Below are 52,474 nucleotides of genomic sequence, written 5' to 3'. Positions count from 1 at the left end.
TACGGGCGGCGCCTGGGCTGACGCAGCTGTCGCTAGCGGGCTATGGCGCTAGACTCTTGATCGGCAACGGCAACGGCAACGGCAACGGCAACGGCAACGGCAACGGCACAGCGCCGAGCTTGCCTCGGGGGGACGCCGGCGCGTCTCAAGCCACCTTGCGTAAGGCCTCGATCAATTCTCCCTTGCGCATGCTCGAGCGCCCGGCAATGTGCCGCTTGCGCGCACGGTCCATCAGTTCAGCCTTGGTCATGTCCTCCAGCCGCTGTCCGGGGCGAGGCACGCCATGCTTGGTCGCCACCGCGCGCCGGGCCGATGAAGCCCGCGCCTGGGCCTTGGCCGCAGGGCTTTTCTTCTGCCCGGAACCGCCTTTGCGCTCGCCGCCTCCTGACTGCTTGTTGACCGTGGCCCAGGCGCGGGCTTCGGCTTCGTCCTTGGACACGCCCTTGTCCTCGTAGCTCTGCTCGATGTGCTCGGCCTTGCGTTTCTGCTTGTCGCTGTATTTGTCTTTGTCTCCACGTGGCATGGTCGTTCTCCTCTGCGTCAGTGAGTCTGCCAGACCCCGTTGTTGCGCTCGCAATCGCTGCGCGCCTGGCCCAGGCTCGGGGTGTCGTAGTAATAGGTGATGATCCGCGCATCCTTGGGCACGGCTGGGCGGGTAGAGGGTTCACCACGTCCGGCGGCATCGGGGTTGGCCAGGGTCTCCTGGGTCAGCGGCGCGATGCAGCTGCCGACGCTGCCGTCGGCGCAACGCTCGACCCGGCGCTTCTGGCTGTTGAGCATTTCCTTGCTTTCGTTGCTGCACGACCAGGCGATCGCTTCGGCCGGCATGTTGCCGTAGCTGTAGCACGTGTGCTGCTGTACCGGCTTGACTGCCTCGCTGGAGGAGCGGGTGACCACATCACAGCCTTCGGCCAGCACCTGCCCGCTGGCCAAGGTGCCCAGCAGTGCCATGTACACAATGAACCGCATGATGTACCTCCCGGGCCCGATGGCCCATCAGCGCTTGTCGAGGGCCGGCCCGGCCTGTTGGCGCAAGGCCTTGGCGCGCTTCTCGAGGATCAGGTAGGTGAACACCGCCAACAACAGCGGAATCAGGTAGTACAACGTTCGATAACCCAGCAGCGCGGCGACCAGCTCGCCCTGACCGAGCTGGCCATGGAGCAGGGCGAGGAACACGGCCTCCAGCACGCCGAGCCCTGCGGGAATATGGGCGACCACGCCCGCCACGCAGCTGATCAGCAGCACGCCCAATACCGACGGATAGAACAGGTCTGGTGGCAGCAGCAGGTGGATCAGTGCTGCCATCAGTGCCCAGTTGCTCGCGCCCAGGGCCACCTGGCACAGCGCCAGGCGCAGGCCCGGCAGGGTGACTTCGTGCCCGCGCAGGTCCCACGTTCGCCGCTTGGCGAAGGCGCAGGCGAACAGGTAAGTCAACGCGACCGCCATCATCAGTACGCCGATCAGGCGCAGACCCCCAGCCCCCACCGCCCAGTTTTCCGGCAGCTTGACCATGCCAAGGGCGAACACGGTGCCGGCCAACAACAGGTAGCCCATCCAGTTGGTCAACAGACCCAGGGTGAGGATGCGGGTGATGGTTGGCGTGTCGAGCCCCAGCCTGCCGTACAGGCGATAACGCAGGGCCACGCCACCGACCCAGGTGGTGAAGTTGAGGTTGAACGCATAACACACGAACGCCACCGGCAGCACCTGGCGGGCCGGCAGGCGATGGCCGGTGTAGGCGCGAGCGAGCAGGTCGTAGCTGGCGAACACCAGGTAGCTGCACAGGGCCAGCAGCAACCCCAGGGCCAGGGTCGAGGGTCGGTAGGCCAGCAGCGACTGGCGGACTTCGTTCCAGTCCAGGTTACGCGCCAGGGTGAACAGTAGCACCGGGATCAGCACCAGGAACAGCACGGTCAGCAGGCGTTTGCCCCAGGTCTTCCAGCGTGGCGTGGCCATCAGGTCTTACCCCCGTGGTAGCCGGCCGGGGCCTCGCTGTCGGCTTGCAACGACTGCAGGCGTTGCCGGTGCGCCGGGAACCAGCCGGCGATACGCGGGAAATAGCGGGTGATGTGGAAGCCCAGGAAGATCAAGGGGGCGCGCCACCAGTAGCCACGCACCATGCGCTCCAGCGTCACGGTCTTGCAGTGTTCGCGGGTGAGCTCGCTCAAGTGTTGGTAGAGCACATCGTTGAACGCACGGTCGCGAACCAGCAGGTTGGCCTCCAGGTTGAACGACAGGCTCAGTGGGTCGAGATTGCTCGAGCCTACGGTGGACCACTCGTCGTCCACCAATGCCACCTTGCCGTGCAGCGGGCGCTGGCAGTACTCGTGGATGTGCACGCCATCGCGCAGCAGGTAGTTGTAGAGCAGCCGCGAGAGCGCGCGCACCCAGCGCATGTCGGGCTGCCCCTGGAGGATCAGGGTCACCTCGACCCCGCGCCGAGCGGCGTTGCGCAGCTCGCGCAGCAGACGGTAGCCCGGGAAGAAGTAGGCATTGGCCACGACGATACGTTGCCTGGCTTCACGGAAGACCTGCAGGTAACAGACCTCGATATCGTTGCGATGCCGCCGGTTGTCGCGCTCCACCAGCACGGCGCTGGCCGGGCCCGCCTCAATGCCGGTCGGCCGGACCTGGCTGGCGGTGTCCAGCACCGGTGCAAGCAGGCGGCAGGAGGATGCATGTACCTGGGCAACCACCGGGCCGACGACTTCCACGGCGTAGTCCTGCTTGGCCTGCGGACCGAAGTCGCCGAGATGGTCGGCGCTGTAATTGATGCCACCGATGAACGCGCGCTGCCCATCGATCACCAGGATCTTGCGGTGCAGGCGGCGGAACAGGTTGGTGCGCATGCCGGCCAGCCGGGGTTGCGGATCGAACGCATGGAAACGCACCCCGGCCCCGGTCATCGAGGCGATGAAGTCGTCGGGCAGGTCCGCGGTGCCATAGCCGTCCACTGCCACCTCGACCCGCACCCCGCGCCGCGCGGCGTCGATCAGGGCCTGGCGCAAAGGTTGGCCGACCTTGTCGTCATAGATGATGAAGGTCTCCAGGAGGATCTCCTCGCGTGCCTGGGCCATGGCCTCGAAAACGCGCGGGTAGTACTGCTCGCCGTTGATCAACAGTTCGACACGGTTGCCGTTGCTCCAGGACTGTTTCATAGCGTCACCTGCGCCACCAGTGGGGCATGGTCGGAGAGGTGTGACCAGGGGTATCTGGACAACACCCGCGCTTGGCAGGCTTGCGCATTGCGCAGGTAGATGCGGTCCAGGCGCAGCAGCGGCAGGCGGGCGGGAAAGCTGCGCGCCGGCCTGCCAAAGGCCTCGACCAGGTATTCTGAGAGCCGCGAATCCGCTTTCAGGCGCCAGTCGTTGAAGTCACCGGCGATGATGACCGGCTCGTCCGGCGGCAGGCTGTCGAGCAATGCCAGCAGCAGGCCGACCTGGCGCTGGCGATGGGCCTCGCGCAGCCCCAGGTGCACGCAGATCGCGTGTACCTGCTCATGGCCAGGCACTTCGAGCAGGCAATGCAGCAGGCCGCGTTCCTCGTTGCCGTGGATCGTCACGTCAAGGTTGTCGTGGGCGCGAATAGGAAACTTGGACAGCAGGGCGTTGCCATGGTCGCCATGGGGATAGACCGCGTTGCGCCCGTAGGCGAACTGCGGCCACATGCTGTCGGCGAGGAATTCGTACTGAGGCGTCGTCGGCCAGGTCGGGTGGCGTTCGGCATGCCCGTGGTGGCTGCCATGCACCTCTTGCAGGAACACCAGGTCGGCCCCGGTGGCGCGCACCGCCTCGCGCAGCTCTGGCAGGATGAAACGGCGATTGAACAGGGTAAAGCCCTTGTGCACGTTGAGGGTCAGCACCGTCAGGCGGTGCACGGCGGTCACCTTGCCGATGATGCAGCGGGGAGTGGGCAGGGTCCCGTTCATAGAGGCTCCTGCGGCTCGACGCCAGGCTCGGTCACCAGCTCGCCGTCAAGGCCGAGCTTGGCCAGCAGGCGGCGGGCATCGTAGGGGGCATGCACTTTCTGGTCGTTGTCGAAGTAACAGTACACGTCACGGGATGCGCGTTTTGCAGGGGCCCGGCGTACGACGCGCCGGGCATCTTCCGGTTGGCCGCCCGCAGCCCAGGCCTGGATGCGCAGGCGCCAGCGGCGCAGTGCGCTGGCGGTGTAGCCGCTGCTGTAGAGCTCGACATCGCCATGCAGGCGCAGGTACACGAAATCGGCCGTGATCTCCTCGACATAAGGCCATTTGCCCGCGCTGTCAGCGACCACCAAGGCAATCTTGTGCTTGCGCAGCAGGTTGATAAAGGTGTCGCAGAGGAAGCTGGGGTGGCGAATTTCCACGGCGTGGCGCAGGCGCTGGTTGCCGCGGATGGCCGTGCCGCTGTTGTCTTGCAGGCGCTCGGCCGCCTGGCGGGCAAGGAGGCGGGCAGCGTTGCGATCACGCGGCAGCTTGGCCAGGAAATCGCTGAAGCGTTGCGCATCAAATTTCAGGCTCGGCGGAAACTGCCACAGGAATGGCCCCAGCTTGTCGCCCAGCATTAGCGGGCCCGATGCGAAGAAGTTGGCAAGCGGCTCGTCGATTTCTCGAAGCCTGCGCACATGGGTGATATAACGCGGCGCCTTGACCGAGAACACGAAGCCCTGGGGTGTTTGGTCACGCCAATGACCATAGCGTTCCGGTGTCTGCAGCGCGTAGAACGAACCATTGATCTCGATGCTGTTGACCGCTCGCGAGGCGAAGGCCAGTTCGTCGTCCTGGCGTAGCCCCTTGGGGTAGAAGTCCTTGCGCCATGGGCCATAGCGCCAACCGGAAATACCAATACGGATCTCGCTCACGAGAGCCCCCTGTGCTCGTGTACTTATCAGTAGCGACTGGTAGCGGTGCGAGAGGGTTCATCAGGATTGACGAGTGGCGCTGGCGGAAATGCCCTGGCGGAGCTTTGTTGGCGACAAAGCACCGCCGTTTGGTTCTTTCTATGACTGATAAGTCAGCGATCAGCCTCTCAACGTGTTGAAAGGGTTCCAAAAAAAACGATCGGTGGTCAGCCTAGTTTCCGACAATGTGTCTTACTTAGATCTCACCGTGGGAGAACGTGATGAGAGAAAGAGGTCAGACGTATTGGGATTGGATGGATACGCAGCTACATTGCCGTACGCACACTGAAATACTTGATACCGGCTGGACTATAGATGTCCAGGTGCGCCTTTCACGTGTTGGAACCACACAGTTGTTCATGGGCATCTATCGCCAGGACGGTGCATTGATCCACGAAGAAGCCTATGGGACGCGCCCGGGGCAGTCCATGACGACCGCCCTGCTATGGGGTGTTGCCAGGGCGCGTGAGCTGGCCTGTTCTCAATCCTCTTCCGATGCCGCTTCCCACTGACGGAACGAAGGACTGCCTAGCTACCGGCCAGCGCCTTGATCAACTGCTCGTTGAAGGCCGGAATATCGTCTGGCTGGCGACTGGTAATCAGATTGCCGTCCACCACCACTTCTTCATTTACCCAGTTGCCGCCAGCGTTGCGAATATCATCCTGCAAGGTCTTGTAGCTGGTCATCCGTCTGCCTTTGGCCAGATCACTCGATACCAGCAGCCAAGCGCCATGGCAAATGACCGCCAAGGGTCTGCTTGCCGAGTCGTGGCTTTTCACCAATTTCTGCGCTGCACAGGCATCAGGCGAATGGTATCGGAGTTCTGTACGCCCCCCGGCACCACAATGGCATCGTAAAGATCAAGGTGGGCGCTCTCGAAGGTGGCGTCCACCGCAAACTCATCGGCAGGCTTGTCATGGTTCCAGCCGCGAACGGTTCCCTCCTTGTCACTCAGAATGTCGATTACCGCTCCATTTGTTTCGAGCGCTTCGCGAGGCCCCGTCAGTTCCACCTGTTCAAAACCATCAGTGACCAGGAAGGCAACGCGCTTGCCATTCAGTTGAGCAGTCATTTTTCGATCTCCGTTTTCGATGGGCCCTGGGAGGCGAAGGGCTGTGCTCCTGCCGCCCAAGGTCAAGGTGCGGTCATCCGTCAGATTGTTCCTCGGGTGCCACTTGGCCTTCCGGCCAGTCGGGTGCCTCGTGTTTCGGATCGGGCGGTGGTACCTTGTCGCCGGGGTCGTGCGGTATTTCATCGACATAAGGATCTGGATGATCGGGGCCTATCATGGGCTTTACCTCGTCAGCTAAAGCGCGGCCTTGCTTCGTGCTTGTACCGCAACTGTCCAATACCTCCCCAGGGCGAACGCTGTCGCCCTGGGGAACGCCTTTGCAATCAGCGTTCCTTGTCCATGCGTTGGCCTGGGTCACGATGTTGGCCGCCGACTGTTCCGGTGTCGGAGAGGTTTTCCTTGTCCTCAGGCTGCTCCAGCGATTGCCCGCCTTGTCGCCCGGTGTCCTGGGATTGCGCCCACTCCTTGTCGGTCTTGTCATCAGGTCGTTGTCCACCTTTCTGCCGGTCGGTCATGTCGCCCGCCGAGCCGTGGCCCCCTTGCTGGCCGGCGTTGCCCACGTTGGTGTCGGCGCTACGGTCGCCGCCCTTGTCTTGATTGTTAGCCATGATGGCTTACCTCTGGTCGAACACAGGAAGGTCTGTGTTCAGTTATGACTGGGCCGTGAGTCATCGCACTGCAATGATTTTCCGATTTTCGGACCGGTTGCCTGAAGGACTGCGAGGCAAACATTTAGCGGGTGAACAACCGCGGTACAGCGCGTGGTTGGCGAGAAAAACTGGAACTTTGCTCGCCTTGCGAGCCTCCACCGCATGCCGGCGCGCAAACCGAGGTGAGCCATGAAAAGCGAAAATGCTTTTGACGACGATCAACCGCAAGCCACGGTGCAACCGGGTGAGGGACAACCGCAAGTGCAGCCGGACGACCCGGACATCGAGGGACTGCCCGGTGAAACCAGGCCACCGGCCTGGAGGAGACCCAACGCATGAAATTCGACCGGTTTGCCCAATGGCTGGCCAGCCACAGTGGACGCCCGGTGACCTTCGTCATCGCATTGATGCTGATCATCGCCTGGGGCGTCAGCGGGCCATTGTTCCACTTCAACGACACCTGGCAACTGGTGATCAATACCTCGACCACGATCATCACCTTCCTCATGGTGTTCCTGATCCAGAACACCCAGAACCGCGACAACGATGAGCTGCACATCAAGATCGACGAGCTGCTGCGCACCACCAAGCGGGCGCACAAGGCCCTGCTCGACCTCGAAGACATGGGGCCGGCCGAACTGCATGCGCTGCGCAAGCATTACCAGCAGATCGGCGAGCACGACCTGGCGGCGCCGGGCAGTGACCTTGCGCAAAAGCACACGCCTGACTGACCCTGGAGGACGACATGGCCAGACATATCATCCACTACACCGGCCCGATCAACTCCGCGACCTGCGGCAACCTGATCAATACCTGCTCCAAGGCCCTGCAGCAGGGCGCTGAGCTGTTGCAAGTGAATATCGCCACCATGGGCGGCGAATGCAGCTACGGCTTCACCCTGTACAACTTCCTGCGCGCCTTGCCGGTGCCGGTGCATACCCACAACCTGGGCACGGTCGAGTCGATGGGCAACATCCTGTTTCTGGCCGGTGTTCACCGTACCGCCTGTGCCTGCAGCAAGTTCCTGTTCCATCCCTTCCACTGGACCTTGCACGGCTCGGTGGACCATGCGCGCATGGCCGAATACGCCATGAGCCTGGACTACGACCTGCGCCTGTATGCGCAGATCGTCGCCGAACGGACCGAAGGCGCCAGCGACGTGCTGGACGTGCCGCGTTACTTGATGGCCTATCCGCGTATCCTGGGGCCGGAGGAGGCGCTGGCCAGTGGGATGATTCATGCCATCGACGAATTGCCCATCGCTGCGGATGCGGTGCAATGGAGCGTGCATGCATGAGTGGGGCAGGGGGCGATGGAATGCGTCTTGACGACGCTGTGCCAGCTCAATAGGGCTCCGATCCGCACAATGTCTCTATGGCCTCGACCAGGTCGTCGTACCCCACCGGTTTGCTCAGGTGCCGGTCGAAGCCTGATTGGCGTGAGCGGTACTGGTCGGCGCTGGCACCATAGCCGGTCAGGGCAATGGCCGGCGTGTAGCGCAGGTGCCCCAGGGCACGCAGCGCCTTGATCAGGGCGTGGCCGTCCATCACCGGCATGCCGATATCGGACAGGATGATATCGTAGCGCCCGCTGGCGGCGGCCTCCAGCGCCGCTTGCGGATAGCTATAGGCCTCGACTTGCGCGCCTTCCATCTCCAGCAACTGCTGCATGACCTCGAGAATTTCCACCGAGTCGTCCACCAGCAGCACCTTGACGCCGTCCAGGCGGCCGTCGCTGGTCTGCCCGGATGCCTCGTTCGGGGCCTGACGCCCGGGCGCGCACAGTGGCAGGCAGACCGTGAAGGTCGTGCCGCAACCCAGCCCCGGGGAATACGCCGCCACCGTCCCGCCATGGGCCTCGACCAGCTGGCGCACCAGTGACAGGCCGATACCCAGGCCGTCGCGGTTGCCGGACAGCTGTGGGGCGGCCTGGGTGAACAGGTCGAAAACGCTCTCCAGGCTGTCCTCGGTCAGGCCGACACCCTGATCGATCACCTCCAGGCGTGCATGGGCGTCCTGTCTGGCGAGTACCACGCGAATCTCGCTGCCTGCGGGGCTGAATTTCAATGCGTTGTTCAGCAGATTCCAGATGATCTGCTCGAGCCGCGTGCCATCGGCCTCCACGTGAACAGGCGCGCCATCCGCAGGCAGTGCCAGGCGCACGGCGCAAGGATGCTGTTCGTTAAGCACCACGGCATGGATCCCCTGAAGTACCGTGCCCAGGTCGATCACCTGGGTCTTGAGCTTGAGTTTGCCGGTGCGGATGCGAGCGACATCAAGCAGATCGTCGATGATCCGCGCTTGACTGGAGACCGCGTCGCAGATAACGCCGATGGCCTTGCTGGCAGCGCTGGCGGCTTTCACCGACGGCGACCGCCGCAGGATCTCGGCGTTGAGCTGGATCAGGTTCAGCGGGTGCTTGAGTTCATGGGACATGACGGCGAAAAACTCGTCCTTCATGTGACTGGTGCTCTGCGACTCGGCCAGTTGCTTGCTCTGCTCGTCGTGCAGGCGCTTGTGGCCGGTGAGGTCGCGGGCGATCTTGACGTAGCCCCGCAAGCTGCTGCCCTTGAGGCGCGACACCTCGCCGCTGCAATAGAAACGGCTGCCATCCTTGCGTACGTGCCAGCGCTCGTCCTGACCACGACCATGGAGGCGGGCGCTGCGCAGTTCACGCTCCGGCACGCCGCTGGCCTGGTCCTGCTCGGTGAAGATCAGCTGGTAGTGGCGGCCGAGGACCTCGTCCTTGCCATAGCCGAAAATCAGCGCGGCCCCCGTGTTCCAGTCGGTGATCAGGCCTTGGTCGTCAAGCAGGATGATGGCGAAGTCATGGGTGCTTTCCGCCACCAGGCGCATGCGTTCCTCGCCCTGGCGCAGGCGTTCCTCCGCGGCGCGGCTCTGGCTGATGTCGATGAAGGTCAGTACGGTGCCGTCGACGTTGCGCTCGCTGGCCCGGTAGGGCAGCAGGCGGGCCAGGTACCAGTGCTGGTTGTGGCCGAGCACTTCGCGTTCGATGGTGGTCTCGCGTTCGACCACTGCACGGGCATCGTCAGCCAGGCCTGGGTAGTCCAGGCGATGGGTGATGTCGAGCAGCGAACGGCCGGTGTCCACCGGCAACATGCTGAAGATGTCGGTGGCCCGGGGGGTGAACCAGCGGATGCACAGGTTGCGGTCGACGAACACCGTGGCGATGTCGGTCGAGGCGATCAGGTTGCTCAGGTAGTCGTTGACCTTGTCGGTCTCCTCGACCTTGGTCTTGAGCTCGTAGTTGACCGTCAGCAGCTCTTCGTTGATCGACTGCAGCTCTTCCTTGCTGGTTTCCAGCTCCTCGCTGGCCGAGCGCAGCTCCTCGTTGATCGCCTGCATTTCCTCGTTGGAAGCGGTCAGCTCCTGGCTGGAAAACTCCGATTGCTCGATGGTTTCCTGCAATTGCAGCCGTGTGCGATGCAGTTCGCGCTCCAGGTTGGTCAACAACATGCCTTCGCTCTGCTCGAGAGCAGGGCTGGGGCCTGCATTGCCGTCGACTTCGATGCTCTGGAACACCACCAGAAGGCAGTCGGTGCCACTGGGGTCATCCTGGTGGGGTTGGATCAGGATCTGCACCGAGGTCGAGTATTCGTCGAGGTTGACCTCGACCCTGCGCGAGGTCACCGCCTGGCCGCTGCCTTGCGCTTGCAGCAAGGTGCTGCGCAGGGCGGGCCGTAACGGGGCGATGACCAGGTTGAGCAGGTTGTGGCTGAGCTCGCCACCCGCGTGACGCAGGAAGCGTCCGACGCCTTCGCTCATGTGCAGGATATTGCCCTCGGTATCGACCACCAGGCTGGGCGGCGTGCAGCGGGCGAGGGCGCGGTGATGGATCTCGGCGTAGGACAAGCGGCGACTGCTACGTGCCCGGGCAGGTGACGCGAGCGCAGGTTCCGGGGCCTGCAGGCGCGCCGGATGGCTGGTGGTCTGCACCTCCCGGGCGCGGAAGATGCGGTTGCGTTTGTCCACGGCGACGAACAGGTCGGCCGCAAGGTCCGTCGACTCGGAGCTGCCCAGGAACAGATGGCCGCCTGGACGCAGGGCGAAATGGAACAGGCGCAGGATGTCGCGTTGCACATCGCGGTCCAGGTAGATCAGCAGGTTGCGGCAAACGATCAGGTCGAGTTGGGAGAACGGTGGATCGGATAGCAGGTTATGACGGGCGAACAGAACCTTTTCCCGGATTTCCTTGCGCACCCGGAAGTGCTGATCCTCCTTGATGAAGAACTGGCGCAGGCGCGCCGCCGACACGTCGGTGGCGATGGCGTCTGGATACTGCCCGGCACGGCCGAGGCCGATGGCGCGTTCGTCGAGGTCGGTCGCGAATACCTGCACCTGGACGCTACGCTGCTCCACCGCCAACTGTTCGGCCACCAGCATCGCCAAACTGTAGGCCTCCTCGCCGGTAGAGCAGCCCGCCGACCAGATGCGCACTTCGTGCGCCGCCTCTTCAATGGCATCCATGTTGACCAGGCCGGGCATCACATGGCGCTGCAACGCTTCGAACGCCTCGCGGTCGCGGAAGAAGTTGGTCACCCCGATCAGCATGTCGGCCAGCAGCGCCCGCGATTCCTCAGGGTGGCATTGCAGGAAATCGAGATAGCCGGCCAGGTCTGTCTGGCCGGTCACATGCAGCCGGCGCTCCAGGCGACGCAGCACGGTGGCACGCTTGTAATGGCTGAAGTCGTGGCCGGTCTCGCCTTGCAACGTCAGCAGGATCTCATCCAGCAGCGGGTCACTCGCCGCCGGGTCGCCCTCTCGCTCTCCCAGTGGTGGCGGCAGGCTGTCGTCTTCGATTTCCGGTAACTTCACCTGGCGCGCCGTACGCCACAACTCGACCAGGCGCGCAGGCATTTCATCCACCGGCAGCAGCAGGTCGACCATGCCGGTGGCCAGCGCCGCACGGGGCATGTCGGGGTATTCGGCATCCTCGGGTGCCTGCACCAGGGTCAGGCCACCTTGCTCCTTGATGCGCGACAGGCCTACGGCGCCGTCGCTGCCGGTTCCCGAGAGCACCACGCAGAAAGCGTGATCCTTGTGCACGTCGGCCAGGTCGCGGAAGAACAGGTCGATGGCCACATGATCGCCGCGGTTGCGCTTGGCCGGGCTGACCCGCAGGTAGCCGTCGTTGGTCGACAGGCGATTGGCCGGCGAGATCACGTAGACATGGTTGCGTTCGATCGGCACCGGCTCGCTGACCTGGCGCACCGGCATGCGGGTGACGGCCTGGATGATCCGGTCGGCTTGGCTCTGGTGGTCCGGGGACAGGTGCAGCACGACGACGAACGCCATGCCGGAATTGTCCGGGGTGTGCTGGAAGAACCGGCGGATCGCCTCCAGGCCGCCGGCCGAGGCACCGATGCCGACCACGGGGAAGTCCAGGTGGCTGGGGCTGAGCGCCGGATTGTGCGGCGAGGCGAGGGGCGATTTGCTGGACGACTTCATGGCATCAGCCTTGTACGGACCTGGAAATGGCCCAGGGTGAATCGCCGGGCACTGGGCGCAGATTATAGGCTGCCGCTCACTTTGGCGACGAGCGGGTACCTTGAATCAGTGCAAGGTGTTCGATGGCTTCCTGATAGCGTACAGCAGTCTTGCGTCGTAGTTTCTGATAATGGTCGAAGCGATTGGCGTCGAGCCCATCTCCTTCGAGCAGGACAATGGCGGCATGCTCGAGTTGGTAGGCGCTGGCGAACAGCCGGCGATTCTGCTCAAGCGCGAGCGCCTGGCAGCTGTGTATCATGGGCATGGGAGCTCCGTTGTGCGAAGTGGGCATTCAGTGGTGTGACCGCCGGCCACGCGAATAAGTGCAAATGATTTGCCCGGTGTCGAGCCCATGCACCCCGCACGCTGGTTAACGTTGGCCAGAGCAGGGCAACAATGGGTGCGCTGTGGCGGATTGCGACGGCTCAAAACGGTTGCACGGTGACACGGCCTCCACCTCCAACCCAGCCATGGGGCGGCGGCGATGCGTAATGGGCTGGCCCTTCCTTCACCGTGTCTGGCATTTTTTTTTGAATTTTCATGGCGCACCACGATCAGTCAAAGAGTCATCCATGGAGAAGAGGAGGGCCTGCGGCGATGCCTAGTCCCCAGCTGTACACCATTGAATACCGGCTGCACGGAGAGCCACGGCGGTTCATCATCCGCCAGGAACACATGGACAATGCCGAAGCCTGGCACTGGGCCAGTTGCGATGCGGGGTTGGGGATCATTCCGAAGTTCGGGCGGGAAAAGATCAAAAAGGTCAGCCGACCGCTGGCCGAGCGGCACGGCATCACCGATGTGCACTGGCGGGTCTGATTCGTGCCCTTGATAGTGCACAGGCCCTTGGGCAGTGGGCAAGTCCGCGCCAGGCCCTAGGCCCCGGATTCCGGATCGCTGGCCGGCACGCTGGGGCGGTTTTCTTCCTCGGTAAGGTCAGGGGCGGCATCCGCATCATCGGGATCGGGCTGGTCGTTGCGTCGGTCTGGCTCCAGTTCCGGCCAGTCGCTCTGCACGTCACCACCACCCATCCCGTGTTTCTCGTTCATGCCGGCATCCTCCCTCAACGCGTGCGGCGGAACATTCGCTGCTCATGCATTGGGATCGTGCAGGGGGGTGGGAAGGTCTATCTCATCCCTTGCTTGGCGACAAGCGGTCGTTCAGTTTCCGGAATACTTCACGGCCGCCGCCGTGCGGGTCGGTACGTTGAGGGTCTTGAGCAGGGACGACACATGGATGCGTACGGTAAACGGCGAGATATCCAGCGCCCGTGCGATCTCCTTGTTGGTCTTGCCCTGGGCAATCAGGCGCAGCACGTCCTGCTGGCGGTCGGTGAGCTGTTCCAGTTCGCTGGAGGCCTCCCGTTGCGGCAGCAGGCCGCTGGGCACATAGTTGACCACCACCTCGCCGGCGCGAATGGCGAGGATGGCCGCGCCGATTTCCCCAGGGCTTACGCTCTTGCCGATAAAGCCATCGACACCCGCAGCCATGACTTCGCAGATGACCTGCGGGTCATCGACCATCGACACCACGATCAGCGTGGTGCGCGGCAACTGCAGGCGCAGCTCGGCGAGGCGACCGATGCAGGTCAGGCCGGGAAAGCGCAGGTCGAGGATCAGGGTGTCGGGCGTCTCGCCCAGTGTGGCCAGGCGCAGCACATCGGCCAGGCTGCCGGCTTCCTCCAACCGGGCGTCGGGCAGGATGCGTCGCACGGTGTTGACCATGGCTTCCCTGAACAGCGGATGGTCATCCGCCACGATGATGCGGCAACTCACGTCGAGGAACTCCCTGTCGTCCGGCACATGCTAATTTAGCAGTCAACTGCGGCATTTTCTTATGATGCATGCCGCAAATGCCGACTGGCGCACAAGGACGTTACCCCATGAGGTTCGAGAAGAACAACGAACTGGACCAGGCCAACCTGCGCATCATCGTCGCCTCCTGCGCGATCAGCTACGTGGCGCTGTTGGGCTTCCTGCCGGGACGCTCGCCGGCCACCTACCTGCCGGTACTGCTCTACTACGCAGGTTTTGTAGTGGTGTCGATCGGCATGCGCCAGGCCATCAAGCGCTGGCCGGGGCATTACCCGGCGCGGCGGATCTTCGGCATGCTCGGCGACTACACCGGTACCTGCTTCGGCCTGGTGGTCGGCGGCGAGACCGCATTGCCGCTGTATGCGGTGATGGTATGGATCAACCTGGGCAATGGCATGCGCTTCGGCTCGCGCTACCTGGCCATCGCCACGGTGCTGGCCCTGGCCGCGTTGCTGGTGGTGTGGCGGCTGACGCCTTACTGGCAGGAACAGCCGTTCCTGCTGCCGATGCTGCTGACCACCAGCACCTTGATCCCGTTCTACGCCCACCTGCTACTGGAGCGCACGCGCAAGGCCACGGCCCTGGCCGAGGCCGCGACCCGCGAGAAATCCCGCTTCCTGGCCCAGGCCAGCCATGACCTGCGCCAGCCGATCCACTCCATCGGCCTGTTCACCGCCTGCCTGCGCGAGGCGCGCCTGGGCGAGGAGGAGCGGCGCCTGGTGGACAGCATCGACCGTTCGCTGCTCAATGTCTCGCAGCTGTTCCGCTCGATCCTCGACCTGTACACCCTGGACAACGGCCGGGTGCAGCCGAAGTGGGAGGCTTTCGCGGTGGACGGCTTTCTGCGCGAACTGCTGCGCCAGAACAGCGAGGCGGCGCGCTGGGCCGGGGTCGAGATGCGCCTGGTGCCCAGCCGTCACTGGATTCGCGCCGACCCGGGCATGCTGGCGACCATGGTGCAGAACGTGCTGTCCAACAGCTTCAAGTACGCCGCCGGGCGCCCGCTGCTGATCGGCGTGCGGCCTCGCGGCCAGGGCCTGGCCATTGTCGTCTGCGACCAGGGCAGAGGGATCGCCGAGGAGCACCAGGGCCGAGTGTTCGAGGAGTTCTACCGGGTGCGCGAAGTGCGCGACAAGGATGTCGAGGGCGTTGGCCTCGGCCTGGCCATCGTCAAGCGGCTGGGGCGGTTGATGGGCCTGGAGGTCAGCCTGCGCTCGCGCCTGGGGCATGGCACCTGCGTGACCTTGAAGGGGCTGTCCAGAGCCTGCGCGCAGGTGTCGCGGGCCACGGTCGACCAGGCCGTGCAGGCGGGCCTGCTCACGGGGCTGCGGGTGTGCCTGGTGGAGGATGACGACAACGTGCTGCAGGCCACCAGCGCCTTGCTGCAGCGCTGGGGATGCGAGGTGCAGGCCGAGTGTTCGCCCTTTGGCCTGGTCAGTGACTGCGATGTGATCGTCGCCGACTACGACCTGGGCCCGCAGGCCACCGGCATCGACTGTATCGACCAGCTACGCGCGCAGCGCGGCGCCGATGTGCCGGCGCTGATCATGACCGGTCACGACATCGACAGGTTGCAGGGCGCCTTGCAGGCACGGGGCATCGCGGTGCTGGCCAAGCCGGTGCGACCTGCCGAGTTGCGCGCGGCGTTGCGCGCCTTGCGCGAGAGGGGAACGGCACCGGTGGTTCAGGCCGATGCCTGAGGGCGTCACTGGAAGACGGGGGCCTGGCCTTCTTTCCAGCAGGTCGGTGACGGGGTGATAAGGCCCATGCCAGCGACCGCGACCAGGCCTCCGCTGGCCACCTGGCAGTCATACTAGCCCTTGGCGGTGCTGGCGCTGAAGTAGGTGGTGTTGGAGTCGCTGCGCAGATTGCTGACCTTGTTCACCGGCACGCCAAGGGTGACTTCGGCGCGCTGCTTGAGGGTGTCGGCGCTGGGGCTGGCGGTCTGGCAACCGGTCAGGGCGGCGAGGCCGGCGAGCAGGAACAGGGACTTGAAGGGGAGGGACATGGGGATCATCGCGTTGCTTCCTTGGCATTGTTCTCGGTACGGCGCACCCACCGCCAGGAAGGGGGCTGGCGGTGGGGCGACTATAGCGCCGAGGGGCGTTGCAGGATGTAGGGCGGATGTGCGAGGTGGCATATTGCCTTTAGTGTCGGGTCTTTCAATGTATTGAGTAGTGACGTCAGGCTTGGACATGCCGGGGCTGCTTTGCAGCCCTTTCCGACCGGTCCGGCGCCCCGGCAAGGCCGCTCAGGGAGCGCGAATCGCCACCCAATCTCGCTTACCGCTTCAACACCAACGTCAAGATGTCATAACTGGCCACCAGCTCACCCAGTTGGTTGGTCACCTCCACATCCCAGGCCACCACCCCTTGCGCCTGCCCTTGCGGGCTGGTCTTGCCCTGGTCGATCTTGCGCTTGCAGGTCAAGCGCGCCTGGATGGTGTCGCCGATCCCCACCGGGGTGATGAAGCGCAGCGTGTCCAGGCCATAGTTGGCCAGCACCGGCCCTTCGCCCGGGCTGACGAACAACCCGGCCGCCGCCGACAGCACGAAGTAACCGTGGGCAATGCGCTTGCCGAACTGCGACTGCTTCGCCGCGATCTCGTCGAAGTGCATGTAGAAGTGATCGCCCGACAGGCAGCCGAAGTTGACCAGGTCGGCCTCGGTCACGGTGCGGCGGTGGGTCAGCAGCGATTCGCCGATGTGCAGGTCGTCGAAATGGCGACGGAACGGGTGCACCTCGGTCTCGATCACCTCGGCGCCGCGCACGTATTCACCGGTCACCGCCATGAGCATGCTTGGCGAGCCTTGCACGGCGGCGCGTTGCAGGTAGTGCTTGACCGCGCGCAGGCCACCCAGCTCCTCGCCGCCACCCGCTCGGCCGGGGCCGCCGTGCTTGAGCTGCGGCAATGGCGAGCCATGCCCGGTGGATTCCTTGGCTGCCTCGCTGTCGAGTACCAGCAGCCGCCCGTGCCAGGCCGCCGCCACCGGGATGGCCTTGGCCGCTACAGAGCGGTCAGCGGTCACCAGCGATGCCACCAGGCTGCCCTTGCCTCGCGCGGCCAGGGCCAGGGCCTCGTCGAGGTCGTCGTAGGCCATCAGCGTGCTCACCGGGCCAAACGCCTCGATGTCATGGGCGCCGCCTTCGGCATGCGGGTCGCGGGCCAGCAGCAGGGTCGGGGCGAAGAACGCACCCTCGGCCACGCCATCGCCGACCGCGGTGAAACCGTCACTGGCCCCCAGCAACTGCTCGCAGCTGTCCAGCAACTGGCGCACGCGCTCGCCGACATCGCGCTGTTGGTCGTGGGAGGCCAGCGCGCCCATGCGTACGCCCTCGACCGCAGGATCGCCCACCACCACCTTGCGCAGGCGTTCGCGCAGGCGGCTGGCCACCGCGTCGAGGTGCCTGGCCGGGACGATGGCGCGGCGGATCGCCGTGCATTTCTGCCCGGCCTTGGTGGTCATCTCCCGCGCCACTTCCTTGATGTACAGCTCGAACTCCTCGCTGTCGGGGCTGACGTCCGGGCCGAGGATGGCGCAGTTCAGCGAGTCGGCCTCGGCGGTGAAGGGCACCGAATGGCGGATCAGGTTCGGGGTCACGCGCAGCTTGGCCGCCGTGTCGGCGGAGCCGGTGAAGGTCACCACGTCCTGGCCCTGCAGGCGGTCGAGCAGATCGCCCGTGCTGCCGATCACCAGTTGCAGGCTGCCGGCCGGCAACAGGCCCGATTCGTTCATCAGGCGCACCACGGCTTCGGTCAGGTAGCTGGTCGCGGTAGCGGGCTTGACGATGCACGGCATGCCGGCGAGGAAGGTCGGGGCGAACTTCTCCAGCATGCCCCAGATCGGAAAGTTGAAGGCGTTGATATGCACGGCCACGCCTGTGCGCGGCACCAGGATATGGCTGCCGGCGAAGTGGCCTTGCTTGCCCAACGGGATCGCCGGCCCTTCATGCACCAGGTTGCCCGACGGCAGCTCGCGCCGGCCCATGCTCGAATAGGCGAACAGCGTGGCGTTGCCGCCCTCGATGTCGATCCAGCTGTCGGCGCGGGTGGCGCCGGAATGGCGGGACAGGGCGTAGAGCTGCTCCTTGCGCTCGGCCAGGTACAGCGCCAGGGCCTTGAGCCGGGCGGCGCGCTGCTGGAAATCCATGGCCAGCAACTGCTTGAGGCCCTGTGCCCGGGCGAAATCCACGGCCTCGGCGAAATCCGGGCGCTCTTCGTGGCTGTAGGCCAGGACGTGGCCATCGAGGGCGCTGCGCAGGGCCTGGGCGCCATGCTGGCCGATCCAGCGGCCGGCGATGAAGCTTTGCAGGGTAGGGGCGGCGGACATGCTGTTCTCCTATAAAGGGGCGCGGTTACCAGAGCGCCAGGGTGTAGCCGATGATCAGGCGGTTCTCGTCCACGGCGTTGGTCAGGCCGTTGCCGGAACGGAAGGTGACGTTGCGCCAGCGCAGGCTGACGTCCTTGAACGGGCCGCTCTGGATGACGTAGGTGATGTCGGTGTCGCGCTCGCGCTCGCGGCCGTTGCTGAGCGTGGCGGTTTCGGCGTGGCGGCCGTCGGTGTAGCGGGTCATGAAGCTCAGTCCGGGGATGCCCATCGCCACGAAGTCGTAGTCGTAGCGCACCTGCCAGGAGTCGAGCCCGGCGCGGGTGAAAGTGTTGTAGGTGACCAGGTTGACGGTGTAGGGATCGCCGCCATTGAGGAACGGGAAGGCGCTGTCACCGGACATCTGCTGCCAGGTGGCGGTGAACTTGTGGGCCTTCACGCCCAGGGTGAACATGGCGTTGAAGTTGCGGTTGTCGATGCGCCCGGCGCGCTCGGCGCCGTCGCCGCGGCTGTCGAAGTAGCGCAGGTCGCTGCGCAGGCTGACACCTTCGGCCAAGGGTTGGGTATGCAGAAAACCGAGGTATTGCTGGCGGTAGATGTCCTCGAGCTTGGCGTAGTAGTAGCTGACGCTGGCCTGCGGGGTGATGGCGTAGTTGCCGCCACCGAAATCGAAGTGGTCGCTGCTGGCGGCGCCGTAGCCGATGTCGTCGCGCCCGGAAGAGTCGCGCAGATTGGCCTTGGTCAGGCGGCCGCCGTTGAAGGTCAGGCCGTCCAGCTCCTGGCTGGTCAGCAGGCCGCCCTGGAAGGTCGAGGCCAGCAGGCGGGTGTCGTTGTACACCACCACCGGCAAAACCGGCTGCAAGGTGCCCAGGCGCAGGGTGCTCTTGGACACCCGCAGTTTGCCGGTCAGGCCCAGTTCGCTGTAGTCGTCCACCGGCTCCAGGCTACGCGGCCCGTAAGGCAGCAGGCCGGTGTTGCGTCGGTCGCGGCTGGAGTCGAGCTTGATGCCCAGTTGGCCCATGGCGTCCACCCCGACACCGACCGGCCCCTCGGTGAAACCCGATTCGAAGCGTGCGGTGAAGCCCTGGCCCCATTCCTCGGCCTTGCTCTGCGGGGCGTTGCCCTGGCGGAAGTCGCGGTTGATGTAGTGGTTGCGCAGTTCCAGGCGTGCGTGGCTGTCAGCGATAAAGTCCGCCATGGCTGGCAAGGGCAGGGCAAGGGTGGCCAGCCAGGCGGCTGACGTGAGGTGCGTGCGGTTCATTGTGGTTGTACCCGACATTGTTATTGTTCTTGAGGTCAGTGCTTGCTGGCGCCAGCGGCGCCGATACCGGTCATCGAGCGGATGAACTGGGCCAGGTAGCGCCCACGTTCTTCGCGCGCCCGCTCCGAGCTGTCTGTGACCGAGAAGGCCCAGGCCGCGAGGAAGGCCAGCGACATGGAGAACAGCGCCGGGTTGCTGTAGGGGAACAGCGCCCGCTCGTTGTGCAGCACGTTGACCCACACCGCCGGGCCCAGCACCACCAGGACGATCGCCGAGACCAGCCCGGCCAGGCTGCCGCCCACCGCGCCGCGGGTGGTCAGGCCTTTCCAGAACATCGAGAGCAGCAGCACCGGGAAGTTGACCGAGGCGGCCACCGCCAGCACCAGGCCGGAAAGGAAGGCGATGTTCTGCGACTCGAACAGCAACCCCAGCAGCACCGCGAACAGGCCGATCCCCAGCGTGGCCAGGCGCGACACGCGCATCTCTTGCTGCTCGCTGGCCTGGCCCTTGCGCACCACGCAGGCGTACAGGTCGTGGGACACCGCCGAGGCGCCGGACAGCGCCAGGCCTGCAACCACGGCGAGGATGGTGGCGAAGGCCACCGCCGAGATGAAGCCGAGGAACAGGTTGCCGCCCACGGCCTGGGCCAGGTGCACCGCGACCATGTTGCCGCCGCCGATGATCGCCCCGCTGGCATCGCGGTAGGACGGCTCGGTGCCGACCATGACGATGGCGCCGAAGCCGATGACGATCAGCAGCAGGTAGAAGTAGCCGATGAAACCGGTGGCGTAGAACACGCTCTTGCGCGCTTCCTTGGCGTCGCTGACGGTGAAGAAACGCATGAGGATATGCGGCAGGCCGGCCGTGCCGAACATCATGCCCAGGCCCAGGGAGATGGCGTCCACCGGGTTGGACAGCAGCGCCCCCGGCGCCATGATCGCCTGGCCCTTGGCATGCACGGCCACGGCGCTGGCGAACATCGCCTCGGTGCTGAAACCGAAGTGCCTGAGCACCATGAAGGCCATGAAGGTGGTGCCCGACAGCAGCATCACCGCCTTGATGATCTGCACCCAGGTGGTGGCGAGCATGCCGCCGAAGGTGACGTACAGCACCATCAGCACGCCCACCAGCATCACCGCGTACAAGTAGCTGATGCCAAACAGCAGCTCGATCAGCTTGCCGGCGCCGACCATCTGCGCCACCAGGTACATCAGCGCCACGGCCAGGGTGCCGAAGGCCGAGGTCAGGCGCACCGGGGCCTGGGCCAGGCGGTAGGACACCACGTCGGCGAAGGTGTACTTGCCCAGGTTGCGCAGGCGCTCGGCGATCAGGAACAGGATGATCGGCCAGCCGGCCAGCACACCCAGGGCGTAGAGCAGGCCGTCGTAGCCGTTCATGAACATCATCGCCGAGATGCCGAGGAAGGACGCGGCGCTGATCATGTCGCCGGCGATCGCCAGGCCGTTCTGCATGCCGGTCAGGCCACCGCCGGCGGTGTAGAAGTCACTGGCCGAACGGGTGCGCAGGGCGGCCCAGCGGGTCACCAGCAGGGTGAAACAGACGAACACCAGGAACATCGAGATGGCAGTCCAGTTCATCGCGCGCACTCCTGCTTGACCACTTCGTTGAGCGGGTCGATGACGCGGTTGGCGCGGTGCATGTAGACGCCGGTGAGGGCGAAGGACAGCAAGACCATCAGCACGCCCACCAGCATGCCGACGCTGGTCACCCCGCCGCTGAGGGACTGGCCGAGCACGCCGGGGGCGAAGGCCACCAGCAGGACGAAGCCGTAGTAGGCAACGAGCATGGTCAGGGTCAGCGAGCCGTTGAGGCGGCGCTTGCGCTGGATCAGTTGCACGAAGGCGGGGTGCTTGCTGATGGATTCGAGGTGTTCGGGTGTCATGGGGAGCGTTCTCTCTGGCTGTTGTAATTGTTTTTTCAGGTCACGCGGTATTGCTGCTTGCACCGTCCCTGTAGGAGCGGCCTTGTGTCGCGAAAGGGCTGCGCAGCAGCCCCGGCAATCTTTGCAATGTTGCAGATCCCGGGGACCGCTTTGCGGTCCTTTCGCGACGCAAGGCCGCTCCTACAGGGATGCAGGCGCCTCGATCTCAAAGCTGATCGAAATCGAGCACCACCTTGTCGCTCAGCGGGTAGGTCTGGCACGACAGCACATACCCGGCCGCCACTTCGTAGTCCTCCAGGGCATGGTTGCTGTCCATCTCCACTTCACCCTCGATCACCTTGCACTTGCAGGTCGAGCACACCCCGGCCTTGCACGACCAGGGCAGTTCGGCGCCGATGGCATTGCCGGCCTCTAGCACGCTGCGGGTGTTGCGCGGCAGGTCGAAGGCCAGGGCGCGGCCATCGCTGATCACGGTCACGTGGCTGACCGCCGAATCCACCTGGCGCGCCGCCTCGCGAGCTTCGCGACGGGCCTCGACACCGGCGGCGGCAAACAGCTCGAAGTGGATGCGCTCCCTGGCCAGGCCGTTGGCCTGCAGGCTGTCGCGCACGGTCTCGGTCATCGCCTGCGGGCCGCAGATGAACGCCGCGTCGAGTGACTGCACGTCGAGCCAGCGGGCGAACAGCTGGTCGCACTTGTCGGCGTCGATGCGGCCGTTGTACAGGTCGACGTCCTGCTGCTCGCGGCTGAACACGAAGATCAGGTTGAGGCGGTCGAGGTACTGGTTCTTCAGGTCTTCCAGGCGATCGCGGAACAGCGCGCTGTTGCTGGCGCGGTTGCCGTACAGCAAGGTGAAGCGGCTGCGGGGCTCGCTGGCCAGGGTAGTGGCGACCAGCGACAGGATGGGGGTGATACCGCTGCCGGCGGCCACGCCCAGGTAGTGCCCTCGGCGCGCCGGGTCCAGCGGCACGAAGAAGCTGCCCGACGGCGGCATCACCTCCAACTGCTGGCCGGCCTTGAGCACTTCATTGGCGAAGGCCGAGAAACGACCGCCCGGCACGCGTTTGACCGCCACGCGCAATTCGCCGTCCTGCACCGCGCTGCAGATCGAGTAGGAGCGGCGTACCTCTTGGTCATCCAGTCGGGTGCGCATGACCAGGTACTGGCCCTGGGTGAAGCGGAACTCTTCGCGCAGGTGCGCGGGCACGTCGAAGGCGATGGACACCGCGTCGCGGGTCTCCTGGCGCACTTGCCGGACGGTCAGGCTGTGAAACTGGCTCATGGCGTTCTCCACGGCTCAAAGGCATTTGAAATAGTCGAACGGTTCCAGGCACGCACGGCAGCGGTACAGGGCCTTGCAGGCGGTGGAGCCGAACTGGCTGAGCAGTTCGGTATCGCGGCTTGCACATTGCGGGCAGCACACCGTGGGCGGGGCCCCGCGCAGGCTGGCACTGCCGGCGGGCGGTGCGATGCCGTAGGCGCGCAGGCGCTCGCGGCCCTGGTCGCTGATCCAGTCGGTGCTCCAGGCCGGGGTAAGCCTGCGCTCCAGCTCGGGCTCGGCGAACCCTGCTTGTTCTAGCGCCTGGCGGATGTCGCCCTCGATCACCTCGGTGGCCGGGCAGCCGGAGTAGGTCGGGGTGACCACCAGGTGCAGGTGGCCGGCGCGCCAGTCGAGGTCGCGGACGATCCCTAAGTCGACCACGCTGACCACTGGCACCTCCGGATCCATCACCTCGGCCAGCACCGCCCAGGCCTGGGTCAGGTCGCCGTCGCGCAGGGCGCGGGCGCCGCGGTCACCCACGATCAGTTCACCAGGTCGCATCGGGGTAGGCTCGCGGCAAGAACTGCATCTCGGCCAGCAGCAGGCCCAGGTGCTCGGTGTGCAGGCCCTTGCGCCCGTCCAGGTAGAAGTGGCTGGCGGCGTTGGGCAGCGGCAGCTCGACCGAGGCGAAGATTGCCTCCACAGCGGCGTGCCAGCGCTGGGCGACCTGCGTCGGGTCGGCGGCAATGCCGGCGTGGGCCAACTGTACTTCGCTGTCGCTGGCGACCGTCAGCTCGACGGTGAAGCGCCACAGCATCGGAATGGCCTCGAGCATGCGTCGACGGCTTTCCTCGGTGCCGCCACCCAGGCGCTGCACCCACTCGCCGGAACGGCGCAGGTGATAGGTCACCTCCTTCAGGGCCTTGGCGGCGATGCCGGCGATACGCTCATCGCCCGAAGCACTCAAGCCATCGAGCATGGCGTGGTGCCAGGCGTCGTAGAGGAACTGCTTGAGCATCGTCACGGCATAGTCGCCGTTGGGCTGCTCGACCAGCAGCAGGTTGCGGTAGGCGCGCTCGTCGCGACGGAAGGCTAGAGCGTCGGCATCGCGGCCGTCGTCCTGCAATTCGGCGGCATAGTCCAGCCAGTTGCGGGCTTGGCCGACCAGGTCGAGGCCGACGTTCATCAGCGCCAGTTCTTCCTCCAGCGCCGGGGCCTTGCCGCACCACTCGCACAGGCGCTGGCCCTGGACCAGGGCGCTGTCGCCGAGCAGCAGCAGGTATTGAATCAGTGCTTGCTTGTGCATGGCGTGCCTCACATGTGTCCGACTTCGGCCGGCAGCTCGTAGAAGCTGGCGTGGCGGTAGACCTTGTCATCGGCCGGGGCGAACAGCGGGTCCTTCTCGTCGGGGGAGGAGGCGGTGATCAGCGCCGAGGGCACCACCCACAGGCTCACTCCCTCGCTGCGGCGGGTGTACAGCTCGCGGGCGTTCTCGATGGCCATGGCGGCGTCGGCGGCGTGCACGCTGCCAACGTGCTTGTGGTTCAGGCCGTGCTTGCTGCGCACGAAGACTTCGAACAGGGTCCAGACAGACATTGGGGGTATCTCCGCATCATTCGCCGCTTCAGGCGGCGTTCTTGTTCTGTTGCTTGCGGGCATAGGCCATGGCGGCCTCGCGCACCCAGGCACCGCTTTCGATGGCGTTGCGCCGGGTGGCCAGGCGTTCCTGGTTGCAGGGGCCGTTGCCCTTGATCACTTCGTAGAACTCGTCCCACTGGATCTCGCCGAAGTCGTAGTGGCCGCGGGCCTCGTTCCACTTGAGCGCCGGATCTGGCGCGGTGCAGCCGAGCAGTTCGAGCTGGGGCACGGTCTGGTCGATGAAGCGCTGGCGCAGTTCGTCGTTGGTCTGGCGCTTGATCTTCCAGGCCATGGACTGGGCGCTGTTGGGCGAGTGCTCGTCGCTGGGGCCGAACATCATCAGCGCCGGCCACCACAGGCGGTCGATGGCGTCCTGGACCATGTCCTTCTGCGCCTGGGTGCCGTGGCGCATCATGGTCAGCAGCAGTTCGTAGCCCTGGCGCTGGTGGAAGCTCTCTTCCTTGCAGATGCGGATCATGGCGCGGGAGTAGGGGCCGTAGGAAGTGCGCTGCAGCACCACCTGGTTGACGATCGCCGCGCCGTCCACCAGCCAGCCCACCGCACCCATGTCGGCCCAGCTCAGGGTCGGGTAGTTGAAGATGCTCGAGTACTTGGCCTTGCCACTGTGCAGCTTGGCGATCTCTTCGTCGCGGTCGGCGCCGAGGGTTTCCATGGCGCTGTACAGGTACAGGCCGTGGCCGGCTTCGTCCTGGATCTTGGCCATCAGTTGCAGCTTGCGCTTGAGCGATGGGGCGCGGGTGACCCAGTTGCCTTCCGGGAGCATGCCGACGATTTCCGAGTGGGCGTGCTGGGAGATCTGGCGGATGAGGGTCTGGCGGTAGGCCTCGGGCATCCAGTTCTTGGCTTCGATCTTGATCTCGGCGTCGATCTTCTCCTGGAAGGCGCGCTCTTCGGGCGACATCTCCTCCAGGGACTTGAGGCGCTTGACGCCGGTTTCTACGAGCTGTGCGTACATGTTCAGGCTCCCGGTTGTGGGCTGCTTGGGGCGTGGGTCATTTATAAGCGATACAAAACACAACATCAAACAGTATTTGATGTATCGGTTATGACTTATGTATCGCTTTAAGATTGCCGGGGCTGCTGCGCAGCCCTATCCGACCGGTCCGACGCCTCGGCAAGGCCGCTCCTACAGGGGAACGCGAACCCCTGTAGGAGCGGCCTTGCGTCGCGAAAGGGGCCAAAGCGCCCCCGGCTTTCTCGAGGCAAAAAAAGCCCCGGACCATGCCGGGGCTCCATTCTCAGCGCTTGCCGTCAGCCAGCAAGTCGCTTGTCATACACATGACAAGCCTTGCCCTCCGAACGCTTCAGCGTGCCGCAAGGCTGCAACTGGATCTGCGTGCTGATACCGATATAGGTCTTGATCTGCCGCGCCAGCTCGCCCACCACCTGCTTGCGCTGCCTCTCGTCGAGGTACTGGCTGTCGCTGCGCAGTTCCACATGCACCTCGACGCTGTCGAGGTTGCCATTGCGATACAGATGAATCTCATACAGCTCTGAAAGTTGTTTTATCTTGAGCACCTGCTCCTCGATCTGCGTCGGGAACACATTGACCCCGCGGATGATCAGCATGTCGTCGCTGCGCCCGGTGATCTTGCCGATGCGCCGCATCGGCCGTGCCGTGCCGGGCAGCAAGCGGGTCAGGTCGCGGGTGCGGTAGCGCACCATGGGCAATGCCTCCTTGCTCAACGAGGTGAACACCAGCTCGCCAAGCTGGCCGTCCGGCAGCACGTCGCCGCTGACCGGGTCGATGATCTCGGGGTAGAAGTGGTCCTCCCAGATGGTCGGGCCGTCCTTGGTCTCGAGGCATTCCATGGCCACGCCCGGGCCCATGATTTCCGATAGCCCGTAGATGTCCAGCGCATCGATGCCCAGGCGCTGCTCGATTGAGCGGCGCAGTTCGTCAGTCCAGGGTTCGGCGCCGAAGATGCCCAGGCGCAGCTTGAGGTCGTGCGGGTCGATGCCCTGGCGCTCGATCTCGTCGGCAAGGTTGAGCATGTAGGACGGCGTGACCATGATGATGTCTGGCTGGAAGTCGCGGATCAGCTGCACCTGCTTCTCGGTCTGGCCGCCGGACATGGGGATCACCGTGCAGCCCAGGCGCTCGGCGCCGTAGTGCGCGCCCAGGCCGCCGGTGAACAGGCCGTAGCCGTAGGACACATGTACCTTGTCGCCACGGCGCCCGCCGGCGGCGCGGATCGAGCGCGCCACCACGTTGGCCCAGGTGTCGATGTCGTTCTGGGTGTAGCCGACCACCGTCGGCTTGCCGGTGGTGCCGCTGGAGGCATGCAGGCGCACCACCTGGTCCTGGGGCACGGCGAACATGCCGTAGGGGTAGTTGTCGCGCAGGTCATTCTTGCCGGTGAAGGGGAACTTCGCCAGGTCGTCCAGCGACTTCAGGTCATCGGGGTGGGCGCCGCAGGCGTCGAAGCGCTGGCGATACAGCGGCACGTTGGCGTAGGCGTGGTTCAGGCTCCAGCGCAGGCGTTCCAGCTGGTGCTGGCGCAACGCGTCGAGGCTGGCGGTTTCCATCGGGTCGAGCAGGGCGCGGTCGGCATCGTGGTAGAGGTTCATGGTTTCACTCGAGTTGTTCTTGTCGTGGGCCGAAGCCCTGAGTGTCATGGCAGGCAGCATACTGCCCGCGTCGCGTGGCGTCTCTGGCGGCTGATCAGAGGCGTTCGAGCACAAGGGCGATGCCCTGGCCGACGCCGATGCACATGGTGCACAGGGCGTAGCGGCCGCCGGTCTGCTCCAGCTGGTACAGGGCGGTGGTGACTAGCCGTGCGCCGCTCATGCCCAGCGGGTGACCCAGGGCGATGGCGCCGCCGTTGGGGTTGATCCGGGGATCGTCGTCGGCCAGGCCCAGCTCGCGCAGCACGGCCAGGCCCTGGGCGGCGAAGGCTTCGTTGAGTTCGATCACGTCCATGTCGGCCAGGGACAGGCCGGTCAGTTCCAGCACCTTGCGGGTGGCCGGCACCGGGCCGATGCCCATCAGTCGCGGCTCGACGCCCGCCACGGCGAGGCCAAGGACCCGGCCGCGAGCCTTGAGGCCATGTCGCCGGGCTGCCGCGGGGCTGGCCAGGAGCAGGGCGCAGGCGCCGTCGTTGACCCCCGAGGCATTGCCGGCGGTGACGCTGCCACCGTCGCGGAACGGCGTGCCCAGGCGCGCCAGTTGCTCAAGGGTGGTGTCGCCCCGTGGATGTTCGTCGTGCTCGACGCGCTTGGCCGGGCCTTTGCGCTGGGGGATATCCACCGCGACGATCTCCCGGGCCAGGCGGCCATTGGCCTGGGCGGCGGCGGCCTTGAGCTGGCTGCGCAGGGCAAAGGCGTCCTGGTCCTCGCGGGAGATGGCGAAACGCTCGGCGACGTTCTCGGCGGTCTCGGGCATCGAGTCGATGCCGTATTGCGCCTGCATCAGCGGGTTGACGAAGCGCCAGCCGATGGTGGTGTCGAACAGCTGCGCGCTGCGGCCGAAGGCCTGTTCCGACTTGCCCATGACGAAGGGCGCCCGCGACATCGATTCGACGCCGCCGGCCAGCATCAGCCCGGCCTCGCCGCAGCGCAGGGCGCGGGCGGCGTTGCCGATGGCGTCCAGGCCCGAGCCGCACAGGCGGTTGATCGTGGTGCCGGGCACCTCGATCGGCAACCCGGCCAGCAGGCCGGCCATGCGCGCGACGTTGCGGTTGTCTTCACCGGCCTGGTTGGCGCAGCCGAGGATCACATCGTCCACGGCCGCCCAGTCCAGCTCGGGATGGCGCGCCATCAGCGCCTTGATCGGCACCGCGGCGAGGTCGTCGGGGCGCACGCTCGACAGGGCGCCGCCGTAGCGGCCGATAGGGGTGCGCACGGCATCGATGATCAGTGCGTGAGGCAGGCTGGCGTCAGTCATTTGAAGTCTCCGGCGACAGCACGGTGCCGCGCACTTTGTAGGATTTGCCGTGGAACAGGGCGATCAGCTCGCCCTGCTGGTTCTCGATGCGCACGTCGTAGTTGCCGGTGCGGCCCTTGCGGCTCTGCTCGTCGGCGGTGGCCAGCAACTGATCGCCCAGGCGTGCCGGCGCCACATAGTCGATGCTGCAACCCAGGGCCACGGCCGCTTCATCGTAGCTGTTGCAGGCGAAGGCGAAGGCCGAGTCGGCCAGGGCGAACAGGTAGCCGCCGTGGCAAGTGCCGTGGCCCTGGAGCATGTCGGCGCGCACGCGCATGCCCAGTCGGGCGCTGCCGGGGCCGGCGTCGAGCAGCTCGATGCCCAGGCCCTGGCTGGCGGCGTCGCGGGCGAACATGGCCTGGGCACAGGCGCGGGCCAGGGTGTGTGCGGATTGTTCAGCCATGCAGACGGCCTCCTTCGGCGTGGGTGCGGCGCAGCAGCAGTGACGGGCGGTAACGCTCCTCGCCGTAGCTGCGTTGCAGGTTGTCGAGTACGTCCAGGGTGAAACCGACCCCCAGGTCGTCGGCCCAGGCCAACGGGCCGCGCGGGTAGTTGACCCCGGCGCGCATGGCCAGGTCGATGTCGCCGGGCGTGCCGACGCCCTGCAGCACGGCGTCGGCGGCCTCGTTGGCGAGCATCGCCACGGTGCGCAGCACCACCAGGCCGGGCAGGTCGGCCACCGGACAGACGCTCAGCCCGGCCCGGGCGAGCAGGGCGACGGCCTGGTCCAGGGCCTCGGCACTGCACTCGGCGCCGTGGCTGATGGCCAGGCGCGTGGCGCTGGCGTAGTCCAGGGCCAGGTCCAGCAGCACCAGGTTGCGCAAGCCGTCCTCGCGGGCGCGCTGGCTGGCCAGGCGGCCATCGGACAGCGCCAGGGTGGCGTCCCCTACCCGCAGCAGGCCGCTGCCAGCGCGCTCGGTGACGCCGATACCCTTGGCGCGCAGGCGCTCGACCAGGGGCTGCAGGACGCCGAGGTCACCTTCCACGGTGCAGCGCTCGACAGGCGCCTGGCTGGTGATTGTCGCGGCCTGTGGCCGCTCGGCGCCTTCGGCATAGCTATAGAAGCCCTGGCCGGTCTTGCGCCCGAGGCGCCCGGCGTCGACCAGCTCTTTTTGCACCAGCGATGGCTGGAAGCGGAAATCGCCATAGAACGCCTCGAACACCGAGCAGGTCACCGCGTAGTTGACGTCATGGCCGATCAGGTCGGTCAGCTCGAAGGCGCCCATGCGAAAGCCTCCGGCGTCGCGCAGCAGGGCATCGAGGGTGGCGCAGTCGGCGGCCCCCTCCTGTAGCAGGCGCAGGCTTTCGGCGTAGAAGGGCCGAGCCACGCGGTTGACGATAAAGCCCGGCGTCGAACGGGTGTGCACCGGTTGCTTGCCCCAGTTGCGGGCGGTGTCGTACAGGATGGTCGCCAGTGTCGGCGCCGTGGCCAGCCCGGACACGACTTCCACCAGTGCCATCAGCGGTGCCGGGTTGAAGAAGTGCATGCCGATCACCCGCTCCGAGTGTCGGAGCCCAGCGGCAAGGCTGGTGATCGACAGCGAAGAGGTGTTGCTGGCCAGGATGCAGTCGTCGGCGCACCGGGCTTCAAGTTGGCGCAGCAATTCTTGCTTGATCGGCAGGCTTTCGACGATGGCCTCGATCACCAGGCGGGCATCGGCCAGGTCGTCGAGGCTGTCGATCGGTTGCAGGCGAGCGCGGATGGCACTGCGGTTGTCAGGGGTGAGCCTGCCTTTTTCCACCAGCCGGCCGAGCTGCCGGTCGATACCCTCGATGGCCTGCGCAGCGGCGCCGGGGCGGTTGTCATAGAGGCATACCGGGTGGCCGGCCTGGGCCGCCACCTGGGCGATGCCAGCCCCCATGGCGCCAGCGCCGATCACTGCCACCAGGGCGTCGTTGTCGAGTGCGGCCATGGTCAGCGCCCCTTGAATACAGGCGTGCGTTTGTTCATGAAGGCACCGACACCCTCGCGGTAGTCCTCGCTGCGCCCGGCCAGGCGTTGCAAGTCGCGCTCCAGTTCCAGTTGTTCGTCGAAGCGGTTGTCGAAGCTCTGGTTGAGAGCGCGCTTGATCAGGGCCAGGCCATAGGTGGGCTGGGTGGCCAGGTGGCGGGCGAGCTTGAGTGCTTCGTCGCGCAACGCGGCATCGTCCACCACCCGGTGGATCAGCCCCCATTGCTCGGCCTGCTCGGCGCTCAGGCGCTCGCCTAGCATGGCCAGTGCCTTGGCCCGGGCCATGCCGACCAGGCGCGGCAGCAGCCAGGTGCCGCCGGAGTCCGGCACCAGGCCGATCTTGCAGAACGCCTGGATGAAGCTTGCCGAGCGCGCCGCCAGCACCAGGTCGCAGGCCAGCGGCAGGTTGGCGCCGGCGCCGGCGGCCACGCCATTGACCGCGCAGATCACCGGCAGCGGCAGGTCGCGCAGGCTGCGCACCAGCGGGTTGTAGAACTGTTCGATGGACTGGCCAAGGTCCGGCAGCTCGGCGCCGGGCGCGACGTTGCGGTCGGCCAGGTCCTGGCCTGCGCAGAAGCCACGGCCTTCGCCGGTCAGCAGCAGCACCCGGGCGGTTTCGCTCTGGCGCACCTGCTTCAGCGCTTCGCGCACTTCCAGGTGCATGGCGCTGTTGAAGCTGTTGAGCTGCTCGGGCCGGTTCAGCGAAAGCAGGGCGACGCCGTCGTCGCCAATGGAAAACAAGATGTGCTGGAAGGACATGACTGGCTCGCTCCGTCAGTCGGTGGAAGGCTTACAGCCCTTGGAATCGGGCCGGGCGTTTGGCCTGGAAGGCGCGGATACCCTCGTCGCGGTCGGCGGTGCCGGCCAGCAGGGTGAAGGCGTGGCGTTCGAAGCGCAGGCCGCAGGCCAGGTCCATGTCCTGGGCCTTGAGCAGCGCTTCCTTGGCCAGGCGCACCGCCAGCGGTGCCTTGGCGGCGATGGCGGTGGCCACCTGCAGGGCGCGCTCGACGGTGAGTTCGGGCTGGGTGACTTCGCCGACCAGGCCTGCCTGCAGGGCATGACGGGCGTCGATGGCTTCACCGCCAAGGACCATCTGCATGGCCAGCGGCTTGCCCACGGCGCGCAGCAGGCGCTGGGTGCCGCCAGCGCCGGGGATGATGCCGAGGTTGATTTCCGGTTGGCCGAAACGGGCGTCGCTGCCGGCGATGACGATGTCGGCGCACATCACCAGTTCGCAGCCGCCGCCCAGGGCAAAGCCGTTGACGGCGGCGATCAGCGGTTTGCCAAAGCCGGCGATGCGCTGCCAGTGGGCCACGCGTGGGTCGTTGAGGATGCCGACCAGATCGCGCTGGGCCATCTCGTTGATGTCGGCGCCAGCGGCGAAGGCCTTGCGACTGCCGGTGATGACCACGGCGCGGATCTCTGGATCCTGGTCGGCGGCGTCCAGTTCTGCGGCCAGCTCTTCCAGCAGCGCCGTGTTCAGGGCGTTGAGGGCTTGCGGGCGGTGCAGGGTGATCAGACGGACGCCGTCCGCCGGGGCCTGCACGATGAGGTTGCTTGGCATGGGGGTACCTCAGGCTGCACGTTCGGCGCCGGCTGGGGCCGGCTTTTCTTGGAATTGTTCGTGGTGCTGGTGCAAGTATATGTACAAAGCGATACGCAAAATCAACATTGAAATTGTAATTGCGTATCTGTATTTGAGGCGAGTGACGCTATCGCGGGGCAAGCCCGCTCCCACGCTGTCTCGCTGCTATAGCCATTTGTGGGAGCTAGCTTGCGCAGCAATTAGGTCATCACTGTCCTGAAGCTTTGTGAAGAAAGCGATACATCAGGTTGGCATTGACTAAGTGATTTGATCTGATACAGGATCATTTGGTCTTCTGAATCATATCGAGCCCCAGCCCATGCCCTGCTATCGCCTCGAAGGCCTCACCCCAGTGGTTCATCCCAGCGCCTATGTACACCCCAGCGCCGTGCTGATCGGCGACGTGCTGGTCGGCCCCAACTGCTACATCGGCCCTTTGGCCTCGTTGCGCGGCGATTTCGGGCGAATCATCCTGGAAGAGGGCGCGAACCTGCAGGACACCTGCGTGATGCACGGTTTCCCCGGCGGCGACACGCTGGTCGAGCGCAACGGCCATATTGGCCATGGCGCGGTGCTGCACGGCTGTCGGATAGGCGAGGACGCCCTGGTCGGCATGAACGCGGTGGTCATGGACGGCGCGCATATCGCCCCACGCTGCATCGTCGCCGCCACGGCCTTCGTCAAGGCGGGGTTCACCTGCCCGGAGCAAAGCCTGGTGGTTGGCGCGCCGGCCGAGGTCAAGCGCCCGCTCAGCGACCAGGAGCTGGCCTGGAAACAGCGCGGCACCGCCGAATACCACAGCCTGGCCCGGCGCTGCATGACCGCGCTGGTGGAGTGCCCGCCGCTGACCGCGCCCGAGGCGGACCGCCCACGCATGGGCGACTCCGGCTTCAGGCCCAAGGCCGAGGGCGGTGCATGAGCCTTGCGCGGTCGCGGCAGGCAGGTATAGTCGAGGCTTTAGCCGCGCCTCGTTCCCTCATGAGCAGCCTTGCCCCCCTGAATCACCTGATCACCCGTTTCCAGGAGCAGACGCCGATCCGCGCCAGCTCCCTGATCATCACCCTCTATGGCGATGCCATCGAACCCCATGGTGGCACGGTCTGGCTGGGCAGCCTGATCAACCTGCTGGAACCGATGGGCATCAATGAACGGCTGATCCGTACCTCGATCTTCCGCCTGACCAAGGAAGGCTGGCTGACCGCCGAGAAGGTCGGCCGGCGCAGCTACTACAGCCTGACCGGCACCGGCCGGCGGCGTTTCGAGAAAGCCTTCAAGCGCGTCTACAGCGCCAGCCTACCGGCCTGGAACGGCGCCTGGACCCTGGTGCTGCTGTCGCAACTCGACGCCGGCAAGCGCAAGGCCGTGCGCGAGGAACTCGAATGGCAGGGCTTTGGCGCCATGGGCACGAACCTGCTGGGCTGTCCGCGCACCGACCGTGCCGACCTCGCCGCGACCCTGCGCGAGCAGGACGCCGAGGACGACTGCATCGTCTTCGAAACCCACGCCCAGGAAGTGCTGGCCTCCAAGGCCCTGCGCGCCCAGGTACGGGAAAGCTGGAACATCGAGGAACTGGGCCAGCACTACAGCGAGTTCATCCGCCTGTTCCGCCCACTGTGGCAAGCCATGAAGGACCTCGAGGCGCCGAGCCCGCAGGACTGCTTCCTGGCGCGCACGCTGCTGATCCACGAATACCGCCGCCTGTTGTTGCGTGATCCGCAACTGCCGGACGAGTTGTTGCCGGGGGATTGGGAAGGGCGCGCGGCCCGGCAGTTGTGCCGCAACCTGTACCGGCTGGTGCAGGGCAGGGCGGAGGAGTACCTGGCCAGCGCGCTGGAGACGGCGGATGGGCCTTTGCCGGATGCCAACGAGAGCTACTTCAAGCGCTTTGGTGGGCTTGGTTGATTTGAGGGCGTTGGCGACCTGGTAATTCTGCCAGTTGGCGGCATTGCGATCCGTTGCAAGGATTGCCTGCGTATTCATGGCAGGCGGCACTTCTAATATGAGTCGGGCACGGTGGCGGCACTCCCATAGCATCTCCTCGATTCTGGCCACAGATCGGCAAGGTTCGATCCTGCTCTCCAATGACCAGCCAAATTGATACACCGGCTATGGCGACAATAGTCAGAGCGCCGCCCGGCTCGGCTTCACCTGCCAGTATTGTGAGACGAGTGCGGGTGTCTATTGTCGTCCGAGGGCAACCCATCGAGCACCGCCACCTCCCCGCCGCCCCTCAACCCCGCTGATCGAAGAAATGCCCCATCAGCTGCAACAACGGCCGTCGCCGGTTCTTCACCGCGAACGCCCACTCATGGGTCTGCGACGGCGCATGGCCGACCTCATGTTCGCTCAGCAGCTTCTGCACCTGGGCCAACCGGTACCACGGCACCGAGGGGAAGGCGTGGTGGACGATGTGCAGGTTGAAGTTGAGGATCACATAGCGCGACCACAGCGGCAGGTCCTTGCAGTCGTGGGACACCCCATCCTGCTCCCAGAACTGCAGGCGGTCGGCGTCCCTTGGCAGCAACGGCGCCTCGGCGTGGTGGGGCAGGTTGAGCAGCTCGACCATGAAGAACAGGAACACCCAGGTGATCCCGTAGAACAGCACCAGGTCCAGCAGGTGCCCAAGGCTCCAGGCCAGCACGGCCGCCGCCAGGTAACCGGCCAGGTACAGGCGGGCGAAGCGGATCTCCTTGAGAATCCTCGGCGAACTGTCGCCCTTGGCCCGGGCAATGAACGGCGCGCGCCAGTTGAGCAGGAAATGGTTGGCGGCGATCATCGGGATCCAGTGCTTCCAGACGAACTCCAGGGTGCGCTCCTGTTTTTTCGTCATCACCGAGAAGCGCTCGATCATGCCGCGGTTCTCCGGGTCGTTCACCGGGTGCGCGGTCCAGGTGTGGTGAGCCATGTGGAAGCGCCGGCGGACCAGGAACGGCAAGGCGATCAGCCAGCCGTCGCAGTGGCCGATGAAATCGTTGAGCCGGCGGTTGGCCGAGGCGGCGCCGTGGGTCGCCTCGTGCATGATCAGGTAGAGCTGCACGGTGGCAAGGCCTGCCAGCGCCAGGCCCAGCAACTGCAAGGCGGTGGAGTCGGCGAGCCACAGGTTCCAGGCCACCGCCAACAACAGCAGGTCGGCGACCCAGAGCATCACGGTCCAGGGTTCCCGGGCGCCGTCGGGGATCTGTTTTCTTACACTAAGCCATTGGTCCTTGGTCACTTGCAAAAACTCCGATCGGTTAGCTGGCGGCCCGGGAAGCCGGGTCGGCGGGAAGGCTGCAAAGGTTGTTGGCCAGGTGCGCGTAGGCCAGGTCGAATCGGGCGATGTCGTCGTCGAAGCCGTGGCTGCGCGGGGGCACGGCGAAGTCCTGGAACACCAGCTGGATGCAGTCGTAGCGCACGCCGTTCTCCAAGTGCCAGGCCGGCAGGTAGGCGGTGATGGCAAAACCCAGGCGGCGCAGGCTGGCCAGCAGCTCCAGCTTGTCTGCCAGGATCACCAGGCTGACGTACTCCGCCTGCGCATGTTGGCGCAGCAGCGCGCCCAGCTCCGCCAGCACAGCTTGGCTTGACAGGTAGCGACCGCACTGGCCCGACAGCATCAGCGCGCCGACCTGGGGATCGTGGGTGTAGCTGAGCTGGCCATGGCGTTCGGCGCCGGTGGGACCGCTCAGAAAGGTGTCCGGGTAGCTGCCGGGAGTGACGCCGAGCCGCAGGGCGGGGTAAAGCAGGCGGCGGACGAATTCGGCGGCGCGGGCGGTCACGTACCAGGGCGCCACATGGACAAAGCCGGCCTGGAGCACCGGCTGGATGGCGGTCAGGTGATATTCGCGCAGGCCGTCGACCGTGTCCGGGCCGCCGTCATGCCCCACCAGCACGGCGGGGCGGATCTTGTTCATGACGCTGTGGCTTGCGATGTTGCGGGTGATGTAGAAGCCCAGCTCCATGGGTTCGGGCCGGTGGGTCTCGAAACCGAGGCGGATCAGGCTGGAGATGGCGCCGGTCCTGCGTGCATCGGGGTGGATCACCCCGTGGCAGACTTCCCACGAGCGGTTCCAGGGGCGGCGGGCGATGCAGCAGCATCCGAGCAGTTGGCCCTGGGCCTGGGCGACAAACCACTGCTGCTGCCCGCTGCGCAGCGAGTGACGGATATAGTCCGGGCTCTGGCAAGGGTGGGTGGTCTGCCCATAGACCTGCTGGAACAGCGCGGCGAGGGCTTCGATATCGGCGGGGCTGGCCGGGCGACAGCGCAGTGTTTCGGTTTCCGGCAACGGCGCAACGGCCGTTTGCGGCGAACGGGTCGCAGTCATGACGCACCTTTTGTCTTTATTGAAGGCGAACGAAGGCAGTGACCGCCCAGGGCAGGTCACGGGCACGTGACGGGGCTGGGGTCAGTGACGGAGATGTCGTCGCAGGTCGGCGCGGCTGGGTGATGTGTGTGAAGGGTGAGGCGAGAGTGCGTCATCCGTGAGCATGGCCATCATGCGACTCCTGTACATGGCGGGTTCTTGTCCAAGGCCAGCGCAACTCCTTGGCGCTGCCAGGAAACGGACTATAGAGTCACGCGATGGGCCGTCAAACGGCCATCGGCAGGAGACTGCAACGTGTTGTGCGGTCAAGGTGCCGAGGGGGCGGGCAGGCCCGCCCCTGTTTTTCGGTACGCCAGGTCCCGGAGCAACACGCTGTAGGAACAGGCTTACATGTAAATGGCTGTAAAGACGACTCGGTGTTCAGATATCGCTGCCCTTGAGGCGGGCAAGGCCGCTGTCACGTGCGAGTCTGGGATGGCCCGGCAGCGGCTCCGGCCGAGGATGTCCTGCCGTGCTGTAGACCCGGGTACGACTGCCCAGGCCCTCCACCAGGGGCGCCTGCAGCGGGTATCGGGTGCGGGCCTTGAGGTCGGCGATCAGCTCGTCGAGCAGCGCGTCGATCTGCGTGCTGTCCTGGTGGTGGGCGGTGGTGATCAGGTGCGCGGTGTCGCCCGAGGTGGCCAGGCAATGGCGTTTCCACACGCTGGCCGAGGGGCAGGGGAACACCACGGTGATCGAGTTGGGGTTGCGCCAGGCCTCGATGCCGGCCGCCCGCAGCCGGTCCACCGCATGTTGGGCCAGGTCCAGGCAGCGCTGGATGCGTGCGCGCCAGTCCTCCCGCGACCGGCTGCACAATGCGGCCCACATCATCAGTGGCGTGTGGCCGTTGCGCGAGCCGCTGATGGTCTGGTCGCGGGCACTGATGTAGTCGATTTCCACCGAAATGCGCTCGACGTTGTGGCGCCGGGCCACGACGATGCCGCAGGGCATCGGCGAGCCGATCATCTTGTGCCCGGAGACGCAGATCGAGTCGATGCCGTCGGCGAACGAGTAGGGCTCGGGGTTATCGACGAAGGGCAGGATCATGCCGCTGAGGGCCGCGTCGGCATGCAGGTAGTAGTCCTCGCGGCGGATGCCGGCCTGGGCCAGGCGTTGCTGAATGGTGGCGATGTTGTCGGTGGCACCGCGCAGGGTGGTGCCGATATTGGCGAAGATGATCGGGTGGTGTTCACCGTCGGCGGTGATTCGCGCGACCAGGTCGTCGTAGTCCATTTCGCCGTTGGCCTGGGATTCCACCACCTGGGCCTTGATGCGCAGCAGGCGGACGATCTTGGCCACCGAGTAGTGGGTGTCCTTGGAGTAGTAGAGGGTGGCGTCGGGAAACAGCTCGCGGGCCAGGTAGCAGCCGAACATGTTGCCTTCGGTGCCGCCGTTGGTGACATAGCCCCAGCTGTCCTCGAACGGGATGTGGAACAGCTCGGCGAAGAAGCGCATCACCTCGCGCTCGAAGTCGAAGGAGTTGAGCAGGTAGTTGCTGGGCTCGTTCCAGTCGCCGCAGTTGTTGATGGAAAAGCGCATGAAGCGGTGCAGCAGGCTGTAGTCGAAGTCGGCCGACTCGGGGTAGCCGACATTGAAGTACTGGTGGGTAAGGCAGTACTGCCAGAAGGCCTCGAGACGCTTGTGGTCGGCGGGTGAGAATGTCATGTCCAGCTCCATGGTGCGCGCTCGGCCGGCCAGGGCCGAGCGCGGTGCGGGTGAAAGTCCTTGTCAGTGCCGCATCAGGCTCAGGCGGCCAGGGTGGCGCCGCCGTCGACCACGATATCCTGCAGGGTCACGTGCCCGGCCTGCTCCGAGGCCAGGAACAGCACTACATTGGCGATGTCGTCGGGCGTGGCGATCTTGCCCAGCGGCACGCCGAGCTTGTACTGCCCGGGCAGGCCGTCGACCAGCTGGCGTTCGCCCGCCGGGTCGCCGAGCATGCCGGCGAGCATCGGCGTGCGCGTCGAGCCTGGCGACACCACGTTGCAGCGTACGCCGTAGGGTGCCAGCTCCAGGCCCACGCAGTGGCTCAGGCTGACCAGTGCGGCCTTGGAGGTGCAGTAGGCGGCCATGTTCAGGCGCGGCACGTGGGCGGCGTTGGAGGCGACGTTGACGATGGCGCCGCGGCGCTGGCGGCGGAACACCGGGGTCCACTGGCGCATCAGGTAGAACGGCGCGCTCACGTTGACATCCAGGCAGCGCTGCCAGTCTTCGCAGGACACCTCGTCGCTGCGCCCCAGGCGCAGCACGCCGGCGACATTGACCAGCACGTCGAGGTACTGCGCCTGCTCCTTGAGGCGGTCGCAGACCCGTTGCACGTCGGCGGGATCGGTCAGGTCGACATGCAGCAGCGCGAAGGGCACGTCGGCCTCCTCGCAGTCCAGGCCGATGACCTCGGCGCCTTCCTCGAGAAACTGCTGCGCCACGCAGCGACCGATGCCGCTGGCGGCGCCGGTGACCAGCACGCGCCGGCCGGTGAAGCGGGCCATGGCCATCAGGCGGCCCCCCGCGCTTGCATTAGCGACCACCAGCCATCCAGGGTCGGCGCGTTGGCCAGCTCCTCGAAGCTGACGGCGATGCCGCGCTGCTTGAGCTCGGCGGCCAGCTTCATCACCTGCAGCGAGTCCAGGCCGTAGAAGATCAGGCTTTCCTGCGGGTCGAGGTCGCTGTCGTCCTCGATCATCTGGCGCACCCGGCCATGCAGCCAGTCGCGTGTGGTCTCGCCCGCGGGTTGGGTCAACAGGGCGGTGGTGTCGGTGACATGGCCGCAGCGGGTGGCGACGTACTTCAGGGCCAGGCGGTGCTCCTCCTCGGAGAAGTCGGCCACCGCATCGCCCACCAGGAACGCCTGGATATCGTTCATGAAGGCGTCGGCGGCGGTGATCATGCAGCCGATATGGGCGTACACGCCGCCGATCAGCAGCTGGTCGCGTTGCCAGGTGCGCATGCGCTCGAGCAGGTCGGAGCGCTGGAAGGCGCTGTAGCGCCACTTGGTCAGCACCGTGTCGCCCGCTTGCGGCGCCAGGGCGTCGATGATCGGTTGCTGCTCGGGGCTGGCCGCCGGCAGGCCCGGGCCCCACATGGCGTTGAGCAGGGCGCGGTCCGCGGGTGGCTGTTCATGGGGCTGGGCGGTGTAGACCACAGGGATGCCCTGCTCGCGGGCCCAGTGGATCAGCCGCGACAGGTTGTCCACCAGGGCGGTGAGCAGGGCGCCGTCGGGTTGGTAGAAGCGCAGGAAGTAGCGCTGCATGTCGTGGATCAGCAGCACGGCGCGGGCCGGGTCGGGTTGCCATTGGGTCTTGTTGGCCGGGTAGCTGGCCCGCAGCGGCATGGCATAGTCGTGGATGGTTGGAATGGTCATGTCGGGTCCTTGGACGGTCAGGCGGTCTGGGCGACGGCGAGCAGCGCGCGCAGTTGCTTCTTGTCGATCTTGCCCACCGCGGTCAGCGGCATGGCGTCGATCAGCCGGATCCGGTCCGGGAGCTTGTATTCAGCGATACCCAGGCCCATCAGGTGGCGGCGCAGGGCGATCGGCTTGAGCTGCGGGTTGCGCGAGACGATGAAGGCGCAGCTTTTCTCGCCGAGCAGTTCGTCGGGCAGCGCCACCAGGGCGGCATGGGTCACGTCCGGGTGCATGACGATCAGGTTCTCGATCTCCTCCGAGGCGACCTTCTCGCCGCCGCGGTTGATCTGGTCCTTGACCCGCCCGACCACTCGCAGGTTGCCATCGGCGCTGCGCTGGACGATGTCGCCGGAGTGGTAGAAGCCGTCCTGATCGAACACCTGGGCGTTGTGCTCGGGGCTTTGGTAGTAGCCGCAGAAGGTGTAGGGGCCACGGGTGGCGAGCATGCCTGGCTCGCCGTCGGCGACCGGCTGGCCCTGTTCGTCGAGGATGCGCACTTCGTCCAGCTCGCTGATCGGCCGGCCCTGGGTGGTGAACACCTGCTCGTCGCTATCGTCCAGGCGGGTGTAGTTGACCAGGCCCTCGGCCATGCCGAACACCTGTTGCAGGCGGCAGCCCAATACCTCAGGGACCTGGCGGGCCAGGGCCTCGGCGAAGCTCGCACCGCCGACCTGCAGCAGGCGCAGGCTGCGCAGCTTGGCCGCGTGCCCGGGCGCGGCCTGCAGCCACAGGGCCACGGCGCTGGGCACCAGGGCGGCCATGGTCACCGCGTGGCGCTCGATCAGGGCGAAGCAGTTGAGCGGCTCCGGGTTGGCCGCCATGACGATGCAGCCGCCGGCGTGCAGCACGCCCAGGCCGCCGGGGGAGCTGAGGGTGTAGTTGTGCGCGGCGGGCAGGGCGCAGAGAAAGCGCGTGGCGCTGTCCAGGGCGCAGATCTGCGCGCTGGCCCGCACGCTGTAGGCGTAGTCGTTGTGGGTGCGCGGGATCAGCTTGGGGGTGCCGGTGCTGCCGCCGGACAGCTGGAACAGCGCCACTTCGCCGGCCGGGCTGGGCGCGTAGTGGGTGCCGCGCACATCGGCGCTGGCGCTCCATTCGTCGAGAGCATCGAGCATCAACGTCAGCTTCGGACGCAGGCCTTCCTTGGCCAGGTCGTCGAGGAACGCGTCGTTGCGGAACACCTCATGCTCGGCCGAGGCAATCAGCAAGGCGGGTTGGATCTGCCGGGCGAAGGCGCCCAGCTCGTGCTGGCGGTAGCTGTAGAGCGCGTTGACCGGGGCGATGCCGGCCTTGAACAGGGCAAACAGCACGATGTAGAACTCGGCGACGTTGGGCAACTGCACCAGTGCCGTGTCGCCCTGGCCGAGGCCGTGGGCGGCCAGGCGCGAGGCCAGGTTGGAAGCGCGCCGGTCCAGTTCGCCGTAGCTGATGCAGCGTTCGCCGCAGAGGATCGCCGGGGCCTGTGGCTGCGCGGCGGCGCGCTCGATCAGCAGTTGGCTGAGCGGCTGGTCGTTCCAGTAGCCGGCGGCGCGATAGCGCTGCGCCCGGTCCGCGGGCCAGGGGGTGAATTCGATGGTCATGGGCATCTCGGAAAACGGGTTTGAGGTCAATGGTCCAGGCCGCAGGCACGCAGCATGGTGCCGAGCTTGGTCTGCACTTCGTTCCATTCGGTGTCGGGGCTGGAGGCCTCGACGATGCCGGCGCCGGCGAACAGGCGCACGCGCTGGCCGCTGAAGGTGCCGCAGCGGATGGTCACCACCCACTCGCCGTTGCCCTGGGCGTCGCACCACCCGACCATGCCGGTGAACAGGCCGCGCTCGAAGGGCTCGACGAAGCGGATCAGTTGCCGAGCCCGCTCGGTGGGGTAGCCGCACACGGCGGGAGTCGGGTGCAGCCGGCAGGCCAGTTGCAGGGCGTCGATATCGGCCGTGGCCAGTTCGCCCTCGATACGAGTGGACAGGTGCCACAGCGCGGCGGTGCTGATCAGCGACGGTCGCTCGGGGACCTGCAGGCGGCTGCACAGTTCGCCGACGCGCTGGGCGATGTCCTCGGTGACCAGGCGGTGCTCGTAGTGGTCCTTCTCCGACGTCGCCAGCCATTGTGCATTGGCGCGGTCGGCCTCGGGGTCGGCCATGCGCCGCACGGAGCCGGCCAGCGGGTTGCTGACGAAGGCCGTGCCTTGCTTGTGCACCAGCAGCTCCGGGCTCACCCCCAGCAGGGTGGCGCCGTTGGCCAGGGGCACGCGGAAGTGGTAGCCCTCACGGTTCAGCGCCTTGAGGTTGGCCTGCACCTGTGCCGGGTCCACGGGCGTGGCGAAGTGCAGTTCGCGCTGCACCGAGAGCACGGCCTTGCGCACATCGCTGTGCTGGAAGTTGACGATGGCATGGCGCACGGCGCGCTTGAAACCGTGTTCGTCGGGGATGTTGGCCTGGCTGAGCAGCGCCGGCAGCGCGCCGGCCTGGGCGGGCGCCGCGGTGCGTTGCTGCCAGGCATAGGCCTGGGGAACGTACAGACTGGATGCCTGAGTGGTGTCGAAGGGGATGGCGCCGACCACGATCGGGTTGTCCTGCCCGGCCTGGCGGGCGCGCTCGAAGGCCTGGTCGATGCTGCGCCGCAGCGCGCCGCCGGCCAGGTGGCTGCCGTGGGCCGGGGTGTCGATCCGCTCACGCAGGCCGCTGACGCTCAGCTCGCGGTCGCCGGATGTGAATGAAAAGCTCGAGTCCTCTTGGCTGAGCGGCACGGTGTCCCTGTCTTGCAAACGCAGGGTGCCTGTCTTCATGGGTAGCCTCCTTGGCCGATGGGTGAGAAAGAAAACCTTGAAATATAATCATTCTCGTTAGTAAATATGAGGACGCGAAACACATGGATTTGTCAACTACGCGGGTAAGCGATGAGAGAGTTAACTTCGATGCAGGCCGCCTGTTGGATCGGGCGGGATGCACATGCGGCACTGGGTGGCGTCAGCGCTCACCTGTATGCCGAGTTCGATGGCCAGGCCATCGATGTGGCGCGCCTTGAAGTCGCACTTGAGGGGCTGTACCGGGCGCACCCGATGCTCAAGCTGCGCATCGACGGACAGGGACGGCAGAGCATCGACGAGACGCTGCGCCCCCAGCTGGAGCTGGAGGATTTCAGCGATCTGGACGGGCCCACCGTGGAGCGGCGCCTGCCGGAGAAACGTCGCCAGTGGAGTCACCAGCGCCTGGACCTGGGCGCTGGCCAGGGTGCGCGCTTCGGCCTGAGCCTGTTGCCGGGCAATGCCGCTCGGCTACACGTGGACACCGACATGATTGCGGTGGACCCGTCCAGCTTCCGGGTGCTGATGGAAGACCTGGCCCGGCTGTACGACACCCCTGAAACCGTGCTGCCGACCACGCCGAGCTATTTCGACTGGCTGGACCAGGTGCGTGCCGATGCCGACCTGCGCGACGCTCGCAGCCGCGACCGTGCCTGGTGGCGGGCACGCCTGGCGCAGATCGCCCCGGCGCCGACGTTGCCCTTGCTTGCCCCGGGCCCGGCGCGCAGCGAGCGCTTTGCCGCCCGGCTCGAACCCGAGCAGTACCGCGCCTTGCAACAGGCGGCGCGGGCGCAGCGGATCACTTCGTCGGCGTTGCTGCTCGGGCTGTTCGCCACCGCCCTGGGAGAGCACACCGGGGACCGCCGCCTGCGCCTGAACGTGCCGGTGTTCTGGCGCGAGCCGGTGCTGGAACCGGTGCAACGGATCGTCGGCGAGTTCGCCAACCTGGTGCTGGTCGATGTCGACTTCACCGGCGTCGCCAGCCTTGCCGCGCTGTGCCAGGACCTGCACCGGCAATTGGTCGAACGCCTGGCGCACAGCGCCTATCCAGGCGTGGACCTGATGCGCGACCTGTCGCGCCATCACGGCACGCCGCAACTGGCGCCGGTGGTGTTCACCGCAGGGCTGGACCTGCCCGGTGGCGAGCTGTTCTCCGAGCGCGTGGGCCGGGTGTTCGGGCCGATGGACTGGGTGATCTCCCAGGGTCCGCAGGTGGCGCTGGACGCGCAGGTGGCCCAGGTCGATGGCGGCCTGCTGGTCAACTGGGATGTGCGCCTGGACGCACTGCCGGCGGATTGGGTCCAGGCACTGTTCGAGCGCTTCATTGCCCTGGCCGTCGCGGTGGCTGCCGACATGGGCGCGCTGCACCAGCCTTTGACGATCGCGGCCAGCCGGGATCGCCCTTTGAACGCCCTGCAGCAGGCCTACCTGCTGGGGCGTGGCGAGCATTTGCCGCTGGGCGGCGTGGCCATGCAGGAGTTTCGCGAATACCGCGGGCACATGGACCTGGCGCTGCTGCGCAGCCGCCTCACGGACATGGTGCGCCGCCACGACAGCCTGCGCACCCGCATCGATGCTCAGGCACTGACCCAGTCGTTGAGCGACCAGGTGCAGGTCAACCTGGAGGTGATCGACCTGCGCGCGCTGACGGGTGAGCAAGCCCAGGCGCAGCTCGAGGTCCGTCGCGAGGCCTATGCCCACGCGTTGTTCGACCTGGCTGGACCGCCCTGGAATGTCACCGCCTTCCAGCTGCCGCAGGGCGAGCTGGTGGTGTTCGTGCGCTTCGATGCGCTGATCCTCGATGGACGCGCCATCGCCACCCTGATGGTCGAACTGTTCGACGGGCACTGCCAGCCGCTGACCACCAGCGAGCCGACGGCGGCTGTCGACGACCAGAGCGAGGTGCGCAAGGCCGATACCGAGTATTGGAAGTCAAAGCTGGCCGAGGTCGATGGCGCGCCACGGCTACCGTGGCGCTGCGCCCTGGACAAGGTCGGCGTGGCCCGATACGCACGCCAGCGTCAAGTGATCCCGGCCCCGGCGTTCAAGGCATTGAGCCGCGCCGGCGCACGCGAGGGGTTGTTCAAGAACTCGACGATCATGGCCGTGGTACTGGAAGTGCTCGGCCACTGGCTCGACGAGGGCAGCCTGTGCGTGGCGGTGCCGGTGGCGCCGCCCCAGGACGGCGCGTTCGCCAACCGTTCCAGCTTCATCGCCCTCGACTGGCAACACAAACTGCCCACGTTCGCCGAGCGCGCCAAGCGCCTGCAGGCCGATGTGCTGGAGGGCCTGCAGCACCTGGCGTTTTCCGGCGTGGACCTGGCCCGCCTGCTGTACGACAGCAACGGCCCGGGCCCGGCATTGCCGGTGGTGTTGACCAATGGCCTGTCCTGGCCGGTGGGCGCGCTCGATGGTCCGATGACCTTGAGCGCGGGCCTGACCCAGACGCCCCAGGTGGCCATGGACATCCGTTTCTGCAACACCGCCGAGGGCGGCTTGGCGTTCGAGATCGACTATGCCCGCGAAGCGGTCGATGGCCGCTGGGTCGGGCAGCTGCTCGCAGCCTTTGGCCAGGCGGTGGCGCAACTGGCCGGGCAGGGCGCGTTCGAAGTCCAGGCACGGCAGTTCATCGACCTTGGCCACTACCGCCTCAACAGCAGCGAGGCGCAGGCCGCACCTGTCGATTTCCTCGGCCGCATCGCCCACAACCTGTTCGGCCCGGACAGCGGACGCATCGCCTTGCTGCACGGCGAGCGGCGGATCAGCTACGCCGAACTGGGCGAGGGCGTCGCCCGCATCGCCCAGGCTTTCAAGGCCCGGGGCCTGCAGCCTGGCCAGGTGGTCGCGATCTGCCTGCCGCGCGGTCCCGAGCACAGCATGGCGACCCTGGCCTGCGCCCTGAGCGGGCTGGTCTGGGTGCCGATCGACGCGGCAGCGCCCGAAGAGCGCCTGCGCTACCTGCTGGACAACTGCCAGCCGGCGCTGGTGGTCGATAGCGCCGCGCCACTGCTGGCCAGCCCGCCGGCCGCCCTGGACCTGACAGGCCTGGCGGCGTTGTCGGTCAGCACCGCGCCGGCCTACTACCTCTACACCTCCGGCACCACCGGCAAGCCCAAGTGCGTGGTGCTGAACAACCGCGCCACGGCCAACGTCATCGGCAGCACCCTGGCGCAGTGGCAGGTCAGCCGTGATGACGTGTTCATCTCGGTGACCCCGCTGCACCACGACATGTCGGTGTTCGACGTGTTCGGCAGCCTCTGCGCCGGGGCGGCGCTGGTGCTGCCCGAGCCCGGCGAGGAAAAGGACGCGCTGCGCTGGAACCAGCTGGTCAGGCGGCACGGCGTGAGCCTGTGGTGCTCGGTGCCGGCCATCCTCGAAATGCTCCTGGCCTGCCGCCAGGGCGATGGCTTGCGCAGCCTGCGCCTGCTGGCCCAGGGCGGCGACTACATCAAGCCGGCGGTGATCGCCGAATTGCGCGAGCTGTTGCCGGCGGCGCGGCTGGTGTCCCTGGGCGGGCCGACCGAGACCACCATCTGGAGCATCTGGCACGAGATCGGCGACCAGGACCGCGCCAGGGTGCCCTATGGACGCCCATTGCCGGGCAACCGCTACTGGCTGCTGGACGAACACGGCGAGCATTGCCCGCAGGGCGTCGCCGGGCGTATCCACACCAGTGGCGTGGGCTTGGCCCTGGGCTACCTGCAGGAGGGTGAGCTGCTGCAGAACGACTTCGTCAGCGTGCTCGACGAGCAGGGGACATCGGTACGGGCCTTCCGTACCGGCGATCGAGGTCGCTACCGCGAGGACGGGGTGCTGCTGTTCGACAGTCGGGTCAATGGCTATGTGAAGGTGCGCGGCGTGCGCGTATCGCTGCCGGACGTCGAGATCGAGCTGATCCGCCATCCGGCGGTGCAGCAGGTGCTGGTGGTGGACTATGGCGATACGCAACAGGGCGAGGCCTGCATCGGCGCCCTCTATGTGCGCCGCCACGACGCGCCACCCGGCGCCGTGGCGCTACGCGAGCATGCCCGGGCGTTGCTGGCGCAATCCCATGTGCCCACGCGCTTCGTCGAGGTGGCCGAGTTGCCGTTGACGGCCAATGGCAAGCCGGACCGCCGCCGAGCCCGCACGTTGCTGGAAGGCGAAACCGAGCAGCCGCCGGCAGCGACGCCCAGTGACCCGCAGCGTTGCGCCCAGGTGCTGGCGATCTATCAGCAGGTGCTCGGCGTCACGCAGCCGGCCCGGGACTTCCTCGCCATGGGCCTGCGGCCGCAGCACCTCAAGCCCCTGGCGGCACGACTGGGCGAAGCCTTCGCGGTGCGCTTGTCGCCCGCACAGTTGTTGGCGTGCCGCACGGTCGAAGACGTCGAGCGCCTGCTTGCCGCCACACCTGCCTGAATCAACCGCCCTGGGCCCGGCCCGGGGCGCCATCCGTAGTTTTTGGGAAATCATCGAGCATATGGACATAGCAACCGTAGACATCGCCGGCATCGGCATCGGACCGTTCAACCTGGGCTTGGCCGCGCTGCTGTCGCGCCACCCGGACCTGCGCTGCGCGTTCCTTGAGCGCAAGGCGGAATTTCGCTGGCACGAGGGCCTGCTGCTGCCGGGCACCACCTTGCAGGTGCCGTTCCTCGCGGATCTTGTGACCCTGGCCGACCCGTGCCACCCGTTGAGCTACCTCAACTACCTGCACCAGCACGACCGCTTGTTCCAGTTCTACTACTACGACCACTTCCAGGTGCCCCGGCGTGAATACGATCACTATTGCCGCTGGGCCGCGCGCCAGTTGCCGACCTGCCACTTCGGCGAAGAGGTCACCGGCGTGCGCTACGATGGCGGCAGCGAGCGCTTCGTCATCGACAGCGTGTCGGTGTCGGGCCTGGAGCGGCGCTACAGCAGCCGGGACCTGGCCATCGGCCTCGGCACCCGGCCGTGGCTGCCGGCCTGGGCGCGCACCCGCAGCCAGGCGCCGGTGCTGCACTCGGCGGAGTTCGGCAAGCGCCAGGGCGAACTGGAGCAGTGCCGGCGCGTGGTGGTGGTCGGCTCAGGGCAGAGCGCGGCGGAGTGCGTACTGGCCTTGTTCAATGCGTTGACGCCGGAGCAGGTGGAGGCGGGAGCTTCGATCCACTGGATCACCCGTTCAGGGGGCTTCCATCCCATGGAGTACTCCAAGCTCGGCCAGGAATGCTTCACCCCGGCCTATATGAACTACTTCCACACACTCGACCGGGACAAGCGCCGCGAGATCGTGGCCGAGCAGGGCCTGCTGTACAAAGGCATCAGTTTCTCCACCATCGGCGCGATCTACGACCTGATCTACGAACGCTCCATCGGCGGGCGCGAACCGGGGCTGACACTGCTGTCCAGCTGCGAGGTGGAGACGGTCGAGGACCTGGGCTCGGCGGGCCTGCGCATGACTTTCCACCACCGTCAGCTGGACCAGCGGGCGACCCTGGAAACCGATGCGATCGTCGCGGCGACCGGCTATGCCCATGCCTGGCCGCAGTGGTTCGAGCAGCTCAAGGGCACGGTGCTGGCCACCGACGCGCACGGCGACTGCATCGTCGGCGAGGATTTCACCGCGCAGCGCTGCGATGGCGGCAGTGGCCGGGTGTTCGTGCAGAATGCGGAGATCTTCCAGCATGGCGTCGGCTCGCCGGACCTGGGACTGGGGCCGGTGCGCAATGCGGTGATCCTCAACCAGTTGCTGGGCCGGGCGCAGTATCGTGTGCCGCAGCGGTCATCGTTCCAGCGGTATGGGTTGCCGCAGGGGTGATGGGCGTTTGGTCTGCAAAGTTTTCGCCGTGAGGAATGTTGCGCCTATGAGATCGAGCGCCGCCCACGTTGAACTATAAAACCACCTCAGCCAGCGCCCGCCGGCCGGCATCCACCTCGGCAAATACCCCAAACGCTGCGGAAATCATCGCGCACAGGCGCTCGACCTGGGCGGCGCTGTAGCGATCGCTGCGGTAGGTGACCACCAGGCGCAGCGAGCGCTGGCCGTCGAACACATCCTCCATGATCTCGAACTGCAGGCCGAACATCGACTCGCTCTTGTCCGGGTCGATCTGCTTGTAGCGAATGGCCTGGCCCTCGGGCGTGTGCAGGGCGCCATTGAGGGCATTGTTGGCGTGGATCTGCACGTACACATCGAACATCAGGCCCTCGGCGGGCGTCATGCCCAGCGCCTGCTGGATGGTCTCCATGGGCACGTCGGCGTAGGCCATAGAGTCGTTGATCATCCGCGTCACATCGCCCAGCAGCTCGCCCAGCGACTGTTCCGGGACGAACTGCACGCGGTGGGCGACCATGGTGGTGAAGTACCCAACGGTGTCGAAGAACGCCGGATCCGTACGCCCCGAGGCCGAGGTGCCGATTACCAGGTCCGACAGGTTGCCGAGCTTGTGCAGCGACAGGGCGATGGCGGTGTAGATCACGCTGAACAGCGATGACTGGTGCTGCCGGGCACTGGCGCCGAGTTGCTCCAGCACGCCGGGCTCAGGACGCAGCTCCAGCCAGCGCGCACGGGTGGTCGCCTGGTCGGCGGGCAGCAGCGTGGCGTCAGCGGGCAGGGCAAGACCGCGGGTGGCGTCGCGCAGCAGTTCGGTCCAGTACGCCAGGTGGCGCGGGCTCGGGCCCTGGGCACTCTGGGCGAGGGCGAATTCGTGGAAGGTGCGCGCCGGCGCCGACCATTGCGGCGCCCGGTCCTGGGCGCGGGCCAGGTAAGCCTCGGCCAGTTCGGCCATGATCACGTTCAGCGACCACTCGTCGATGGCCATGTGGTGGACCAGGAACGACAGCACCTGGTGGCCGCTGTGCGGGTCACGCAGCAGGCGCAGCCTCAGTGGCAGTTCGCGGGCCAGGTCGAAGCGGTGCTTCGCCTCGCTGGCCAGGCTCGCGCCGGTGCTCTCGGCGCTGGTCCAGAACCACTTGTAGCGGCCCAGTTCGGCCAGCGGCACGATGCGCTGGCAGGCGCTGTCGCCTTCGCCATGGTAGGTGGTGCGCAGGCTGGCGTGGCGCTCCAGCAGGTCGCTGAAAGCTTGCTGCAGCAGCGCTTCGTCCACCGGGTCGTGGAAGTCCAGGGCAAAGGGCAGGTTGAAAAGGGTGCCGTAGTCGAACGCCGCGCAGGCGCGCCACAACGACGCCTGGGCCAGGGCCATCGGTGCCTGCTGGATCTCACCGGGCTGGTCGCTGGCCTGACTGGCTTGCCCTTGGCTCAGCTTGGCACGGGTAGCGAGCGCCGATGCGCTGGGCGAAGCGAAGAAGTCGCTGAAGCGCAGTTCGATGCCGTGCTCGCCCTGCAGGCGCCCGATGATCCGGGTGGCCAGCAGCGAGTGGCCGCCCATGTCGAAGAAATCATCCTCCAGGGTCATGCCAGGCTCCGCCAGGGCCTGGCGGAACGCGTCGAGAATGCGTTGCGCGATGTCCGTCGAGGGCGCCTGGGACAGCGGCTCGAGCTGCAGTGGCTGGTCGCCGGCCAGGGCGTCGTATTCGGCGCGGATGCGTTCGAGCAGGGCTTGCGGCGACTGGCGCAGCACCGCATGGCAGAGCAGGCCGAGGGCGGCCTGCTGGTCGCCGGCCAGCAGCAGGGCCTCGAACGGCGGCTGTGTGGTGGAATCCCAGGGCGCCGCCTGGCGCGCCCGCAGCAGGGCGTCCATGCCCTCGGCGGCGCTGTGCTCGATGCGCAGGCACGGGTACCAGCCGGGTGCCAGGGTCTTGTACAGGTCGCCGTCGTCGCTGAAGTGGTAGCGACTGTTCAGGCCCGGCGTGGCCTCGACCACCGCCTGCACGGCCAGGGCCAGCAACGACAGGTTGGCCTGGGGGCCAAGGCGCCAGGCGCCCAGTTGCCGGTGCAGCTGCTCGGGTTGCTGCTGCTGGGCGAACCAGGCGAGTTCCTCGTGTTCGTCCAGGGCCTGGGGCGAGGGTGGGGTGGTGTTGCGTTCCAACATAGCTAGCTTCCTGCTGTTCGATCGTTCAAGGCCCGCGTCGGCCTTCACTGCCATCCATGGATCGCGGTGAGTGGCCGCGCAGAGGGGGTGCACCACCGGGGTGCATTGCGTGAATCCAAGGGATTCGTTATGGTGTGAAAGATGCAAATAATTATCATCTAGATTGGCGTACGTCAAAGCAAGCCGTCTGGAATGCACCACGCTCAGGGAGAGGTACCGTGGACAACGGAACGTTCGCGCTTCGTCAGCAACTGCACCAGCTGTATCAGGATCATCACGGCTGGTTGTGCGACCTGCTGCGGCGCAAGCTCGGCAACTCGGTGGATGCGGCGGACCTGGCCCACGACATCTACCTGCACCTGATGAACAAGGGCCAGGTGCCCAGCGCCGAGCAGTCGCGCTGCCACCTCACGCAGATCGCCAACGGCAAGGTCATCGACCTGTACCGCCGTCGCCAGCGCGAAACACGCTACCTCGAAGACCATGGCCAGCAGCCCGAGCCGTGGGTGCCCTCTGAGGAGGCGCGGGCGTTGGTGATCGAGGCCCTGGGGGCGATCGACAGGGCCCTGCAGCGGCACTCGCCCAAGGCGCGCCAGGCCCTGTTGCTGTGCCGCCTCGACGGCATGGCCCACCGCGCCATCGCCGACGAGCTGCGGGTCTCGGTGTCCTCGGTGGAAAAGTACATCGCCGCCGGCCTGCGCACCTGCAGGCGCTATCGGCTGGGCGGCGCCTGAGGGCGCGCAGATTTTCTTGCGGGTTTGCCCGCCTCGTGCGGAATACAGGTTGAGAAGGACATGCGGGCAGGGCGCCCCTGGGACGGCCCGGCCCGCGCCTCGTGCTGAAAAGGAGCATTCATGAGTGTTGAACAAGGGGTGGCGGACCCGTCCGCCCGTGGACCGGTCGCCGCGGTGCTTGCGCCGATACGCGGCCGATTGATCGTTGCCGGGCTGCTCGCCGCCCTGGGCGCCATGCTGACCCTGGCGCCGCTGGCGGCCATCGCCGAAGTCGCCCGCCTGGCCCTGGCCGGCGGGCAGGGCCTCGACCAGGCCTGGCCGGTCATCGCCATGGGGCTGGGTTGCCTGTTCGCCGGCATGGCGCTGATCTCGCTGGGCGATCTGGTCGCGCACCTGGCCGACAACCACATCACCGGCACGCTGCGCCTGGCGATCATCCGCCGCCTGGCGCGGGTGCCGCTGGGCTGGTTCACCAGCCGCGCCTCGGGCGAGGTCAAGCAGGCCATGCAGGACGATATCGGCATCCTGCACAGCCTCACCGCGCACTTCTATACCACCCTGGGGCGCAGCGCCGGGGCGGTGCTGGCTTCGATCGTCTACCTGTTCGCCATGGACTGGCGCATGGCGATCGTGTCGATGCTGCCGTTCCCGCTGTTCTTCCTGTTCTTCGCCCGCGCCCACCAGGCCAGCGCCCGCAACATGCAGGCCTTCGGCGCCGGCATGGGGCGGATCAACCAGGCGGTGGTCGAGTTCGTCAACGGCATCCCGGTGGTCAAGGCCTTCGGTGGCCAGCGCAAGGCCCATGGCAGCTACCGCGAGGCGGTGGACGCCTTCGCCGCAGCCTTCACCGACTTCACCCGGCCGCTGGTCAGCGCCATGGCCAACGCCAATGCGATGATCGCCCCGGTGTCGGTGCTCGGCGTGGTGCTGGCGTTCGGCACGCTGTTCGTCGGCCTGGGCTGGATCACCCCGGTGCAGGTGCTGCCGTTCGCCCTGGTGGCGCCGGGCATCTGCGCGCCGCTGCTGTTGCTGGCCTACATCACCCACGACCTGAACAACGCCACCGGCGCCGCCCAGCGCGTGCAGGCGCTGCTGCGCACGCCGGTGCTGGAGACAGACGGCCAGGGCGCCGGCAAGCTGCCGGTCGATGCGCGGATCGAAGTGCAGGGCCTGGGCTATCACTATGATCCGCGCAATCCGGTGCTGAGCGAGGTGTCGTTCACCCTCGAGCCCGGCACGGTAACCGCGGTGGTGGGCGCCTCGGGCGCTGGCAAGTCGACCCTGGCGCGCCTGCTGCTGCGCTTCTTCGACCCCAGCGCCGGGCGCATCACCTTGGGCGGCGTCGACCTGCGCCATATCGACAGCGCCCAGCTGTACCGACGCATCGGCTTCGTCCTGCAGGACGTGCGGCTGATCCATGCCAGCGTGCGCGAGAACATCGCCCTGGGTCGGC

44 protein-coding genes and 2 pseudogenes are annotated in these 52,474 nt (G+C 66.4%); 10 read left to right on the top strand and 36 right to left on the bottom strand.

Annotation, left to right across the window (positions count from 1 at the left end):
- Window positions 1-145: 145 nt before the first annotated feature.
- The 8 genes and pseudogenes from CC207_RS22950 to CC207_RS22905 form a co-directional block, all read right to left on the bottom strand.
- Window positions 146-523, bottom strand: coding sequence for a Rho termination factor N-terminal domain-containing protein (locus CC207_RS22950; RefSeq protein ID WP_069017607.1), 378 nt, complete (start codon window positions 521-523; stop codon window positions 146-148).
- Between the two features lie 17 nt (window positions 524-540).
- Window positions 541-969, bottom strand: coding sequence for a hypothetical protein (locus tag CC207_RS22945; protein ID WP_069017606.1), 429 nt, complete (start codon window positions 967-969; stop codon window positions 541-543).
- 27 nt (window positions 970-996) lie between these two features.
- Window positions 997-1,956, bottom strand: coding sequence for a lysylphosphatidylglycerol synthase domain-containing protein (locus CC207_RS22940; protein WP_069017605.1), 960 nt, complete (start codon window positions 1,954-1,956; stop codon window positions 997-999).
- A complete protein-coding gene (gene clsB / locus CC207_RS22935; protein ID WP_088852822.1) occupies window positions 1,956-3,158 on the bottom strand; it encodes a cardiolipin synthase ClsB in 1,203 nt (400 codons plus the stop codon). The genes CC207_RS22940 and clsB overlap by 1 nt, the downstream gene beginning before the upstream one ends.
- The gene (locus CC207_RS22930; protein ID WP_088852821.1) at window positions 3,155-3,928 is read right to left on the bottom strand and encodes an endonuclease/exonuclease/phosphatase family protein; all 774 of its coding nucleotides are present in this window, start codon (window positions 3,926-3,928) and stop codon (window positions 3,155-3,157) included. The genes clsB and CC207_RS22930 overlap by 4 nt, the downstream gene beginning before the upstream one ends.
- On the bottom strand, window positions 3,925-4,842 hold the full coding sequence (locus CC207_RS22925) for a DUF72 domain-containing protein (protein WP_088852820.1): 918 nt from the start codon (window positions 4,840-4,842) through the stop codon (window positions 3,925-3,927). The genes CC207_RS22930 and CC207_RS22925 overlap by 4 nt, the downstream gene beginning before the upstream one ends.
- Before the next feature lie 567 nt (window positions 4,843-5,409).
- A pseudogene (locus tag CC207_RS22915) lies at window positions 5,410-5,954 on the bottom strand (type 1 glutamine amidotransferase domain-containing protein).
- Between the two features lie 323 nt (window positions 5,955-6,277).
- Window positions 6,278-6,562, bottom strand: coding sequence for a hypothetical protein (locus CC207_RS22905; protein ID WP_088852817.1), 285 nt, complete (start codon window positions 6,560-6,562; stop codon window positions 6,278-6,280).
- Window positions 6,563-6,939: 377 nt separating this feature from the next.
- Here CC207_RS22905 and CC207_RS22900 point away from each other — a divergent pair, with 377 nt between their 5' ends.
- Window positions 6,940-7,335 carry a low affinity iron permease family protein gene (locus tag CC207_RS22900; RefSeq protein WP_028688899.1) on the top strand — a complete coding sequence of 132 codons (396 nt, stop codon included), beginning with the start codon at window positions 6,940-6,942 and terminating at the stop codon, window positions 7,333-7,335.
- Between the two features lie 14 nt (window positions 7,336-7,349).
- Complete coding sequence (locus tag CC207_RS22895; RefSeq protein ID WP_088852816.1) at window positions 7,350-7,901, top strand: ATP-dependent Clp protease proteolytic subunit; 552 nt, start codon at window positions 7,350-7,352, stop codon at window positions 7,899-7,901.
- Between the two features lie 46 nt (window positions 7,902-7,947).
- Here CC207_RS22895 and CC207_RS22890 read toward each other — a convergent pair whose 3' ends face one another.
- A complete protein-coding gene (locus CC207_RS22890; RefSeq protein ID WP_088852815.1) occupies window positions 7,948-12,072 on the bottom strand; it encodes a CheR family methyltransferase in 4,125 nt (1,374 codons plus the stop codon).
- A 76-nt stretch (window positions 12,073-12,148) separates the two neighbouring features.
- Window positions 12,149-12,376: a hypothetical protein gene (locus tag CC207_RS22885; protein WP_088852814.1), complete on the bottom strand. Its 228-nt coding sequence runs from the start codon at window positions 12,374-12,376 to the stop codon at window positions 12,149-12,151.
- Window positions 12,377-12,708: 332 nt separating this feature from the next.
- Here CC207_RS22885 and CC207_RS22880 point away from each other — a divergent pair, with 332 nt between their 5' ends.
- Window positions 12,709-12,930, top strand: a complete 222-nt coding sequence (locus CC207_RS22880; protein ID WP_028688896.1) for a DUF6555 family protein — start codon at window positions 12,709-12,711, stop codon at window positions 12,928-12,930.
- 56 nt (window positions 12,931-12,986) lie between these two features.
- Here CC207_RS22880 and CC207_RS27050 read toward each other — a convergent pair whose 3' ends face one another.
- Complete coding sequence (locus CC207_RS27050) at window positions 12,987-13,160, bottom strand: hypothetical protein (RefSeq protein ID WP_158216149.1); 174 nt, start codon at window positions 13,158-13,160, stop codon at window positions 12,987-12,989.
- Window positions 13,161-13,271: 111 nt separating this feature from the next.
- Window positions 13,272-13,886, bottom strand: a complete 615-nt coding sequence (locus CC207_RS22875) for a response regulator transcription factor (protein ID WP_088852813.1) — start codon at window positions 13,884-13,886, stop codon at window positions 13,272-13,274.
- Between the two features lie 107 nt (window positions 13,887-13,993).
- Here CC207_RS22875 and CC207_RS22870 point away from each other — a divergent pair, with 107 nt between their 5' ends.
- Window positions 13,994-15,625, top strand: coding sequence for a hybrid sensor histidine kinase/response regulator (locus CC207_RS22870; protein ID WP_088852812.1), 1,632 nt, complete (start codon window positions 13,994-13,996; stop codon window positions 15,623-15,625).
- 113 nt (window positions 15,626-15,738) lie between these two features.
- Here the strand turns inward: CC207_RS22870 and CC207_RS22865 are convergent, their stop codons facing one another.
- The 16 genes and pseudogenes from CC207_RS22865 to paaF form a co-directional block, all read right to left on the bottom strand.
- Complete coding sequence (locus tag CC207_RS22865; RefSeq protein ID WP_143496169.1) at window positions 15,739-15,933, bottom strand: hypothetical protein; 195 nt, start codon at window positions 15,931-15,933, stop codon at window positions 15,739-15,741.
- Window positions 15,934-16,207: 274 nt separating this feature from the next.
- Window positions 16,208-18,256 carry a phenylacetic acid degradation bifunctional protein PaaZ gene (gene paaZ, locus CC207_RS22860; protein WP_088852810.1) on the bottom strand — a complete coding sequence of 683 codons (2,049 nt, stop codon included), beginning with the start codon at window positions 18,254-18,256 and terminating at the stop codon, window positions 16,208-16,210.
- A gap of 25 nt (window positions 18,257-18,281) precedes the next feature.
- Window positions 18,282-19,514 (bottom strand): OprD family porin, encoded by a 1,233-nt coding sequence (locus CC207_RS22855; protein WP_088852809.1) that lies wholly within the window; start codon window positions 19,512-19,514, stop codon window positions 18,282-18,284.
- Between the two features lie 35 nt (window positions 19,515-19,549).
- Window positions 19,550-21,118, bottom strand: a pseudogene (locus CC207_RS22850) (cation acetate symporter); the annotation flags it as partial.
- Window positions 21,109-21,417, bottom strand: coding sequence for a DUF485 domain-containing protein (locus CC207_RS22845; protein ID WP_028688889.1), 309 nt, complete (start codon window positions 21,415-21,417; stop codon window positions 21,109-21,111). The pseudogene CC207_RS22850 and the gene CC207_RS22845, both read right to left, overlap by 10 nt.
- A 205-nt stretch (window positions 21,418-21,622) precedes the next feature.
- Window positions 21,623-22,699, bottom strand: a complete 1,077-nt coding sequence (gene paaE / locus CC207_RS22840) for a 1,2-phenylacetyl-CoA epoxidase subunit PaaE (RefSeq protein ID WP_028688888.1) — start codon at window positions 22,697-22,699, stop codon at window positions 21,623-21,625.
- Window positions 22,700-22,714: 15 nt separating this feature from the next.
- A complete protein-coding gene (gene paaD, locus CC207_RS22835) occupies window positions 22,715-23,239 on the bottom strand; it encodes a 1,2-phenylacetyl-CoA epoxidase subunit PaaD (protein WP_062362417.1) in 525 nt (174 codons plus the stop codon).
- Window positions 23,226-23,984 carry a 1,2-phenylacetyl-CoA epoxidase subunit PaaC gene (paaC, locus tag CC207_RS22830; RefSeq protein ID WP_062362413.1) on the bottom strand — a complete coding sequence of 253 codons (759 nt, stop codon included), beginning with the start codon at window positions 23,982-23,984 and terminating at the stop codon, window positions 23,226-23,228. The genes paaD and paaC overlap by 14 nt, the downstream gene beginning before the upstream one ends.
- 8 nt (window positions 23,985-23,992) lie before the next feature.
- Window positions 23,993-24,274, bottom strand: a complete 282-nt coding sequence (gene paaB / locus CC207_RS22825; protein ID WP_011533969.1) for a 1,2-phenylacetyl-CoA epoxidase subunit PaaB — start codon at window positions 24,272-24,274, stop codon at window positions 23,993-23,995.
- Window positions 24,275-24,302: 28 nt separating this feature from the next.
- Window positions 24,303-25,292 carry a 1,2-phenylacetyl-CoA epoxidase subunit PaaA gene (gene paaA, locus CC207_RS22820; protein ID WP_088852808.1) on the bottom strand — a complete coding sequence of 330 codons (990 nt, stop codon included), beginning with the start codon at window positions 25,290-25,292 and terminating at the stop codon, window positions 24,303-24,305.
- A 296-nt stretch (window positions 25,293-25,588) separates the two neighbouring features.
- A complete protein-coding gene (gene paaK, locus CC207_RS22815; protein WP_088852807.1) occupies window positions 25,589-26,908 on the bottom strand; it encodes a phenylacetate--CoA ligase PaaK in 1,320 nt (439 codons plus the stop codon).
- Window positions 26,909-27,002: 94 nt separating this feature from the next.
- Window positions 27,003-28,223, bottom strand: coding sequence for a 3-oxoadipyl-CoA thiolase (gene pcaF, locus CC207_RS22810; RefSeq protein WP_088852806.1), 1,221 nt, complete (start codon window positions 28,221-28,223; stop codon window positions 27,003-27,005).
- A complete protein-coding gene (gene paaI / locus CC207_RS22805; protein WP_028688882.1) occupies window positions 28,216-28,665 on the bottom strand; it encodes a hydroxyphenylacetyl-CoA thioesterase PaaI in 450 nt (149 codons plus the stop codon). Before paaI ends, pcaF begins: the two co-directional genes overlap by 8 nt.
- Window positions 28,658-30,175: a 3-hydroxyacyl-CoA dehydrogenase PaaH gene (gene paaH, locus CC207_RS22800; protein WP_088852805.1), complete on the bottom strand. Its 1,518-nt coding sequence runs from the start codon at window positions 30,173-30,175 to the stop codon at window positions 28,658-28,660. Before paaH ends, paaI begins: the two co-directional genes overlap by 8 nt.
- Window positions 30,176-30,177: 2 nt before the next feature.
- Window positions 30,178-30,972, bottom strand: a complete 795-nt coding sequence (gene paaG / locus CC207_RS22795) for a 2-(1,2-epoxy-1,2-dihydrophenyl)acetyl-CoA isomerase PaaG (protein ID WP_028688880.1) — start codon at window positions 30,970-30,972, stop codon at window positions 30,178-30,180.
- Window positions 30,973-31,003: 31 nt separating this feature from the next.
- Entirely contained in the window at window positions 31,004-31,777 is a 774-nt protein-coding gene (gene paaF, locus CC207_RS22790) for a 2,3-dehydroadipyl-CoA hydratase PaaF (RefSeq protein ID WP_069017588.1), read from the bottom strand.
- A gap of 340 nt (window positions 31,778-32,117) precedes the next feature.
- Here paaF and paaY point away from each other — a divergent pair, with 340 nt between their 5' ends.
- On the top strand, window positions 32,118-32,717 hold the full coding sequence (gene paaY / locus CC207_RS22785; RefSeq protein WP_028688878.1) for a phenylacetic acid degradation protein PaaY: 600 nt from the start codon (window positions 32,118-32,120) through the stop codon (window positions 32,715-32,717).
- Window positions 32,718-32,776: 59 nt separating this feature from the next.
- Window positions 32,777-33,700, top strand: coding sequence for a phenylacetic acid degradation operon negative regulatory protein PaaX (gene paaX, locus CC207_RS22780; RefSeq protein ID WP_088852804.1), 924 nt, complete (start codon window positions 32,777-32,779; stop codon window positions 33,698-33,700).
- A gap of 328 nt (window positions 33,701-34,028) precedes the next feature.
- Here the strand turns inward: paaX and CC207_RS22775 are convergent, their stop codons facing one another.
- The 7 genes from CC207_RS22775 to CC207_RS22745 all read right to left on the bottom strand — a co-directional run bounded on the left by CC207_RS22775 (window position 34,029) and on the right by CC207_RS22745 (window position 42,317).
- Entirely contained in the window at window positions 34,029-35,012 is a 984-nt protein-coding gene (locus CC207_RS22775) for a fatty acid desaturase (RefSeq protein ID WP_028688876.1), read from the bottom strand.
- A 19-nt stretch (window positions 35,013-35,031) separates the two neighbouring features.
- On the bottom strand, window positions 35,032-36,099 hold the full coding sequence (locus CC207_RS22770; protein WP_088852803.1) for a GNAT family N-acetyltransferase: 1,068 nt from the start codon (window positions 36,097-36,099) through the stop codon (window positions 35,032-35,034).
- Between the two features lie 420 nt (window positions 36,100-36,519).
- The gene (locus tag CC207_RS22765; protein WP_088852802.1) at window positions 36,520-37,803 is read right to left on the bottom strand and encodes a histidine decarboxylase; all 1,284 of its coding nucleotides are present in this window, start codon (window positions 37,801-37,803) and stop codon (window positions 36,520-36,522) included.
- An 80-nt stretch (window positions 37,804-37,883) separates the two neighbouring features.
- Entirely contained in the window at window positions 37,884-38,666 is a 783-nt protein-coding gene (dhbA, locus tag CC207_RS22760; RefSeq protein ID WP_356948732.1) for a 2,3-dihydro-2,3-dihydroxybenzoate dehydrogenase, read from the bottom strand.
- On the bottom strand, window positions 38,633-39,499 hold the full coding sequence (locus CC207_RS22755; RefSeq protein WP_069017584.1) for an isochorismatase: 867 nt from the start codon (window positions 39,497-39,499) through the stop codon (window positions 38,633-38,635). Before CC207_RS22755 ends, dhbA begins: the two co-directional genes overlap by 34 nt.
- A 17-nt stretch (window positions 39,500-39,516) precedes the next feature.
- Window positions 39,517-41,118, bottom strand: coding sequence for a (2,3-dihydroxybenzoyl)adenylate synthase (locus CC207_RS22750; protein WP_088852801.1), 1,602 nt, complete (start codon window positions 41,116-41,118; stop codon window positions 39,517-39,519).
- A 26-nt stretch (window positions 41,119-41,144) separates the two neighbouring features.
- Window positions 41,145-42,317, bottom strand: coding sequence for an isochorismate synthase MenF (locus tag CC207_RS22745; RefSeq protein WP_069017583.1), 1,173 nt, complete (start codon window positions 42,315-42,317; stop codon window positions 41,145-41,147).
- Window positions 42,318-42,446: 129 nt separating this feature from the next.
- Here CC207_RS22745 and CC207_RS22740 point away from each other — a divergent pair, with 129 nt between their 5' ends.
- On the top strand, window positions 42,447-46,733 hold the full coding sequence (locus tag CC207_RS22740) for an amino acid adenylation domain-containing protein (RefSeq protein WP_256582269.1): 4,287 nt from the start codon (window positions 42,447-42,449) through the stop codon (window positions 46,731-46,733).
- 61 nt (window positions 46,734-46,794) lie between these two features.
- Window positions 46,795-48,114: a putative histamine N-monooxygenase gene (basC, locus tag CC207_RS22735; RefSeq protein ID WP_088852799.1), complete on the top strand. Its 1,320-nt coding sequence runs from the start codon at window positions 46,795-46,797 to the stop codon at window positions 48,112-48,114.
- Window positions 48,115-48,187: 73 nt separating this feature from the next.
- On the opposite strand, the gene CC207_RS22730 is transcribed toward basC, so the two are convergent.
- Window positions 48,188-50,287, bottom strand: a complete 2,100-nt coding sequence (locus CC207_RS22730) for a condensation domain-containing protein (RefSeq protein WP_088852798.1) — start codon at window positions 50,285-50,287, stop codon at window positions 48,188-48,190.
- 218 nt (window positions 50,288-50,505) lie between these two features.
- Here CC207_RS22730 and CC207_RS22725 point away from each other — a divergent pair, with 218 nt between their 5' ends.
- On the top strand, window positions 50,506-51,021 hold the full coding sequence (locus CC207_RS22725) for a sigma-70 family RNA polymerase sigma factor (protein WP_062574076.1): 516 nt from the start codon (window positions 50,506-50,508) through the stop codon (window positions 51,019-51,021).
- Window positions 51,022-51,141: 120 nt separating this feature from the next.
- A partial coding sequence (locus tag CC207_RS22720) for an ABC transporter ATP-binding protein (RefSeq protein ID WP_371916507.1) occupies window positions 51,142-52,474 on the top strand: 1,333 nt, incomplete at its 3' end.

The organism is Pseudomonas sp. DrBHI1 (genome assembly GCF_002205115.1).
Lineage (GTDB): Bacteria > Pseudomonadota > Gammaproteobacteria > Pseudomonadales > Pseudomonadaceae > Aquipseudomonas > Aquipseudomonas mosselii.
The sequence above is the reverse complement of the archived record's forward strand: the minus strand, read 5'-3'. Positions and strand labels throughout refer to the sequence as shown.

Coding starts and splice junctions, on each gene's coding strand:
- CC207_RS22950 (WP_069017607.1), bottom strand. CDS start 523: ATGCCACGTGGAGACAAAGACAAATACAGCGACAAGCAGAAACGCAAG.
- CC207_RS22945 (WP_069017606.1), bottom strand. CDS start 969: ATGCGGTTCATTGTGTACATGGCACTGCTGGGCACCTTGGCCAGCGGG.
- CC207_RS22940 (WP_069017605.1), bottom strand. CDS start 1,956: ATGGCCACGCCACGCTGGAAGACCTGGGGCAAACGCCTGCTGACCGTG.
- clsB (WP_088852822.1), bottom strand. CDS start 3,158: ATGAAACAGTCCTGGAGCAACGGCAACCGTGTCGAACTGTTGATCAAC.
- CC207_RS22930 (WP_088852821.1), bottom strand. CDS start 3,928: ATGAACGGGACCCTGCCCACTCCCCGCTGCATCATCGGCAAGGTGACC.
- CC207_RS22905 (WP_088852817.1), bottom strand. CDS start 6,562: ATGGCTAACAATCAAGACAAGGGCGGCGACCGTAGCGCCGACACCAAC.
- CC207_RS22900 (WP_028688899.1), top strand. CDS start 6,940: ATGAAATTCGACCGGTTTGCCCAATGGCTGGCCAGCCACAGTGGACGC.
- CC207_RS22895 (WP_088852816.1), top strand. CDS start 7,350: ATGGCCAGACATATCATCCACTACACCGGCCCGATCAACTCCGCGACC.
- CC207_RS22890 (WP_088852815.1), bottom strand. CDS start 12,072: ATGAAGTCGTCCAGCAAATCGCCCCTCGCCTCGCCGCACAATCCGGCG.
- CC207_RS22885 (WP_088852814.1), bottom strand. CDS start 12,376: ATGCCCATGATACACAGCTGCCAGGCGCTCGCGCTTGAGCAGAATCGC.
- CC207_RS22880 (WP_028688896.1), top strand. CDS start 12,709: ATGCCTAGTCCCCAGCTGTACACCATTGAATACCGGCTGCACGGAGAG.
- CC207_RS27050 (WP_158216149.1), bottom strand. CDS start 13,160: ATGAACGAGAAACACGGGATGGGTGGTGGTGACGTGCAGAGCGACTGG.
- CC207_RS22870 (WP_088852812.1), top strand. CDS start 13,994: ATGAGGTTCGAGAAGAACAACGAACTGGACCAGGCCAACCTGCGCATC.
- CC207_RS22865 (WP_143496169.1), bottom strand. CDS start 15,933: ATGTCCCTCCCCTTCAAGTCCCTGTTCCTGCTCGCCGGCCTCGCCGCC.
- paaZ (WP_088852810.1), bottom strand. CDS start 18,256: ATGTCCGCCGCCCCTACCCTGCAAAGCTTCATCGCCGGCCGCTGGATC.
- CC207_RS22855 (WP_088852809.1), bottom strand. CDS start 19,514: ATGAACCGCACGCACCTCACGTCAGCCGCCTGGCTGGCCACCCTTGCC.
- CC207_RS22845 (WP_028688889.1), bottom strand. CDS start 21,417: ATGACACCCGAACACCTCGAATCCATCAGCAAGCACCCCGCCTTCGTG.
- paaE (WP_028688888.1), bottom strand. CDS start 22,699: ATGAGCCAGTTTCACAGCCTGACCGTCCGGCAAGTGCGCCAGGAGACC.
- paaD (WP_062362417.1), bottom strand. CDS start 23,239: ATGCGACCTGGTGAACTGATCGTGGGTGACCGCGGCGCCCGCGCCCTG.
- paaC (WP_062362413.1), bottom strand. CDS start 23,984: ATGCACAAGCAAGCACTGATTCAATACCTGCTGCTGCTCGGCGACAGC.
- paaB (WP_011533969.1), bottom strand. CDS start 24,274: ATGTCTGTCTGGACCCTGTTCGAAGTCTTCGTGCGCAGCAAGCACGGC.
- paaA (WP_088852808.1), bottom strand. CDS start 25,292: ATGTACGCACAGCTCGTAGAAACCGGCGTCAAGCGCCTCAAGTCCCTG.
- paaK (WP_088852807.1), bottom strand. CDS start 26,908: ATGAACCTCTACCACGATGCCGACCGCGCCCTGCTCGACCCGATGGAA.
- pcaF (WP_088852806.1), bottom strand. CDS start 28,223: ATGACTGACGCCAGCCTGCCTCACGCACTGATCATCGATGCCGTGCGC.
- paaI (WP_028688882.1), bottom strand. CDS start 28,665: ATGGCTGAACAATCCGCACACACCCTGGCCCGCGCCTGTGCCCAGGCC.
- paaH (WP_088852805.1), bottom strand. CDS start 30,175: ATGGCCGCACTCGACAACGACGCCCTGGTGGCAGTGATCGGCGCTGGC.
- paaG (WP_028688880.1), bottom strand. CDS start 30,972: ATGTCCTTCCAGCACATCTTGTTTTCCATTGGCGACGACGGCGTCGCC.
- paaF (WP_069017588.1), bottom strand. CDS start 31,777: ATGCCAAGCAACCTCATCGTGCAGGCCCCGGCGGACGGCGTCCGTCTG.
- paaY (WP_028688878.1), top strand. CDS start 32,118: ATGCCCTGCTATCGCCTCGAAGGCCTCACCCCAGTGGTTCATCCCAGC.
- paaX (WP_088852804.1), top strand. CDS start 32,777: ATGAGCAGCCTTGCCCCCCTGAATCACCTGATCACCCGTTTCCAGGAG.
- CC207_RS22770 (WP_088852803.1), bottom strand. CDS start 36,099: ATGACTGCGACCCGTTCGCCGCAAACGGCCGTTGCGCCGTTGCCGGAA.
- CC207_RS22765 (WP_088852802.1), bottom strand. CDS start 37,803: ATGACATTCTCACCCGCCGACCACAAGCGTCTCGAGGCCTTCTGGCAG.
- CC207_RS22755 (WP_069017584.1), bottom strand. CDS start 39,499: ATGACCATTCCAACCATCCACGACTATGCCATGCCGCTGCGGGCCAGC.
- CC207_RS22750 (WP_088852801.1), bottom strand. CDS start 41,118: ATGACCATCGAATTCACCCCCTGGCCCGCGGACCGGGCGCAGCGCTAT.
- CC207_RS22745 (WP_069017583.1), bottom strand. CDS start 42,317: ATGAAGACAGGCACCCTGCGTTTGCAAGACAGGGACACCGTGCCGCTC.
- CC207_RS22740 (WP_256582269.1), top strand. CDS start 42,447: ATGCAGGCCGCCTGTTGGATCGGGCGGGATGCACATGCGGCACTGGGT.
- basC (WP_088852799.1), top strand. CDS start 46,795: ATGGACATAGCAACCGTAGACATCGCCGGCATCGGCATCGGACCGTTC.
- CC207_RS22730 (WP_088852798.1), bottom strand. CDS start 50,287: ATGTTGGAACGCAACACCACCCCACCCTCGCCCCAGGCCCTGGACGAA.